The organism is Pseudoalteromonas luteoviolacea NCIMB 1944, from assembly GCF_001625565.1.
Lineage (GTDB): Bacteria > Pseudomonadota > Gammaproteobacteria > Enterobacterales > Alteromonadaceae > Pseudoalteromonas > Pseudoalteromonas luteoviolacea_F.
In genome coordinates this window covers 115,344-173,014 of record NZ_AUXS01000013.1, presented here as the reverse complement: position 1 = coordinate 173,014, position 57,671 = coordinate 115,344, and the positions used below count along the sequence as shown (strand labels likewise).

Annotated in this window: 50 protein-coding genes, 5 tRNA genes and 1 riboswitch (2 of these 56 cut by a window edge); of the genes, 10 read left to right on the top strand and 45 right to left on the bottom strand. The window is 43.8% G+C overall.

Annotated elements, in window-relative coordinates; translation table 11 throughout:
* Both N483_RS02700 and N483_RS02695 read right to left on the bottom strand, forming a co-directional pair.
* Nucleotides 1-1,793 carry the start of a non-ribosomal peptide synthetase gene (locus tag N483_RS02700; RefSeq protein WP_023400717.1) on the bottom strand. The gene continues 8,101 nt to the left of window position 1, outside the view, so only the first 1,793 of its 9,894 coding nucleotides appear in the window; its start codon is at nt 1,791-1,793; the stop codon falls past the left edge of the window.
* Between the two features lie 2 nt (nt 1,794-1,795).
* Nucleotides 1,796-11,815 (bottom strand): hybrid non-ribosomal peptide synthetase/type I polyketide synthase, encoded by a 10,020-nt coding sequence (locus tag N483_RS02695; RefSeq protein ID WP_023400718.1) that lies wholly within the window; start codon nt 11,813-11,815, stop codon nt 1,796-1,798.
* 930 nt (nt 11,816-12,745) lie between these two features.
* Here N483_RS02695 and N483_RS02690 point away from each other — a divergent pair.
* The 4 genes from N483_RS02690 to N483_RS02675 all read left to right on the top strand — a co-directional run bounded on the left by N483_RS02690 (nt 12,746) and on the right by N483_RS02675 (nt 16,677).
* Nucleotides 12,746-15,232 carry an EAL domain-containing protein gene (locus tag N483_RS02690; RefSeq protein WP_023400719.1) on the top strand — a complete coding sequence of 829 codons (2,487 nt, stop codon included), beginning with the start codon at nt 12,746-12,748 and terminating at the stop codon, nt 15,230-15,232.
* A 43-nt stretch (nt 15,233-15,275) separates the two neighbouring features.
* Nucleotides 15,276-15,710, top strand: coding sequence for a zinc uptake transcriptional repressor Zur (gene zur / locus N483_RS02685; RefSeq protein WP_023400720.1), 435 nt, complete (start codon nt 15,276-15,278; stop codon nt 15,708-15,710).
* Between the two features lie 71 nt (nt 15,711-15,781).
* Nucleotides 15,782-16,249, top strand: coding sequence for a chemotaxis protein CheX (locus tag N483_RS02680; protein WP_023400721.1), 468 nt, complete (start codon nt 15,782-15,784; stop codon nt 16,247-16,249).
* Nucleotides 16,246-16,677, top strand: a complete 432-nt coding sequence (locus N483_RS02675) for a secondary thiamine-phosphate synthase enzyme YjbQ (protein WP_023400722.1) — start codon at nt 16,246-16,248, stop codon at nt 16,675-16,677. The genes N483_RS02680 and N483_RS02675 overlap by 4 nt, the downstream gene beginning before the upstream one ends.
* Before the next feature lie 7 nt (nt 16,678-16,684).
* Here the strand turns inward: N483_RS02675 and alr are convergent, their stop codons facing one another.
* The 20 genes from alr to orn all read right to left on the bottom strand — a co-directional run bounded on the left by alr (nt 16,685) and on the right by orn (nt 28,798).
* Nucleotides 16,685-17,770 (bottom strand): alanine racemase, encoded by a 1,086-nt coding sequence (alr, locus tag N483_RS02670; protein WP_023400723.1) that lies wholly within the window; start codon nt 17,768-17,770, stop codon nt 16,685-16,687.
* A 26-nt stretch (nt 17,771-17,796) separates the two neighbouring features.
* Nucleotides 17,797-19,176 carry a replicative DNA helicase gene (dnaB, locus tag N483_RS02665; protein WP_023400724.1) on the bottom strand — a complete coding sequence of 460 codons (1,380 nt, stop codon included), beginning with the start codon at nt 19,174-19,176 and terminating at the stop codon, nt 17,797-17,799.
* A 129-nt stretch (nt 19,177-19,305) separates the two neighbouring features.
* A complete protein-coding gene (locus N483_RS02660) occupies nt 19,306-20,250 on the bottom strand; it encodes a DUF4097 family beta strand repeat-containing protein (RefSeq protein WP_023400725.1) in 945 nt (314 codons plus the stop codon).
* A gap of 10 nt (nt 20,251-20,260) precedes the next feature.
* Nucleotides 20,261-20,764 carry an Anti-sigma-K factor rskA gene (locus tag N483_RS02655; protein ID WP_023400726.1) on the bottom strand — a complete coding sequence of 168 codons (504 nt, stop codon included), beginning with the start codon at nt 20,762-20,764 and terminating at the stop codon, nt 20,261-20,263.
* Nucleotides 20,757-21,302, bottom strand: a complete 546-nt coding sequence (locus N483_RS02650; protein WP_023400727.1) for an RNA polymerase sigma factor — start codon at nt 21,300-21,302, stop codon at nt 20,757-20,759. Before N483_RS02650 ends, N483_RS02655 begins: the two co-directional genes overlap by 8 nt.
* A gap of 257 nt (nt 21,303-21,559) precedes the next feature.
* Nucleotides 21,560-23,389, bottom strand: coding sequence for a DUF7305 domain-containing protein (locus N483_RS02645; RefSeq protein ID WP_023400728.1), 1,830 nt, complete (start codon nt 23,387-23,389; stop codon nt 21,560-21,562).
* Nucleotides 23,389-23,898: a PilW family protein gene (locus N483_RS02640; protein WP_052027411.1), complete on the bottom strand. Its 510-nt coding sequence runs from the start codon at nt 23,896-23,898 to the stop codon at nt 23,389-23,391. Before N483_RS02640 ends, N483_RS02645 begins: the two co-directional genes overlap by 1 nt.
* 16 nt (nt 23,899-23,914) lie before the next feature.
* Nucleotides 23,915-24,361: a type IV pilus modification PilV family protein gene (locus tag N483_RS02635; RefSeq protein ID WP_023400730.1), complete on the bottom strand. Its 447-nt coding sequence runs from the start codon at nt 24,359-24,361 to the stop codon at nt 23,915-23,917.
* Complete coding sequence (locus N483_RS02630) at nt 24,352-24,816, bottom strand: GspH/FimT family pseudopilin (protein ID WP_023400731.1); 465 nt, start codon at nt 24,814-24,816, stop codon at nt 24,352-24,354. Before N483_RS02630 ends, N483_RS02635 begins: the two co-directional genes overlap by 10 nt.
* The gene (locus N483_RS02625) at nt 24,800-25,219 is read right to left on the bottom strand and encodes a type IV pilin protein (RefSeq protein WP_023400732.1); all 420 of its coding nucleotides are present in this window, start codon (nt 25,217-25,219) and stop codon (nt 24,800-24,802) included. The genes N483_RS02630 and N483_RS02625 overlap by 17 nt, the downstream gene beginning before the upstream one ends.
* Nucleotides 25,220-25,568: 349 nt before the next feature.
* On the bottom strand, nt 25,569-26,021 hold the full coding sequence (gene rplI / locus N483_RS02620; protein ID WP_023400733.1) for a 50S ribosomal protein L9: 453 nt from the start codon (nt 26,019-26,021) through the stop codon (nt 25,569-25,571).
* 35 nt (nt 26,022-26,056) lie between these two features.
* Complete coding sequence (gene rpsR / locus N483_RS02615) at nt 26,057-26,284, bottom strand: 30S ribosomal protein S18 (RefSeq protein WP_005493466.1); 228 nt, start codon at nt 26,282-26,284, stop codon at nt 26,057-26,059.
* A gap of 11 nt (nt 26,285-26,295) precedes the next feature.
* On the bottom strand, nt 26,296-26,625 hold the full coding sequence (priB, locus tag N483_RS02610; protein ID WP_036976831.1) for a primosomal replication protein N: 330 nt from the start codon (nt 26,623-26,625) through the stop codon (nt 26,296-26,298).
* Between the two features lie 37 nt (nt 26,626-26,662).
* Nucleotides 26,663-27,004, bottom strand: coding sequence for a 30S ribosomal protein S6 (gene rpsF / locus N483_RS02605; RefSeq protein WP_023400735.1), 342 nt, complete (start codon nt 27,002-27,004; stop codon nt 26,663-26,665).
* Between the two features lie 198 nt (nt 27,005-27,202).
* Nucleotides 27,203-27,278: transfer RNA gene (locus N483_RS02600), tRNA-Gly, on the bottom strand.
* A 199-nt stretch (nt 27,279-27,477) separates the two neighbouring features.
* Nucleotides 27,478-27,553 (bottom strand) — tRNA-Gly (locus tag N483_RS02595).
* Nucleotides 27,554-27,600: 47 nt separating this feature from the next.
* Nucleotides 27,601-27,676, bottom strand: a tRNA-Gly gene (locus N483_RS02590).
* A gap of 112 nt (nt 27,677-27,788) precedes the next feature.
* Nucleotides 27,789-27,864: transfer RNA gene (locus tag N483_RS02585), tRNA-Gly, on the bottom strand.
* A gap of 113 nt (nt 27,865-27,977) precedes the next feature.
* A tRNA-Gly gene (locus N483_RS02580) sits at nt 27,978-28,053 on the bottom strand.
* A gap of 199 nt (nt 28,054-28,252) precedes the next feature.
* Complete coding sequence (gene orn / locus N483_RS02575) at nt 28,253-28,798, bottom strand: oligoribonuclease (RefSeq protein ID WP_023397748.1); 546 nt, start codon at nt 28,796-28,798, stop codon at nt 28,253-28,255.
* Between the two features lie 174 nt (nt 28,799-28,972).
* On the opposite strand from orn, the gene rsgA reads away from it, so the two are divergent.
* On the top strand, nt 28,973-30,025 hold the full coding sequence (gene rsgA / locus N483_RS02570; RefSeq protein WP_036975115.1) for a small ribosomal subunit biogenesis GTPase RsgA: 1,053 nt from the start codon (nt 28,973-28,975) through the stop codon (nt 30,023-30,025).
* An 89-nt stretch (nt 30,026-30,114) separates the two neighbouring features.
* Complete coding sequence (gene asd / locus N483_RS02565; protein WP_023397746.1) at nt 30,115-30,981, top strand: archaetidylserine decarboxylase; 867 nt, start codon at nt 30,115-30,117, stop codon at nt 30,979-30,981.
* A gap of 64 nt (nt 30,982-31,045) precedes the next feature.
* Here asd and N483_RS02560 read toward each other — a convergent pair whose 3' ends face one another.
* The 8 genes from N483_RS02560 to N483_RS02525 form a co-directional block, all read right to left on the bottom strand.
* Nucleotides 31,046-31,798, bottom strand: coding sequence for a HesA/MoeB/ThiF family protein (locus tag N483_RS02560; RefSeq protein WP_023397745.1), 753 nt, complete (start codon nt 31,796-31,798; stop codon nt 31,046-31,048).
* Complete coding sequence (gene thiD / locus N483_RS02555) at nt 31,795-33,315, bottom strand: bifunctional hydroxymethylpyrimidine kinase/phosphomethylpyrimidine kinase (RefSeq protein ID WP_023397744.1); 1,521 nt, start codon at nt 33,313-33,315, stop codon at nt 31,795-31,797. The genes N483_RS02560 and thiD overlap by 4 nt, the downstream gene beginning before the upstream one ends.
* 17 nt (nt 33,316-33,332) lie before the next feature.
* Entirely contained in the window at nt 33,333-34,130 is a 798-nt protein-coding gene (locus N483_RS02550) for a thiazole synthase (RefSeq protein WP_023397743.1), read from the bottom strand.
* Complete coding sequence (thiS, locus tag N483_RS02545) at nt 34,131-34,328, bottom strand: sulfur carrier protein ThiS (protein ID WP_023397742.1); 198 nt, start codon at nt 34,326-34,328, stop codon at nt 34,131-34,133.
* Complete coding sequence (locus N483_RS02540; protein ID WP_023397741.1) at nt 34,325-35,347, bottom strand: FAD-dependent oxidoreductase; 1,023 nt, start codon at nt 35,345-35,347, stop codon at nt 34,325-34,327. Before N483_RS02540 ends, thiS begins: the two co-directional genes overlap by 4 nt.
* A gap of 50 nt (nt 35,348-35,397) precedes the next feature.
* Entirely contained in the window at nt 35,398-37,350 is a 1,953-nt protein-coding gene (thiC, locus tag N483_RS02535) for a phosphomethylpyrimidine synthase ThiC (RefSeq protein ID WP_023397740.1), read from the bottom strand.
* A gap of 179 nt (nt 37,351-37,529) precedes the next feature.
* Nucleotides 37,530-37,631: riboswitch (TPP riboswitch) on the bottom strand.
* A gap of 32 nt (nt 37,632-37,663) precedes the next feature.
* Entirely contained in the window at nt 37,664-38,071 is a 408-nt protein-coding gene (locus N483_RS02530) for an META domain-containing protein (protein WP_052027333.1), read from the bottom strand.
* Nucleotides 38,072-38,168: 97 nt separating this feature from the next.
* Complete coding sequence (locus N483_RS02525) at nt 38,169-38,558, bottom strand: acyl-CoA thioesterase (protein ID WP_023397738.1); 390 nt, start codon at nt 38,556-38,558, stop codon at nt 38,169-38,171.
* Between the two features lie 107 nt (nt 38,559-38,665).
* Here N483_RS02525 and N483_RS02520 point away from each other — a divergent pair, with 107 nt between their 5' ends.
* Nucleotides 38,666-40,780, top strand: coding sequence for a TonB-dependent receptor (locus tag N483_RS02520; RefSeq protein ID WP_023397737.1), 2,115 nt, complete (start codon nt 38,666-38,668; stop codon nt 40,778-40,780).
* A 42-nt stretch (nt 40,781-40,822) separates the two neighbouring features.
* Here N483_RS02520 and speD read toward each other — a convergent pair whose 3' ends face one another.
* The 8 genes from speD to N483_RS02480 all read right to left on the bottom strand — a co-directional run bounded on the left by speD (nt 40,823) and on the right by N483_RS02480 (nt 48,676).
* Nucleotides 40,823-41,632 carry an adenosylmethionine decarboxylase gene (speD, locus tag N483_RS02515; protein ID WP_023397736.1) on the bottom strand — a complete coding sequence of 270 codons (810 nt, stop codon included), beginning with the start codon at nt 41,630-41,632 and terminating at the stop codon, nt 40,823-40,825.
* Nucleotides 41,633-41,724: 92 nt separating this feature from the next.
* Nucleotides 41,725-42,132: an OsmC family protein gene (locus N483_RS02510; protein ID WP_023397735.1), complete on the bottom strand. Its 408-nt coding sequence runs from the start codon at nt 42,130-42,132 to the stop codon at nt 41,725-41,727.
* A 70-nt stretch (nt 42,133-42,202) separates the two neighbouring features.
* Complete coding sequence (locus N483_RS02505) at nt 42,203-42,541, bottom strand: DUF3802 family protein (RefSeq protein WP_172642397.1); 339 nt, start codon at nt 42,539-42,541, stop codon at nt 42,203-42,205.
* Nucleotides 42,542-42,737: 196 nt separating this feature from the next.
* Nucleotides 42,738-44,210 carry a succinylglutamate-semialdehyde dehydrogenase gene (gene astD / locus N483_RS02500; RefSeq protein WP_023397733.1) on the bottom strand — a complete coding sequence of 491 codons (1,473 nt, stop codon included), beginning with the start codon at nt 44,208-44,210 and terminating at the stop codon, nt 42,738-42,740.
* A gap of 13 nt (nt 44,211-44,223) precedes the next feature.
* Nucleotides 44,224-45,252, bottom strand: a complete 1,029-nt coding sequence (astA, locus tag N483_RS02495; protein ID WP_023397732.1) for an arginine N-succinyltransferase — start codon at nt 45,250-45,252, stop codon at nt 44,224-44,226.
* Between the two features lie 86 nt (nt 45,253-45,338).
* Nucleotides 45,339-46,550: an aspartate aminotransferase family protein gene (locus N483_RS02490; protein ID WP_023397731.1), complete on the bottom strand. Its 1,212-nt coding sequence runs from the start codon at nt 46,548-46,550 to the stop codon at nt 45,339-45,341.
* A 323-nt stretch (nt 46,551-46,873) separates the two neighbouring features.
* Entirely contained in the window at nt 46,874-48,049 is a 1,176-nt protein-coding gene (locus tag N483_RS02485) for an HDOD domain-containing protein (RefSeq protein ID WP_023397730.1), read from the bottom strand.
* A 45-nt stretch (nt 48,050-48,094) separates the two neighbouring features.
* A complete protein-coding gene (locus N483_RS02480) occupies nt 48,095-48,676 on the bottom strand; it encodes an anthranilate synthase component II (protein ID WP_023397729.1) in 582 nt (193 codons plus the stop codon).
* A 286-nt stretch (nt 48,677-48,962) separates the two neighbouring features.
* Between N483_RS02480 and N483_RS26840 the strand changes: the two genes are divergently transcribed.
* The gene (locus N483_RS26840) at nt 48,963-49,115 is read left to right on the top strand and encodes a hypothetical protein (RefSeq protein ID WP_023397728.1); all 153 of its coding nucleotides are present in this window, start codon (nt 48,963-48,965) and stop codon (nt 49,113-49,115) included.
* Nucleotides 49,116-49,169: 54 nt separating this feature from the next.
* Here N483_RS26840 and N483_RS02475 read toward each other — a convergent pair whose 3' ends face one another.
* The 4 genes from N483_RS02475 to N483_RS02460 form a co-directional block, all read right to left on the bottom strand.
* Nucleotides 49,170-49,685: a DUF2489 domain-containing protein gene (locus N483_RS02475; RefSeq protein ID WP_023397727.1), complete on the bottom strand. Its 516-nt coding sequence runs from the start codon at nt 49,683-49,685 to the stop codon at nt 49,170-49,172.
* A complete protein-coding gene (yihI, locus tag N483_RS02470; RefSeq protein ID WP_023397726.1) occupies nt 49,682-50,260 on the bottom strand; it encodes a Der GTPase-activating protein YihI in 579 nt (192 codons plus the stop codon). The genes N483_RS02475 and yihI overlap by 4 nt, the downstream gene beginning before the upstream one ends.
* Nucleotides 50,257-50,937, bottom strand: coding sequence for a class I SAM-dependent methyltransferase (locus tag N483_RS02465; protein ID WP_036975103.1), 681 nt, complete (start codon nt 50,935-50,937; stop codon nt 50,257-50,259). The genes yihI and N483_RS02465 overlap by 4 nt, the downstream gene beginning before the upstream one ends.
* A 636-nt stretch (nt 50,938-51,573) precedes the next feature.
* A complete protein-coding gene (locus N483_RS02460; protein ID WP_023397724.1) occupies nt 51,574-52,206 on the bottom strand; it encodes a c-type cytochrome in 633 nt (210 codons plus the stop codon).
* A 351-nt stretch (nt 52,207-52,557) separates the two neighbouring features.
* Between N483_RS02460 and yihA the strand changes: the two genes are divergently transcribed.
* On the top strand, nt 52,558-53,202 hold the full coding sequence (gene yihA, locus N483_RS02455; RefSeq protein WP_023397723.1) for a ribosome biogenesis GTP-binding protein YihA/YsxC: 645 nt from the start codon (nt 52,558-52,560) through the stop codon (nt 53,200-53,202).
* Here the strand turns inward: yihA and N483_RS02450 are convergent.
* Nucleotides 53,199-53,738, bottom strand: a complete 540-nt coding sequence (locus N483_RS02450) for a DUF1285 domain-containing protein (RefSeq protein ID WP_023397722.1) — start codon at nt 53,736-53,738, stop codon at nt 53,199-53,201. The two genes, yihA and N483_RS02450, sit on opposite strands and share 4 nt — an antisense overlap.
* The gene (locus N483_RS02445; RefSeq protein ID WP_023397721.1) at nt 53,728-54,294 is read right to left on the bottom strand and encodes a YceI family protein; all 567 of its coding nucleotides are present in this window, start codon (nt 54,292-54,294) and stop codon (nt 53,728-53,730) included. The genes N483_RS02450 and N483_RS02445 overlap by 11 nt, the downstream gene beginning before the upstream one ends.
* Before the next feature lie 739 nt (nt 54,295-55,033).
* On the opposite strand from N483_RS02445, the gene N483_RS02440 reads away from it, so the two are divergent.
* Nucleotides 55,034-55,798, top strand: coding sequence for a hypothetical protein (locus tag N483_RS02440; protein WP_036975101.1), 765 nt, complete (start codon nt 55,034-55,036; stop codon nt 55,796-55,798).
* A gap of 139 nt (nt 55,799-55,937) precedes the next feature.
* On the opposite strand, the gene polA is transcribed toward N483_RS02440, so the two are convergent.
* A protein-coding gene (polA, locus tag N483_RS02435) for a DNA polymerase I (protein WP_023397718.1) crosses the window boundary here: on the bottom strand, nt 55,938-57,671 show its 3' portion. The gene runs 1,017 nt beyond the window's last position; the window shows 1,734 of its 2,751 coding nt (coding positions 1,018-2,751); its start codon lies off the right edge, out of view; its stop codon occupies nt 55,938-55,940.

Sequence of the window (57,671 nt, the reverse complement as noted above, 5' to 3'; positions counted from 1 at the left end):
GCATCATCAATGGGCAAATAGGCGACCCCTGCGCGCATCGCGCCCAACATCCAAACGAAACTTTGAATACTCCTGTTCACCAACAAGGTGATTGGGGTAGAAGTTTGCTGATGTCTACTATGTAACCTCGCTGCGACGTCTTCTAGCTGCGAGATCAAGGCTGCATATGTCACCGAAGTGCGCTGTTGATCAAATGATCGACTCGGCTCGATCAAGGCCGTGTGTTCGCTGTATTCCTGGGCATTTTGATAAAGTGCATCTAATACAGTACCTGAAAATTGCTCCCTGCCATTGAGGGGGGGTACTGAAACTAGGCTTGTTGCGGTGGAGTGTAATACAACTTGACTACTCACTTGCTGTGATGAGTCACACGCTACATCGAGCAAAGCGACGTAGTCTTCACTCAGCTGTTCAATAAATCGCGGATCAAATAAGTGTTTTGCATAATCAAAACTAAACTGCACACCCTCTGCACAGTCGCTCACATTTAAAGTGAGATCAAACTTTGCGGTGTGATTATCAAGTGCAAACAGTTCACTGTTTACGGTGTCGTTGCCAACGGTGTGACCAGTAATGCCATTGTAGTTAAAAAGAATCTGAAATAATGCCGAGTGTGCGGTGGATTTCGCAATATCTAGCGCGTCGATGATCTCTTCAACGGCAACACTTTGATATTGTAATCCCTCTTTAACTAATTCGTGAGTCGCGGTTAAAACTTGTTGCAGAGATAAATGCTCAGTCAGAGTTAAACGCAATGGTAATGTATTGATGAAGCACCCTACTATCCCCTCAAACTCAGGTCGGATGCGGTTCAAAACAGGGACTCCAAGGGTGATATCTTTTGCTTGTCCATAGCGGTGTAGAAGTAGGTAAAATAACCCTAAAAAACCTGCAAATTGTGTCACGCCTAATCGCTGGCAAAGCGCGCTAAAGCGCTCAGCTTTTGGTTGTGGGATCAACACCTCAGCATGCGCACCGAGATATTCTTTGTGGACACTTCTAGGGCGGCTAGTCGGTAATTCGAATACTTCAAAGCCAGCCAGTTTTTGCTGCCAATAGTTGAGCTGTTGCTGATATTCATCACTTTGCTGGTACTTGTTTTCCCAATGGACAAAATCCAAATACTGCATGCTCATAGGCTCACTTACCAAACCCGCTAATTCGTCAACGAGAGATTGGGTAAATAGGCGAATAGACCAGCCATCAGCGACAATATGGTGCATACATACATATAGCCAGTGACCTTGTCCATGATCTACCAGTAAACGTGCTCGAACCAGTAAATCATGTTCTAAGTCAAATTGATATGCCAGCTCGTCTTGTATCAAAGATGACACAGATGCAAAATCGTCTGCCTCAGGCGCATCCTGTTGTTGTAAGGTCAGCTTGGCATCTGGGTTAACCAGCTGTACAACCTCATCTCCTTGCTGTTTAAATTGACTTCGCAGCACATCATGGCGCTGCAATACTGTATTAATTGCCAGCTCAACCTGCTCTACACTATAGGCTTTTGATAACCGCAAGAGCCCAGCCATATTGTACGCACATAAATGTGCTTCATATTGCTCGATAAACCAAATCCGTTGCTGAGATCGAGATAATTTACCTAACTTTTGATGATGCCGCTGCATGTAGGCAATAAGTGCTTGCTTGTGCTCTTTTATCAGCGCTAACTTTTGTGCCGGAATGTCACTGTGCCGACTTCTGAGCTTTAAACGCCCATCTTGTACATATAAAAAAATACCTTGGCCATCCAACTCGGCCAACAAAGTTTTAATCGCTGAATTTTCCATTTTTATAAGTCCATCTCTGTCATGGATTGATCATCAAAAGCCGCGCTAATATCACGCCCACTAACTATGTCACTTATAACTTCCACTTGGGTTGCATCCGGGCCTGTCTGAGCCGCGCTTTGAAGGTCAGTAAGACGCTGAGCCAGCAATGAGATGCTGCTAAAATCAAATATATCTGCCACAGTACAGCGTACCGAATAGTTTCGATTTACCCTCGAAACGAGCTGCATAGCCAATACAGAATTACCACCGCAATCAAAAAAGCTACTATCCACACTCAACTTTTCGACAGGAAGCAGAGCCACAAAGAACTCATGAAGAGACTTTTCAAGCGCTGTTTCAGGCGCGCGATAGCGTACTTCCTGCTCAGTCGATAGCTGCGGCAACAACAGGGCTTGAGTATCTACCTTACCATTTGGAGTTCGTGGCCATTGGCTCAACCAGCTAACATGCTCAGGGACCATATAACTGGGTAGTTTCATCATCAAATGTTGTCTAATTGCGCTGTATTCCCACTGCACGTCTTGACGTGTGCCCATTAAACAAAATGCACATAGATGCGAACTGCCTTGTTCAGTTGTTTTTACCAATACACGTACATCATCTTGACCCAGCAATTTGCGCAGCTGGTATTCGACTTCCGCCAATTCAATACGATGCCCATGCAGCTTCACCTGACTATCCAGCCGCCCTTGAAGCTCTAACCGACCATCTGGCAAACGCCTCGCTCGGTCGCCCGTTTTGTAACAACGCAGCACTTGCTCATGCACAGTATGAGAGACAAAACGCTGTGCAGTAAGCGCCTTGCGATTGAGATAACCCAGCGCCAGACCTGCACCCGTTATCCACAACTCGCCCCACACCCCAATGGGTAGCGGCACGCTATCACCACTGGTCTGCTCAGGCATCACCAATAGCCCAGTATTGACTATTCCGTCACCTATCGTAATATCATGCTCATCGGTTATACATGCCACGCTAGACCAGATGGTGGTTTCGGTAGGGCCATACATATTCCAAACGCTTGCACCCTGCGCTAACAAGCTTCCCGCCAAGCTTTTTTCCAAAGGCTCACCGCCACAAAGCACCGTAAGATTCGATACACAACTTGGTGCAGCCTTTATCAGTAATTGCCAAAGTGTCGGTGTCGCCTGCATAAAAGAGATCTGCTCCCGCTCAATCAATTCCGCGATAGCAAGTGGATCACTGCATACAGCATCACTGGCGACAACCACTGAAGCGCCTGAAACTAGTGGTAGAAATAGCTCCAAGGCAGCAATATCAAATGCCGTTGTGGTAATAGCTAAAACTCGGTCATGTTGCGCTATGCCAGGTGTGTTTTGCATCGAAACCAAAAAGTTGCTCAATGCACCATGGGAGATTTCTACACCCTTAGGTCGACCACTTGAACCTGAGGTATATATGACATAAGCACGTTGCTCAGACTCAATACTGCGACTTGGAGGTGTACTCTGGCATGCATCGATAGACTCAGCTTCAAAATCAATATCGATACACTGAGTGTGTGCGTCAGTCATGGTCTTTATTTCTGCACACGGTGCGTCACACAGCAATAAACCGGCCTGTGAATCAGCCAAAACTTCTTTCACTCTCGCTTGCGGATAACTCACATCAATGGGCAAGTAAGCTGCGCCTGTTTTTAATACGGCCAATAGTGTCACCACCAGCTTCGCACTGCGGGACATCGCCACCGCAACCAAACTACCTTTGCCAATACCCTGTTGAATTAAATAGTTGGCTAACTGATTAGATTGTGTTGCTAAGTCTTGGTAACTGAGCTGGAAAAGGTCATCCTGTACCGCTACCCGCTGCGGTGTTTTTAATACTTGGTCAGACAGCAGTTCGGTGAGAGGAGCATCATCTGAAAACGATTGTGACCTTGCTAACTGACGGCTGTTCAAAGCATGATGTACTTCACATTTATGCAGTGCCAATACATCACTGCTTAGTGTTTGGTCGACCGTAATCAACTCTGTCATTGCCAGCCAAGCACGGGCATAACTGCTGATCATCTCCTCATCGAATCGATCACCTTGATAATCGAGTTCTAACCACCACTGCTCACCTATATTTAAGATATTGCATGACAGATCAAATTGGCCAAAGTGCGTTTCGTTAGCGATGGGGGTAAGATCTAGCCCAGCGAACTCTGGCAGAGCTTGTACACGGTCAAAGTTAAAAACAGTATTGGGCAGCGTCCAAGCTTGCTCACACAATTGTGAATAGGGGTAATGCTGGTGCTCTAATGCGGTTAATAATTGTGCTTGTACTTGCGAGATGAGCGCACCAAATGTCAGGCTTAAGTCGATGTCTAGCTGCAGTGGCAACATATTTGTGCAATAGCCCACAAGCTGCTCATCCAGCACATCTGCATCAAATTCCGGTGACAATAACTGACGATCTGAAACTGGAATATTCACAGCGATACGGTTTTGCTGAGACAACCTTTGCAACCAGACCATGTAACAAGCTAGCAAGGTTGCAAATAATCCACACCCTTGAGACTTAGCTAGGCCATGCAGGTTTTGTATGGCTAGCTCTGGCAGCGCATACCTCAGCGACCTTACTTCAAAGTTAGACTGCGCTTTGGCTGCGCGCTTAAGTGGCAACGCGAGCTGCTCGCTACCAGCTAACTGCGCATGCCAGTACACTTCATCTTTTTGCTGAGTTGCAGAATCATCATAACTTGCTAGCGCTTGCACATAAGCTTCATAACCAGGCACACCCGCTACAAAGGAGCCCCCGCCATTGTTGTAATAGTGTGCAATGCTTGCCAAGATTATTTGCAAAGAGATACCATCACAGACGATATGGTGTGCAATAACACTTAGATAATGCTGCTGATTGTCATCGCTGAGCAAACAAATACGGCACAAAGCGTCTCGCTCAAATGCAAAGCGCTGATAACGTAATTCCGTTAACTGTCGCTGGGCATTTTGCAAAGTTAACGGATGCTCCGTACGGCAGACTTCCAGTTCGGGCATTGCCCGTGCAACATGCACCAACTCATTAATATCAACACCAAAACTAAGCTGCGGAAATGCCTGCACCACATGCTGCACAGCACTTTTGAGCCTCTCTATGTCAAGAGCACCTGACAATCCGATACTGGCCTGAAGGTGGTATGCCAGTGCGCCATTCTCGCTACGAAGCGCCAAAGCCAATAACTGCTTTTGACCCTGAGTTAAAGCAACTGGCTCTGTCGTGTGATTTACTTTGCCTGCGCCATCAGGTTCGACCGCAGCATTTTGCTGCTGACCGAAGTAACCAGCACCTTTTAACGCCAGTGCGCTGCCTTTTACTGCACCAATAACAAATTCAATGTCTTCATCACTATGTGATGCACTGATAAAGCAATTTCGCCCTTCCCAAATAAACACACCTCGGTTGAGCAGCTCGTAGAAAAAGACATCTAGGTTTTGACTAAACTGAAAACGAAACAGTGAAGAAAATGATGTGATAGCAACCGGAATATCATGTTGTGCAAAAAATGCATTCAAGGTGTCACGCAAATAGCTAGTTTTTTGTTCAAGCGCAGTTTGAAGGGAGGCACCTTGGCGTTTGATCTCTTTGAGCACCGCTACTGCACTGGCCATACTCAACGGATGTTTACAGAAAGTGCCAGCAAAAAATGTGGTATCAGCCTCTGGGAATGAATTATCGCCATATTGCCACATCCCCCCATCGATGCCATCTAGGTACTCGGCACTTCCTGCCACCACACCTATCGGCAGTCCACCACCCACAATTTTGCCATAGGTAGCCATATCTGCCTGCACACCCAGCAACCTTTGCACGCCGCCTGGATGTGCTCTAAACCCAGTTATCATCTCATCAAAAATCAACGCAATACCAAGCGACTGCGTAAGCGCTCTAAGTTGCTTCAAAAACTTAAAGGGTTGCAGATCTGGGTGTCGACTTTGCACAGGCTCAACCAGTACTGCTGCAATATCATGACCATTGGCTTTAATTTGCTCCAGTGCTGACTCATCACCGTATTTGAGCACTAAATTGTCATCAATTGCGCCCTGACGTACACCTGAGCACATGGGCTCCACCCCTTCATTACCAGGGGCTGCAGCAGCCAACGTACCATCAAAATGGCCGTGATACGCGCCTTCAAACTGTACAACAAGATGACGCTTGGTTTTGTTTCGAGCCAGCCTCAGTGCCGTCATCACAGCTTCGGTGCCCGAATTACAAAAAGACACGCGTTCGAGCCCAGTCAATTCACTAATTAGTGATGCGGCCTCACACGCCAGCGGGCTGGCAAGCCCCAATTGAATGCCATTATTTAACTGCTGTGAAATTGCCTCAGTAATAAAAGCGGGCTTGTGACCAAACAAGTTCACACCAAAATCCATGGTGATGTCGATATACTCGTTATCATCAATATCCCAAATACGCGATCCTTCACAGCGCTGTGCATAAATGGGATAGAGCATTTCTTTGCTGGATAATCTAAACCCAGCAGAAGCTCGACAATCAGCGAGCTGTTCACGGTGCTGAGCAATCAACTGCTTGGACGTCGCGGTCTTTTTGCAATATTGTGCGCTCAATGCCTCACCGTGCTGGCGCATCGCTTTGGTGCCTGCGCTATGGTGCAATTGTTTGCCTTGAAATCCTGGCAATATTGCCGACGTTGTGTTTACTTTGGAGCTGCTCTTTGGCGGCACACTCTTTGGTTTATCAGCCTCTGTGTGGTTAGCTACTGCTTTCATTTGGTGCTTAGTGTTCTGAGGATGTCCGCTGAGCCAAGACAGCTGCTGTGCGGTTACTTCAGATACACTTTGCTGAGCAGCTTCACAACTCACACTCGCTGCGGCTTGCAGTTGGGCCTGGCAAATACTCACTATCACATTACTTTCGATTTGTGTCGCCGTAGTCGCGACACTGTCACTGATCTGCACAGCTGCGTTCGGCTCACTCTGTTCATCAACTGAAACGTCCGTTAAATAATCACTGTGCTGTGCAATGTAGTCGACTAAGTTAGTGACATTACTTAGCTCTTCATAAAACTGCCTGACACTAAATTCTAAATCGAATTGTTTTTCAAAGATGCGCACCGCTCGCATAATCATCAACGAGTCCACCCCCATTTCTAAGAGTGCCAAGTGAGGGTCTATCTGCACGGTCGACATACCTAATTCTTTTGCCAACGTCGACAATACAAACTCTTCAATCGCTTGTGTTCTTTGCAACTCATTGCTTGCTGCTTGCGGCGGCACTGGTTCGGATCTCGATACCACATCAGTCGCCCCAATCCAATGAGTATGCTGATCGAATGGATAAAGAGGAAGCGGCTCTCGGAAAGTGTCATTTTGAGATTGCGATGGATAAAGCTTCGCCCAGTCAAGCTCCACCCCAAGCTCATAAAATGTTGCGATACTATTTCCAAGACGCGCGCGATCACATCCTTTATCATGCAGCACATGTAGATAAGGCCCTTCTACTTGAGGAAGGTTTTCTTGTGCCAAGGCACTCAAAATCGGTTTAGGACCAAGCTCCACAACACAAACTGGTGCCAGCTCACTCAGCTCGTGCAAACACGCATCAAAACACACTGGCTCAACAATTTGCTCGCACCAATATTCAGGCTTCGTCAGTCTTGAGTCTTCTGCTTTTCCGGTTACGGACGAAATAAACTTCACAGTAGGTTTCTGTAATGTGATGGTGTTCAGTGCTTTTGCAAATTCATCCAACATAGGGCGCATTAAAGGCGAATGAAACGCAGCACCAGTATTTAGCTCTTTCACGCGTATTTCTGAACGTGCTAACTCTTTTGAAATGTGCGCAATGGCGTTGTCACTGCCTGAAAATACCACGCCAGCTTCACCGTGATACCCAGAAATAGCCGCATTTTGGTCATATGCCGCAATTACTGCCTGAGCACGCTGTTTTGTACATCTGGCCGCAATCATTTTGCCGCCCGCATCCAATTCATGCATCAGCTGGGCGCGTGTCGCTATAAGCTTAGTTGCGTCAGACAAAGACATCACGCCCGCAATACATGCCGCCGCATATTCTCCGACACTGTGGCTAATAAGTACCTCTGGCACAGCGCCTAAACTGAGTAACAACTTCGCCATCGCATATTCAACTGCGAAAATAGCCACTTGAGTCCAGCGAATTTGATTTAATAATTGACCGTGTGGATCTTGGTACAAAACCACAGTCAAACGTTCATCAAAATATGGCGATAACAAAGCTTCACATTCGTCAATGGCTGCTTTAAATACTGTTTGTGACGCGTACAGTGATTTACCCATATCCGGATATTGTGAGCCTTGCCCTGTGAACAAAAATACTGTTGTTGGCGAATGATGCTGAGTTGCATTTCTCTGCGCGATATCAGATTCTGCGCACGTCGTGAGTTGCTCTATTAAGGCCTCACGCTCAGTGCCATAAAAAGCCTTTTTTACCCCTTTTAAATCAGGCGCTGTCGCCGTCTGATAAACTAAGCGACCAAATTGCGCATCGGCTAAAGTTTGCAACTGCTCAGCATACTGATGGGCCCACCGCGATAGCGCTTTTGGTGATTTTGCTGACAGTGGCAGAACATAACAATTAGCTTTCTCTGCTGAGCGACCTTGCTCCGTTTGTTGAGGCGGGGGCGCCAATATGACATGCGCATTAGTACCACCAAAACCAAATGAGCTCACAGCAGCTAGCGCCAATTTATTTTTGTAGACGGGCCAATCTATAACTTTTTTGGGGACCGTGATTGCACATTTATCCCAAGCTATATGGCTGTTTAATTTCTCGCTATAGCGCTGAGCTGGTATTTTTTGGTGCGTCATACACAGCATGGTTTTAATTAAACCCGCCAATCCTGCAGCCGATTCCAGATGACCAATATTGGCTTTAACTGAACCGACGATAAGCTTACTTTGACGCCGTTGACCGTATATTTGCTGCAACGCCGAGACTTCTATGGGGTCCCCAAGTTCAGTACCGGTTCCATGTGCTTCTACATAATGAATGTCTTGCGCCTCAACACCCGCGTGTGCAAGCGCTGCCTTGATGACTTGCTGCTGCGCTCGTCCATTCGGTGCTGTAATTCCGTTACTGCGACCATCTTGGTTGACTGCACTGCCTTTGATCACGCCATAAATAGGATCTTTGTCAGCCAGTGCTTGCGTGAGTGGTTTGATTAATATTGAACCTACTCCCTCACTGCGCACATAGCCATTGGCGCTATCCGAAAAAGTCTTACACCTGCCATCGCTTGCCAACATTTGTGCGTTATCGCATGCTTGCGACACATCGTCGTTCAAGATTAAATTCACCCCAGCAACCAACGCTTGCTTTATATCTCCCGCACGCACGGCCTGCACTGCGTGATGCAATGCAACCAGCGACGAAGAGCAGGCGGTATCAATTGCCAAACTCGGGCCAGTAAAATTGTAATAGTAAGATAAGCGATTGGCCGCAATGCTGAGTGCCGTTCCAGTACCTAGGTACGCGCTGCTTTTTTCTACTTGTTGAGATTCAGAAAAATAATCGCTTTGTGAGATCCCTACATACACACCGATCCGTTGACCCGTTAACTCGGACGGCATATAACCGGCTGATTGAATGGCATGATATGTGTTTTCTAGTAGCAGCCGCTGTTGCGGATCTATGTGCTGCGCTTCACTTGGCGATATACCAAATACGGTATGATCAAACTCAGAGATCCCCTCTATATATCCCCCAAAGCGATTGGCATTGACCTGCGGGCAAAGTTGCTGACGGGCATCGCTTGGGGTCGTGATGGCGTCGTGTTCATCCATCAATATTTGCCACAATGAGTCTAGATCACTAGCCTCTGGGTAGCGACAAGCCATACCAATGATCGCAATGTCGGTTTCCTGCTGTGGCGCTTGCTCCACAGCTTGTGTTTGAGAGTCCGTGCTTTTTGAATTTGACTGTAGTTTGGCCTCAAACTTTTGCGCTGGATGCCCTTCGCCACTGCTAGCTAATAGAGATTTTACCTCATCAAATTGGCACAAGTAGCCCGCTAACTCTGCAATACTTGGGTACTCATACAAGATGGTTGACTCCAATTCAATACCATGCAGCTCCATCAATTCACCAGAAATACGCACCGCTTTCATGGAATCAACACCCAAAGATAAAAAGGATGCATCGATATCTAACTTGGTACTTTCAATGCCAACTTCCATAGCAATGATATTTTGCAGCAACTTGCAAACTGCAGTAGACAATGCCGAATCTGAATGGATTGTCACAGGGGCTTCAGGCGCTTGACGCTGCGGCTCTTTCTCCGGTTTAAACGCAGCCAATGCTTCAAAGCGGGCTTGCTCATAGTGCGCTTTATTCTCTTGGCGCTGTACTTTGCCGCTCGAAGTTTTACACAGCCTGCCAGGCTTAATTAACACAACATCATAGGGCGCAATACCATGGTGCTCGACAACCGCGCTGATAATTTTCTCTATCACCTGTGCTTTATTCACTTTACGGATTGCTGTGCGCTTTAGCTGCTGCACGATCACCAAGCGCTCTTCACTATCTGCATAAATAGAAAAAGCAGCACCACCATTGCTCTCTAACGCATCATCCGAATCACTTACTGTTAGCTCTATATCTTGCGGATAATAATTTTTGCCACGGAAAATCAAAACATCTTTACATCTACCTGTGACAAACAGCGCTTGCTGATGCAAAAAACCGAGATCGCCGGTACGCAAGTAAGGCCCGTCCCCTTCTTCGGCTATATGAGCTTGAAAAACCTCTTTCGTGAGTTCTGGTTTATTCCAGTAACCCCTTGCAACACTGGCGCCTTTAACCCAGATCTCACCGACTTCTCCATCTTGGCAACGAAGGAGTGTATTCGGTGAGACAATGGCAATTTCATGATCACACCAAGCATGCCCACTCGAAACAGCCAGATATTCAGGAATAGAACACCTGTCCCGATTATCGATGATGTGTTCCTGTATCTTAGCCAGCCCTTCAAGCATCTTTTCGTTGTTTAGGCTGAGTACTTTTGGTGATTCAAGCAACGCGCCACCACTGGCAAACAAGGTTGTTTCGGCCATTCCATAGCATGGAGAAAGGCTCCCTTTGCGTAATCCGCACCGTTTAAACTTGTTGTAAAAGCGCTCTAATGTCGTCGCTCGTACCGGCTCAGCACCATTGAGTGCTGACTGCCAGTGTGATAAATCAAGTGCCTCTAACTCCTCTTCCTTGATCGTATCCACACAGAGGTCATAGGCAAAATTTGGAGCACTTGACGTCACACCTTTGAATTCACTTAATAATTTAAGCCAGCGTAACGGTTTTTGCAGGAAGTAAGTGGGATTCATTAAACAGGCTGGCGCGCCGATATAAATGGGTTGCAGTATGCCAAAAATCAGTCCCATATCATGAAAATGAGGCAACCAACTTACTATGGGCGTTTCGCTACTATGGCCAAACGCAATTTTCATCATCTCTTCGTTGTCGGTGATGTTGTCATGGCTCACCATCACACCTTTGGGTGAACCTGTTGATCCGGACGTGTACTGCAGAAAAGCCAGATCCTGACCTCTTACTGTAATAGGCTGCCAGCTGCTCGGATCTGATTCTATCGCATCAGTCGTATATAAGGCCAAACCTGTAAGACTTGTTTCCGACTCAAACAGCGGCCGTGCAATCTCATTGACTTTTTCGCTGGTTAACACACCTTTTGCTCCAGCATCTTCAATAATACTGCGCAGCCGGGTTATATTTTGATTTTTTTTCGGAGGATAAACAGGTACAGCTACAATACCAGCATATAAACAGGCGAAAAATGCTTCAATAAATGCAAACCCAGAATTATACAGAAGTAACGCGCGATCACCTCGTTCAAACTGCTTGTCCAATTGGGATGCTATTTGCCTTGCGCGACTATCAAGTTGTTTATAAGTTAAGGTTTGACTGGGAAGGTCGTCAGAGAAGAAATATTGATACGCAGTGTCATCACCACGTGTGTTTGCCAATGTAACTAACGTAGTCACTAAGTCTGTTTTCATGCCATGCCCACAAAAAAGAGTGATTAAGTGATCTCTCAGTTAGGAGCTAAGCGCTATTTTAGGCTTTAATATTTGTGCAATGAAGGCCGCTGCAGCAATCCTAGCTCTAACCACAAAAATTGAAAAAAACTAATCAATTTAAAATTCACAACGAACCGAGAGGTACTACACAAATTTAATACAATCTATGTATACGCTCTGAGGCGCGTAAATATTTGAAGGTTAATTAACCACTAAACACTGCAAGTTAAGTTAATAGACTACACCTTTTACTACCACTCAAACATCATAAACTAATGATTTATATTGAGTACTTATAAAAGAAAATGCTACTCATGCAGGCAAGACAACCAGACAACGAAACTCATTACCTAAAATTCAGAATATTCTTTATTAATTTATTACTATCACAAAGATGCTATCACACAAAATAAAAAAATAAATCAAAATTACTAAAAATTAACAAATGTACAAGATATAACCCTGCGTAAACCCTAAACTTTATCGAGTATTAAGCACTCACCCAGCTTATTTAATACCCACCTCTTACCGGGTAAAAGCCGCAGCTCTTGGTGTGAAAAAGCACGTTTTTTATTTCTTTTATTCGATGTGAATGAGCAGACTAACAGACATGTATTAAAGCTATTTGACGGCTATGGATGGATAAAGAAACTAGCTTTGTTACTCAATACGTGCCTAACACGATGTAACAACACCAATCTATCAGCGATTTAAACACAGATCGGTCATTGATATCTTTCGAATTAAACTATACTGAATCTAGGGTGGCCACAAACTGGCATGTTCTGCAGCTTGCGGTGGTAGCCATTGAGTTTGATAAATAACCACAAGCAGCCGTCATTAACGGATTAATTATTGAGTCACAGGCTGATTGTTGCCAACAAGGTGCGTGGTATTGAAGGATTAGAAATGGATAAAGCATATTCGATCAACCTAAAGGTTTGGTTAACTCTCCTTTCCACTATCTCAGCCGCTGTGTTTGCCTCTGTGCTCATCGTATTCAGTTACCAAATTAAAAAAGATTTCATAATTGAGCAAACTTTACATACCGCTACACAAATCACCGCAAACATAGCAAATACCGTGACCAGTACTGCCTCGTCAGGCTTTTTCACAGCTGGCGATCCCCGTGAATTGATAGAATCACTGCGCTCAGTTGTTGTCATTGACAAACAACTTGTTGTGCGTGACAGCATTGACAAAAGCCAAATTGGCTTAAGCGCCAACACTCTTTTTCCTCAACTTGCGCAAGTAGCCAATCAACATGGGACTGAAGAGCCACGACATTTCTTCGACTCGCAAACAAATACGCTGGTCACTTACCAAGAGATCCCAGCATCGGTGCAAGATGCAAATAATGCGATTTTTGATCCCCCTTATTTTATCTACAGTCAATTTGACCTCACCGAGACATTTTCACAACTGCTCATCCATTACAACCACAATGCTTGGTTTATTATTTTCGCGATTGTTTTTATTTCAGTCTTGGCTTTGCTTGTCACCTATTATTTTATTCACCGCCCCATATCTGAGCTCACCCAGATCAGTAACAAACTGAGTGATTTTGAGTTTATTGCCGAGCATCAAATTAAGGGGGATGGCGAACTAAAACATCTGGCTAATAACCTAGCACGTGCTGCACATACATTAGATATCGGTTTTAAACAGCAAAAACTCGCAGAACAAAATGCGCTTGATAGACACAGCGTATTGCAGGGGATATTTTCAGCACTGCCTGATATCTTTTTTATTATCGATAGGCAGAGCAAAATTTTAGAGTGTCATTATGGCCGGGACGATAACCTGCCAGTACCAGAAAAACAATTTGTAGGGCAACAGCTAATTGATATTTTGCCATCGCATGCAGCCAAGCATTTTGCCAAAGCAATTTCCACCATTGAGCAGAGTAGCCAGCTTACACAAATAGAGTATAAACTGGAAAATACAGACAGTACAAAGCACTTTGAAGCGCGGTTAAACGCGATACCTCAGTCGGACAAACTCGTCATTGCTGTGCGAGATATCACAGACAAAAAACGCCAAGAAGAGGTGATACTTAAACATGCTTTTTACGATACATTGACCAACTTGCCCAATCGATTTTTAGCACTTGATAGACTCCAGCAGATGATCCATGAAGCCAAACGAAACCAACAACTTATTGCAGTCGGCTTCATTGACTTAGACGATTTTAAAAAGGTCAATGACTCAATGGGTCATGAAGTTGGAGACAAAGTGCTTGTTCATTCTGCTTCCGTATTAAAGGGAGCACTGCGTAAACATGATACGGTTGCACGTCTTGGCGGAGATGAGTTCATTATTTTACTGGGAGACATCCAGACACATCATGACATAACCGCTATTGCGACTAAATTAGTCCAACTTTTCCGCTCTCCTTTTGAGATTGATGAACGAGCCTTTACCATTTCTTTGAGTTTGGGCGTTGCGGTTTTTCCAGATGATGCTGACACCCCAAATGAACTTTTAAGAAAAGCTGACTCCGCCATGTACAGTGCCAAGCACATGGGCCGAAATACCTTTTCATTCTTCACCGAGAGTATGAGTCAAGATCTAAACCGCCGCCTAAAACTTGAAGATAGTATGCGCAGCGCCTTGGTCAATCAAGAATTTGAAGTCTATTTTCAACCTCAATATGATTTATCTAGCCGCTTTGTTGTGGGTGCTGAAGCATTACTACGCTGGTATAATACTGAGCTTGGATGGGTCTCCCCAGCTGAGTTTATCCCATTGGCTGAACAAACGGGTTATATTATTGAATTAGGTGAATTTGTGCTAGAGCAGGCGATGCAACAAATTTGCACACTGCAAGACTTCCACCCTCACCCATACCGTATTGCTGTTAACCTCTCACCGAGACAGTTTAAAGACCCCAATCTTGTAAACTCTATTAGCCGTATGATTAATAAATACCAGATTGATACCCAATTGCTCGAACTAGAAATTACAGAAGGCGTTCTACTTACAGGAGACGCATTGGTTAAAGATGCCTTATTCGAATTTCACCAACTAGGTGTCCTCGTTTCAATGGATGACTTTGGTACCGGGTATTCTTCTTTAAACTATTTAAGGTTATACCCTTTTGATGTTGTCAAAATCGACCAAAGCTTTATTTTCGACATGCACACCAGTGAGCAAGTCAGGCAATTGGTCCATACCATTATCACTATGGCCCACAATTTAGGTATAAAAGTTATCGCCGAAGGTATCGAAACCCAACTACAATTAGATATTTTAGCGGCCCTTGGGTGTGATTTAGGTCAAGGCTACTTTTTGGGTAAACCCATGGCAAAAATTGATTTTGAGGCGTGGTTAGCGCAATATGCACACCAACCTTTGAATATTGAGAATAAATCCTTGTCGATACAAGACTATTAAAATGAATATGTTAGTATTGAGAAGTAGTGTAAGGATTTAGAATATGAATATAGAACTACTAGTTTCCAAAGCAAAGCAGGTCTGTGACAATCGCGGGGCGCGTTTTACACCTATTAGAGAAAAGGTGTTTCGCCTGCTTGCAACTAAGCAAGGTGGTGTTGGCGCTTATGACCTGTTAGAAGAACTGAAATTAACAGAGAGTAGTGCCAAACCCGCAACGGTTTACCGTGCGCTAGACTTTTTGGCTGAGCTAGGTTTCATCCATAAAATCGAAAGCACAAACTCATTTATGTTGTGTCACCATTTTGATCATATCCACCCTGTACAACTGCTGATATGTGATAGCTGTGGGCATGTTCAAGAGTTGCACTCAACTGCCATTTCTCATGAGTTAAACAATTTATCAGCAGAAAAAGGCTTTAAAGTAAAAGCACAAACAATCGAAGCACATGGGCTTTGCGAAAAGTGCCAACAGTAGTGCAGCCGTCAAAAAAGCCACTACACTTAAACTAATGTCTGCAATAATGAATAAAACAAGGGACCTAAAATATGAATGTTGAGTTCATCAACCCTTTTTTATCTTCACTAATAAATGTATTAGCGACAATGGCGCAAACGGAGCTAACGCCCGGTAAGCCTAAGATAAAAAAAGATGAAGTCGCCCGTGGAGATGTATCTGGGCTAATCGGTATGGTTGGCCCACAAACCAAAGGCTCTTTTTCAATTACCTTTGACGAAAGCCTTGCCCTCGCGATTATGGAGCGAATGCTTGGTGAAAGACCTGAAAAGATAAATGAAGAGGTCACTGATATGGTTGGAGAAATCACCAATATGGTCACCGGTGGAGCAAAAAATCTACTTGGTGAAAAGGGGTATGATTTCGACATGGCAACACCTTTGGTTGTATCTGGACCTGGACACACCATCACGCATAAGTGTGAAGGTGCTAAAATAATCATGCCATTCACATCTGAGGATGGTAATGCAAATATTGAGGTCAGCTTCGACAAACTATGAGTTGGCACCAATCTGTGATCACGTTGAAGCCTCGTCCTCGAGGCTTTCACCTCATTGACGATGAGCTTTTGACACATATTCCACAGCTGAGCTATTACAAGGTCGGCTTGCTCCACTTATTTATTCAACATACGTCGGCTAGTTTGACGATCAATGAAAATGCCGATCCAACTGTGCGTATGGATATGGAGAGCCATTTCAATCACTTTGTGCCTCAAAATCAGCATTATTATCGTCATGACTATGAAGGAGACGATGACATGCCAGCTCACATAAAGTCGAGTACACTCGGGTGTGAAATCACCATCCCGATCTATCAGGGACAATTAAAACTGGGTACTTGGCAGGGCATATATCTGGGTGAGCATAGAGATCAAGGTGGTCCTCGAAATATCGTAGCGACACTACAAGGACAGCTCTTAGAGTGAGTTATACTCACTCCTCGTTGCAGTATTCATAGCTTACGCGTGGCGTGACATTACACAACAATTCATAAGGGATGGTATCAGCACACCTTGCAACCTCTTCGACAGGCAAGGTTGGTCCCCACATTTCAACTTCATCTCCAACTTGAATGTGCGCAGCATTTTCACCGACATCAACACTGATCATGTCCATTGATACACTACCCACAATCCCATATCGCTTGCCTTTAATAACCACTGGTGTGCCTTGCCTAGCGTGTCGTGGGTAACCATCACCATAACCCATAGCGACCACAGCCAAAGTGGTTGCTTTTTGGCATTGCCACCTCCCTCCGTAGCCAACACGATCACCTTCAGTGACTTGTTTGATGGCGATCACCCGTGTTTTTAGTCGCATCACAGGTTTTAGTTGGTGATCCACTCCAACTTGATCCAACATCGGTGACACCCCATAAAGCATCAGTCCTGATCTAACCCAGTCAAAATGCGCATCTGGCCAACCAATCACGCCAGCAGAATTCGCCAAACACAATGCTTCACGTCGCTCTGAAACCAATGACGCAAACAAATCTATTTGGACTTGGGTAAAGTCATTACTGACGTCATCTGCACATGGAAAGTGAGTCATTAAATTTACTGCTGGCTTGACGTTTTGGCATTGCTTTAAGCGCTGGTAAAAATCATCAAATTGTTCGGGCTCAATGCCTAACCTGTGCATGCCTGTATCAACTTTAAGCCATACGGATATTGGCATTTCTAAGTTGCTCTGCTCGATGGCAAGTAACTGGCTTTCATCATGAACAACTGTTTCAAAGTTATTTGCGAGCAAAATAGGTAAGTCGCTGGGATCGAAAAAACCTTCCAACAAAATAATTGGTTTTGTCAGTCCCCCTGCACGCAATGCCAAAGCCTCGTCGATACGTGCAACTGCAAACGCATCAGCATCTGATAAACATTGCGCAATTTTGACCAAACCGTGACCATATGCATTGGCCTTTAGCACCGCCATTATTTTCGAGCTAGGCGCAATTTCTTTCACCCTAGCTAGGTTATAACGCAGTGCTGGTATATTAATTTCCGCTGTGGCTAACCGCATTCACAGGTACCCTTATCTATTTGGGCTTAGTACTCATCATCTAGTGCTGGCCCAGCATAATTATCAAAACGAGAGTATTGGCCTTGGAAGGTTAACCTAACCTTACCAATTGGACCATTACGCTGCTTACCTATGATAATTTCAGCGGTGCCTTTGTCAGGGCTATCATCGTTATAAACCTCATCACGATAAATAAACATGATCAAGTCAGCATCCTGCTCAATCGAGCCCGATTCCCTAAGATCTGAGTTGACTGGACGTTTGTCAGCACGTTGCTCTAGCGTACGGTTAAGCTGGGACAGCGCAATCACTGGACATTCTAGCTCTTTAGCAAGTGCTTTTAACGAGCGGGATATCTCTGCTATCTCCAATGTACGGTTGTCAGACAAACTAGGAACACGCATTAACTGCAAATAGTCAACCATGATCATACTGATCCCACCGTGATCACGGGCAATACGACGAGCTCGAGAACGAACATCGGTCGGCGTCAAGCCTGACGCATCATCGATATACATTTGCCCTTTTTCCATTAGCAGTCCCATGGTTGAAGACAATCGCGCCCAATCATCGTCGTCTAGCTGGCCTGTTCTCACCTTTGTCTGGTTAATACGGCCAAGTGATGCCAACATCCTCATCATGATCTGCTCTGACGGCATCTCTAGGGAGTAAATTAGAACAGGCTTGTCCTGCGTCATTGCCGCGTGCTCAGCCAAGTTCATCGCAAATGTTGTTTTACCCATTGATGGACGTGCCGCAACGATGATCAAATCGGAAGGCTGTAAACCCGCAGTCATTTGATCCAGATCTGAATAACCAGAGCTAACCCCTGTTACACCATCTTGTGGCGATTGATAGAGCTCTTCGATCTTATCTATGGTCTTTTCTAAAATACTATGAATATTTTGCGGACCTTCAGTGCTTTTGCTGCGCTGCTCAGCAATCTTAAAAACCTTACTTTCAGCTAAATCCAATAAATCGTGACTTGTACGTCCCTCAGGATTAAAGCCAGCTTCGGCGATTTCGTTTGCAACCGAGATCATCTCTCGTACAACCGCACGCTCGCGTACAATACTGGCATATGCATCTATGTTAGCGGCACTTGGGGTGTTTTTCGCTATCTCCGCGAGATAGGCAAACCCACCAATTGAGTCTAATTGGTTATTCTTTTCTAGGTTTTCAGAAATGGTAATAAGATCAATTGGCTGACCAAGCTCGACGAGTTTAGTCATGGCTTCAAAGATCAGTTTATGCGTACGAGTGTAAAAGTCTTGTGCAACAACAAGTTCAGCAACCCGGTCAAACGCTTGGTTATCAAGCATCAAGCCTCCCAGTACAGATTGCTCTGCTTCAATGGAGTGCGGTGGAACTTTTAGTGTATCGACTTGTTGATCAGGTTTGGCCATATTACGACAAAAACAAATGAGTGGATTTGTTATTGTAACCTTAAATCTTGCAAAACTGAATGCTGATAAGCTTAGACGTGCAGTGTAAAACGCAAAAACTAAGCCCAATCTAAATTGGGCCAGGGTTGTTTAGTTGGCTTTTTTCAATTCGATGCGGCCGCTTACCGTATCTATTTCGATATCCGCATCGCCTGAGCCTACTGTAAATTGAAGCTCTCTAGAAGGGCCATACTTTGCTTTTTGAACCTTATCAGCACTTAGCTCATTGGTGATTTTTCCACCAGCATGTGCATCAATGTCGAACTTGGCAGAAATATCTCGTGGGAAGTATAAGTCTGCGTCCCCGCTTACAGACTCTAGATTTACCCGTGCATTTGGCAATAGTTCTTTCACCCGCACTTCAATTTCCCCGTTGACGGTGTTAAGTCTCAACTCTTGCAATTTTGCAATGTCAAACTCAACCTCACCATTCACATTTTCTAACCGGATCTCAGTTGCCTGCGTGTTACTCTCAATGGAGCCATTCACCGCATTGAACCTAATCTTCCCCTTGGAATCCACATCTTCAATATCACCATTGACGGTTTCATAGCGAATGCGCCCGTCTAATTCCTTGCCATCAATATCTCCGTTGACAGTCTCAAGACGCACTTTCCCAGCGATTTGAGAAGCTTTAATGTCACCATTAACTGTTTTTATGTACGCACCAGCTAACAGTTGGGAAGCTTCAACATCGACTTGTACACCTTCAAATATCAGCTCACTTTGCTTTGGCATATAAATTTTCAGTTCAGAACCTTCATGCTTACGTCCCCAACCTCGTGAGTTGGAGGGCATTTTAACGATAAATCTGGTTTTGCTGCCTTTGGTGTCTAATTTGTAGCCCTTTGCATTATCATCAAGCTCTCCGACGACTTTGAATGCAGCTTTGTCCCAAGTCAGTATTTCCACGTTACCTCGTTGGTTTTCTATAAAAACTTTACCATCTGTTGGAATTTCGATTTCTTTATCAATTTTTTCACCAGCCAAAGTTACCAGAGGGAACATGGCTAAACTCAACATCAATGCTTTCATCCTACTTCTCCTAAATTTCCTGCCAACGAGGTTGATGTACTCGTTCAATTAAATCTAATTGTTGTTGATAAACCTGAGCCAACATTTGCAGCAACGCTGCATTTTGTGGATCGTTTTGAAGAGCCAGCTTAATGGCTTGTTCTGCTTCTTCTAATTCTTGCAACTGCACTTGCCAATCATTTGTCAGTGCAGGCTGATTGCCATATTGCACCAACAAGATTTGTTTCTGTTGTTCAAAATACTGACTCATTTGCATCATATTATTTTGCTCTGGCGTACTGAGCGTAAAATACATCACACACATGCCAATACAGGTTGCAGCCGCAATCGCAGAGACTTGTCGCCAAACGCCTGCGGATTTATATTTTTGCGGCTCGCTATCATTTTTTGGCTGTTCATTAATTGCCTTTTCGATCCCTTGCCACAATGCTCGCTGAGGCTCAGGTTGTTGCACTTGTTCTTGTGTATTAGCTATTTGTTGAGACAAGAACTCGTCAAAGTTTGGCTTAGTCATTTTCATACCACTCCTGTAACAACTTTTTTGCTCTGTGATACTGAGATTTACTCGACCCCACAGCCATATCTAACATGACTGCTATCTCTTCATGTCGATACCCCTCTACACCATGCAATACGAAAACAAGCCTTGCTCTTTCCGGTAATCTAAGCACGAGCTTGTCTAGTCCATTAAGATCCCCACACAGTGCGATACTTGCTTCATCCATCCCACTATTTTCAAAACTGACTACTTTTTGTAACCAGTTTTTGTGTTTGCGCAAATAACTTATTGCGATATTTGACGTCACGCTATGCAGCCAGGTTGTAAATTTAGATTGGCCATTAAATTGCGCTATTTTATGCCACAGCTGCACAAATACTTCTTGGCAGGCATCTTCCGCGTGAGCCTGATCCGCCAATAACCGCAAACACAGCGCATAGACCCGCCGATGGCATTGCTGGTACAGAGCGGCAAAAGCAACCTGATCACCTTGCTGAGTACGTTTGACCAAATCATCTAATTCATCAAACGGGTGTTTGGCATCAACTAACATATTTAAATTCCTTTACCGCGAGGTAATGATGATGACACATTTACTTCAAAAGAGCAGTCTGTCTAATACAGTTCAATATCCTATCGAAATATTTTTAAAGCGTGTCAATCAGGTATCATCTTCACAGCGCCTTTCATATTGAGTAAGACGCGCTGTAAAGCAAAAAAGGTTTAAATCAGATGTGATAATTTTATAAAAAGTGGCAATCGATATTAGCTGAGCCAAAGAAGGTGAGAGTCATTAGGTGAGCTTGCCTATCAGGAGCCCCCTTGGTTGCTTGGTTGTGCTGGCTCCTCGCTAAACGCTTCGGGGTGTTTGTATCGCCAGCCCTTGAAGGTCAATTTAGCAGGTTGCTTCACCGTACCGCCATTGCCTAATTTAAGCTTTTTTAACGCCTCATCAAAATGGATACCACTCCCGCCATTTGCTTCAATTGTGGCACCGCGCACAGTGCCAAAAAACTGTCCGCTGCCATTCATGGAAATAGAAGTCAATGGTGCATAAATGACAGCATACAAAGATGATGTTCCACTTACAATGACACCGTGTTTATTTGCATTGCTATTGTCATTTGGGTCAGGCTTGTAAGATGAAAAAATATTGAATGTGCCAAAGCCACTCTCTGTAATACCTGGCTTTTCTGTCACCACCTGAGCACTGGCACCTAATTTTACTTTACCCGTGACAAAGATTGTCAAACTCGCGTCTTTTTCAATATTAAGCCGACTATTGCCCGTCATGATAAAGTCACCATCAATAAGCCAAATAACATCACCTCCTTTGATATTGGGTTTATTAACTTTCTTAATATTAACCACAGCGTCACCACCAATGGTCAGGTTCTTCATGCCATATACATATTCACTGTCTGGCTTGAGCCTTCCGTGTACCTGTTTATTTGTATCAAATAGATAAATGCTCGTTTCACTTGAGGTTTCTTGTTTAATGACTTCTATACCGTTATATCGTTTTTGCTCCAACTTGCTCTGTTGAGGTTGAAACGTATACGTTTGATTAGACTTCACCTCTACATTTTCATATCCGTTATTAGCAATGATGATATTGGGCATGTTACCGGGTAGCGCGAGCGGATCACATTCATCGACCGTTGTATCGTCATGGTTAGGAGAGTCAGGATCGTATACTCGTACTGCCGAGACATTGGGGTTGACGTTAAACTTTGAGGCTGAATAATTAACTCCGTCCTGAGAATGCTCATCGGCCATCTCAAACTTGCCTGTACCACCATATTGAATATCCAAAGGATCATTCTTGGTATTCAAAATATCAGCACCCCAGAGCATCTCTACATTGCCGTTTGCTCGCACGACACCTTGAATATCACCGCCTCGATGAATGACAAACCCTTGCGTCAAAACATCCCCCTCAACACGCATACCACTACCATGAGAGATATCAATTCCGGTATTTGATTGCACGTTACCAATAACTGGAGATGAGCCTTTGAGATATAATACCCCCGACGCTTTTACATCCCCTTTAATTGGCGAGTGACCAGATAACACCACGTCTGAATCACCAATAACTGTATTCACATCGCCGTTGTTACCCTGCGTATCTTCATAGCTCCCCGCCTCAGAGTCATAGCTATCAACCACCCCGCTACCTGATAAATTTACGCCTTTACAGCCCGTCACGGGGTTATTAAAAGTCGGCTCAAGCACCGCATCGGTAAATTCAAAAATTGCCACCATATTGTTAGCGGCGTTTTCACCATACCTTTGACCCAAGCTGGCAACTTCAATAATACCGGCTTGTGGAGAGCTTATTTTTGTTGAGAACTGGCCTTTGCTGTATTCACCACCCGAATGACCAGAGTTTGCCGCAAGTAAGGCTGCCATAGTGGCTCCCTCATTTTGACTTACATAGTCATTGAGACCATCTGCACTGGCAAAAACACCTTTTTCTGCCTGTAAGCGCGCGTTTAAATCTTTTTGAAAGTTACCACTTAGACGCTCTTGTACCAGTGTGTCCTTCATTGAAGTAAACACTACAACACTTGCCATGGTGCTCAGCAGCATCACTTTAATGAGTGTAAAGCCAGATTGTCGTGAAAAACGTTTCATCAGTTATTCACCCTCTCTTGAGGTACTTTCCAAACCGCCTTATCTAACACCAGACGGTTTGCAGCGATATCAATTTGAAGCCCTTCTTTAAATTGCGGTGGTACATCTTTAGGCGTCACGGTAATACTGGTTAAGATCCCAGATTGAGCAAAGTTCAGAGCTTGAACCCCCCTCAATAGCTGGACAGGACCATTGCCTATGTCACAAGTCAAGTAGCCGTTCGACAAAGTATATAACTCTGAGTAATTTGCAGTGGGCACACTGCCATCACATGCCAACCGCAATGCTTCTTGATGCACCCGCAATGCCGCTCCGCCATTTTCAACTTCTGGCTCAGCGTGTGTCTGCTTAATGCTACGAGTCATTACTTGACTCATGTAACGAATAACTTCTTGTGCATGGGATAATTCTTTACTCGCCACAACAGTGCTTTTAATTGCGGTATAGGACATCGCAACGCCGGATAACAAAAATAACCCGGCGGCCATTGCGACGAGTAACTCGATCAACGTGTATCCTCGCAGTTTAAGGGGTGCAATCTGAACTTGGCACATGAACATAACTTGCTACTAATGTTATTTGATTTAACGCGCTATTGTCTTCAATTCGCTTATCCTCCCAGCTTACAGTGAATCTCACATCTCGACGCTCGGAAGCTGGCGTGTTTATATTGTCGTTATATTTGTCCGGAGACAGTTTGAGCACAAAGCGGTTGTCTTTAGGCTGTAAATCGGCGATGCGTGGATTATTAATAAGCAAGAGGTTTTGATTGATATGCTCGTAATAACACAGATCACTCCACATCCGCTCAATCGCATTCTGACCTTTTACCAAAGCAACGGTGTAATTGAAGCTATTATTGGCAAATTGTAGTGACTTCAATTGAGCACCAGCCAACCCCAGCAAAGCGACGCCGGCGATCACAATAGACACCATCACTTCAATTAGTGAAAACCCTTTTTCTAAGCGCAATTCTCTGCAGCCTCGCCTATCCAGCTTTGACCACTTTTCAATATGCATAGTCGATAATCTAACGTGCTATTGTCATTGTCACTCACTAAAATATTACTCACTTGGTTTAATTCACCGGTCGATCTTACCTCACGATCAACCAGTCCTACATAAATAGATTCGTGTTCAATTGTAAACGTACGTAACGTTGCTTCTTCACCATCAACCATGGTATTGACCAACCATTGCGAGTTTTGCTTAACCAGTTTAACTGTTTGTTCTCTTTTCACCGCTTCGCTTCGAGCAAACTGGTATGCGCTATTCAAAAGGTGGACATTAGAATCAACACGATCTTGTTTAATGTAGGTGATGACAGACGGCATTGCCAAACTTGCAAGCACAGCAACCAGTGCCACACACACCAATAATTCAATTAAGGTCACGCCACGCTGTTTTGAATTACCAACAATCATCATTTTGCCCCTCTGAATACTCTGTACCCTGCTCATCTAATGTCAACATGCCACATACATCCGAAATCTGAGTCGTGCCCGTCTTTGGAGTCGCGCTAATTTTGAATTTTAAGCTTCTATAATTGCCTACAATCCCAGGTGGTTTGCCAAGTGCTGTATATTTTAATGTGTAATATTGCAGCTCTTTTTCAAATTTATATTCATCTGGGTAGCCCCCGTTTCTGGAGTAAATGCGCTCCAACGCAACCGCTTCTTGATACATAATTTGCTGTATATCTGCGCGGTAACCCTTGCGTAGGTAATCCAAATAACTAGGTAAAGCAACGCTCGCTAACACCGCGACCAGCGCAACAGCGATAAGCAATTCAATTAACGTAAAGCCACGTAAGCTACGACGATTAAACATTGTTCTCCAAACTAAAATGATAACGCTGTCATAATTTGCCAATACCACTGTATGTTATTTGGACAGCAAAAAAAAGCATCTAATAAAAAAGAGTTAACTAAATTATCACAAATCAACTTTATATAAAATGGGTACGATATTACATGACATTACCATTTGTACCTATCTTTTCAATATACAAACGTTTAATTATGTCATTTGTGATTTAGATTAATTATCCAACTGTTGTCTGAATCTTCCGTGAGCAATCGTGATGTTCATCGATTTTATGCACTGAAATTGTGTCGTTGTTATTTTTCAGGGGAGGGAATAAAACCGCACACAGGGTGTGCGGTTTATGCTTAATAAATTAAGCTTCTGCGATAACGATAACTTTGATAGTTGCCGTTACGTCAGAGTGTACTTGAATAGCTACGTCGAATTCACCAGTCTCACGGATAGTACCTAGAGGTAGGCGAACTTCAGCTTTAGCTACTTCAACACCAACAGCAGAAATCGCTTCAGCGATGTCACGAGTACCGATAGAGCCAAATAGCTTACCTTCGTCACCCGCTTTAGAAACTAGTGTTACTTCAGCTAGTGCTTCAAGTTTTTCAGCACGAGCTTGAGAAGCTGTTAGTTCTTCTGCGATTTTTGCTTCTAGCTCAGCGCGGCGAGCTTCGAAAGTTTCGATGTTAGCTTTGTTTGCAGGAACTGCTTTACCCTTAGGGAATAAGAAGTTACGTGCGAAGCCAGATTTAACAGAAACCTGGTCACCTAGGTTACCTAGGTTAGCGATCTTGTCTAGTAGAATAACTTGCATGTCTCTACACCTTTTAAAAACTATTAATCAGCTGCTTACTTGTGTAAGTCAGTGTACGGAAGAAGGGCTAGGTAGCGAGCACGCTTGATAGCTGCTGCTAGCTGACGCTGGTACTTAGCGCTTGTACCTGTGATACGGCTAGGTACGATTTTGCCACTTTCAGTTACATAGTTTTTAAGAGTAGCTAGATCTTTGTAATCGATTTGTTGTACGCCTTCTGCTTTGAAACGGCAGAACTTACGACGTCTGAAATAACGTGCCATGAGTAATTTCCTCAATTAATTCTTTCAATATGTTGTGCATGTAGTACAAGTTGACTCAAACCATTTCGGCTTTCGTGGCGATTTAAAAATCCCCTAACTTGCAACCCTTGCCCAACGTATAAATGCTCTAGTTGACTTCGGAATTTATCACCACTGGCTACAACTTGAATACGAACATAACTGTTACGGTTAAGGTCGGCTTCAACTTGCATCGATTTATGCTCTAAAACAAAAATACAATGTGCTATGCCAGCAGGACTTTGACTATATTTCGGTGTTTTGCAAACAATCCCAGATAAAACAAACTGGTTTGTATATGGGTCTGCTTGATTTTGCACCATTACCTCTAGAGGTGAGTCAAATCCGAATCAATAACGATTAAGCAGATGCTGCTTCTTTTTTCTCTTCTTTAGCAAGAGGAGAAGCTTCTGTTACAGCGTTTTTAGTACGCATAACTAGGTTACGTAGCACTGCATCGTTGTAGCGGAAAGAAGTTTCAAGTTCGTTGATTACTTCAGTAGGCGCTTCAACGTTCAAAAGAACATAGTGTGCTTTGTGAAGCTTTTCGATTGGGTAAGCCAGTTGACGACGACCCCAGTCTTCTAAACGGTGGATAGTACCGCCAGCTTCAGTGATAGAACCAGTATAACGCTCGATCATACCTGGAACTTGCTCACTTTGGTCTGGGTGAACCATGAATACGATTTCGTAATGACGCATGGATATTCCTTACGGTTAGTATAGCCTCGTCCCGTTTCGGCCGGCCGGGTTAAGGCAAGGAACGACTAATATGGCCGAAAGAGCGCGTATTTTACGCATAGTGCTAAAAATAAGCAATCTTTTTATGCAAGAATTCGGAATTAATAGAGAAAAAAGTTATAAGAATTTGAAAAAAAGAAAGAATATTAAGAAAGGAGTTGGAGCGGCACACGAGGTTCGAACTCGTGACCTCGACCTTGGCAAGGTCGCGCTCTACCAGCTGAGCTAGTGCCGCTTCATAGTTTGCTCTAAATTGTCCGCTGGAGCGCGACAGGTCGCGTCTAACGTTTTAGCAGCTGAGCTAGTGCCGCTTCATAGTTTGCCCTAAGTTGTCCGCTGGAGCGCGACAGGTCGCGTCTAACGTTTTAGCAGCTGAGCTAGTGCCGCTTCATAGGACTATTCATTATTTTAGCAGTCGAATAAAACTGAAAGTTTGGAGCGGCACACGAGGTTCGAACTCGTGACCTCGACCTTGGCAAGGTCGCGCTCTACCAGCTGAGCTAGTGCCGCTTCATAGGACTATTCATTATTTTAACAGTCGAATAAAACTGAAAGTTTGGAGCGGCACACGAGGTTCGAACTCGTGACCTCGACCTTGGCAAGGTCGCGCTCTACCAGCTGAGCTAGTGCCGCTTCATAGTTTGCTCTAAGTTGTCCGCTGGAGCGCGACAGGTCGCGTCTAACGTTTCAGCAGCTGAGCTAATGCCGCATCACAGTTTGCTTATTATTTAATAAGACTTTTTTTTGGAGCGGCACACGAGGTTCGAACTCGTGACCTCGACCTTGGCAAGGTCGCGCTCTACCAGCTGAGCTAGTGCCGCTTCATAGTTTGCTCTAAGTTGTCCGCTGGAGCGCGACAAGTCGCGTCTAACGTTTCAGCAGCTGAGCTAGTGCCGCATCATATTTGCTTATCATTTAATAAGACTTTTTTTGTTGGAGCGGCACACGAGGTTCGAACTCGTGACCTCGACCTTGGCAAGGTCGCGCTCTACCAGCTGAGCTAGTGCCGCATCACAGTTTGCTCTAAATTGTCCGCTGGAGCGCGACGAGTCGCGTCTAACGTTTTAGCAGCTGAGCTAGTGCCGCTTCATAGTTTGCTCAGATATTTTGAACAAAACCCGCTTAATCAACTCGCTCTTAGCCTTAAGAGCTTGTCGTTTCAAGCGGGGCAGGATTCTACAAGATACAAAATGCTTTGCAAGCTTTTTTTTATAAATTGAAGAATTTTTCTTGATAAACCTTCAACTCCATAATGGAGTCTTTGATATCGTCTAGCGCTAAATGCGAGCTTTTCTTTTTGATATCATTTAAAAGTTCTGGTCGCCAACGCCTTGCAAGCTCTTTAATCGTGCTCACGTCAAGGTTGCGATAATGGAAGTATGCTTCAAGTTCTGGCATATACTTGTGAAGGAAACGACGGTCCTGCCCGATGGAGTTACCACACATAGGTGATTTGCCCGGCGGTACCCACTGCTTCAAGAAGTCGAGAGTTTGTGCTATCGCGTCTGCTTCGCTAAAAGTACTCGCTTTACAGCGGGCTGTTAACCCTGAGCGGCCATGTTGATTGGTACACCACTCATCCATATTATCAAGCAACTCATCACTTTGATGAATCGCGATCACTGGACCTTCAGCAAGCACATTTAAATCGCAATCTGTTATCACAGTTGCAATTTCGAGAATTTTATCTGTTTTAGGTTCTAGCCCTGTCATCTCTAGGTCGAGCCAGACCAAGTTTGATTCATGAAAAGACATACATTACCTTAACGGTACTTTCCTTTAGATCCAATGCAATTAGATATATCATATTAGCTTCATCACTCGACCAAAAGCTTTTTTTTACAAAGCGGGGCATTTTTATTGAGTTATAGCCTATGAATGGCTTATACACCAATCATTCGCAATAATTCGTCTCGTGAGTTTATAGATATGGCAAAACGTAAAAAACTCAGTCAAGGCCAATCCAGACGGATAAAGGCCAACCAACAAAAACGTTTGGCTAAGGCCAAACACAGTGAAACTGCTGAATTACAGTGGCAATCAGACAACCTCGGACCAACCGAGCCAGCTATTGTTGTAAGCCGCTTTGGCCAACATGCGGATGTTGAAGTCGAAGGAGGCGATGTCCTGCGTTGCAACATTCGTCGCACCGTCGGTAGCCTTGTATGCGGTGACAATGTTATTTTCCGCCGGGCAAAAGTAAGCGAGGGAGATTTAGCTGGCGTTATTGAAGCTGTTGAAGAAAGACGGTCTCAACTCACCCGTCCAGACTTCTACGATGGCGTGAAGGTGGTCGCAGCCAATATTGACCAAATATTAATGGTGTCAGCGGTTGTACCCGAATTTACACCTCAAATTATTGATAGGTACCTAGTTGCATGTGAAGACATGGGTATTGAGCCCATATTGCTGCTCAATAAAATTGATCTACTTGATCAAGAAGGCCTCGAGTATGTCGATGAGGTGCTTGATATCTATCGTGATTTGGGCTATCGCGTGCTACTTGTTAGTAACAAATCAGGTGAAGGTATTGATGAGCTGAAAGATTTATTAAAAGACAAAAATAATATTTTTGTCGGACAATCAGGCGTCGGTAAATCCACCTTGGTCAATACCGTTTTACCCGACGCCGATATACTCACGCAGGAAGTCTCCGAAAATAGCGGCCTTGGGCAGCATACTACGACTGTTTCAAAACTCCACCATCTGCCTACTGGCGGCAATCTCATTGACAGTCCAGGGATCAGAGAGTTTGGCTTATGGCACTTAGAAGTAGAGCGCGTCACTTGGTGCTTTAAGGAATTTAGAGAATTTATCGGCGGATGTCGCTTTAGAGATTGCAAGCACTTAAATGATCCAGGCTGCTTAATCACCGAAGCCGTTGAGCAAGGCGCAATCAGTGAACTGCGTTTTGACAGCTACCACCGTATCTTAGAATCAATGGCTGATGGCCGTGCAGGTGCACGTGCACCCAGAGTTTGATATTATCCATCATCGGATTTAGATAAGTTAAATTAAATAATGCCAATGGCAGCGGATACGCTCTTGGCAAGATACTTCAGGAAAATAATGTGAACTTGGATAAAATAAAAATTGCAATGCAATATGCGCTGCCTAAACACGCGGTGTCACGTTTAGTGGGGAAACTTGCCGCAGCCCAAGCCGGCGCGCTTACAACTCAATTGATCAAGCTGTTTATCAAACAGTATAAGATTGATATGAGTGAGGCATTGTACGAAGATCCTGCGCATTATAAGACCTTCAATGAGTTTTTTACTCGTCCGCTTAAACCTGGTATTCGCCCGTTAGCGACTGAAGAGCATATCATCGCGCACCCTGTGGATGGGGCGATTAGCCAGTTAGGAGATGTAGTTGATGGTCAAATTATCCAAGCAAAGGGCCATGATTATAGCCTGCAAACACTGCTAGGGGGTAATGAACAAGACGTCGCCCCATTCCTTGGTGGTAAATTCGCGACTATCTATTTGGCGCCTAAAGACTACCACCGCATTCATATGCCAGTAGATGGTGTACTTAAAAAAATGATTTACGTGCCCGGAGACCTTTTCTCCGTAAATCCATTAACAGCACAAAATGTTCCAAACCTTTTTGCTAGAAACGAACGAGTCGTAGCTATTTTTGATACTGAGATTGGCCCTCTGTCTATGGTTCTTGTTGGTGCGACCATCGTAGCGAGCATCGAAACAATCTGGGCTGGTACAGTAACTCCACCAGCTGGCAAAGATGTATTTAGTTGGGATTACCCTACGGATGGGCCGCAAGCAATTAAATTGAAAAAAGGTGATGAAATGGGCCGTTTTAAGCTCGGTTCGACCGTCATTCTATCCTGGGGTCCAGAAACCGCTGAATTCCTCGCGGATCAACAGCCTGAAACGGTGACAAGAATGGGCACGCCATTTGCGACCATCAATCAATAACAAACGTAAAAGGCCCACTCTGGGCCTTTTCATGTATCTTAGCCAGCACTTTGCGTAAATTGATTTAATTACACACTTTACATGCAGGGTCTTTCGCTAAAGCAAACCGCCTTTGCATAAGCGTTAATGCATCAATGCTCACAAAAAAGCTCTCCCCTTTTTGCAAACCTAATATCGCGTTACACACAGCTTGTGCTTGCATTGAACCAACCATACCCAACAACGGGCTCATCACCCCTGCATTTTGACAGTTGAGACCTTCACGACTCTGCTCTGTTTCAGGAAATAAACATGCGTAACATGCACTCTGTTCACGGTAATCAAAAAAGCCAAACTGACCACTGGTGGCTTGCGCTGCCCCCGAGATCAACACCTTGCCATTATCAAAGCAATATTGATTGAGTAAATAACGTGTGGCGAAATTGTCACTACAATCCACGACCCAATCAACCTCTTTTAATTGCGCTTCAATGTTATCTTTGGAGAGGCGTAGATTATATGGATTGAGTTGAATATCATTGTTCAAACTTGCCAACACTTTTTTAGCAGCAAGACTTTTGCCTTGACCCAAATGATTAACTTTATACAAGATTTGACGCTGCAGATTAGACAACTCGACTTTATCATCATCATAAAATGACAAAGTGCCGATGCCACTGGCCGCCAGATAAAATAAAACAGGGCTACCTAGCCCGCCGCAACCAATAACTGCTACATGAGCTGATTTGAGCTGTATTTGGCCTGCTTCAGTGACTTTATCTAACAAGATATGCCGACTGTACCTCAGCCGCTCTCTATCGGTTAATTCCTCACTCATGGCTCGCCTATAGCCTGCTTAAGATTGACAATAGCTTGCTCAGGTGACTGCGCTTCAGTAATTGCACGTACAACTGCAACACTGCCGACTCCTGTGTCTGCCACTTCACTGGCTCGCCCTAAATCGATCCCGCCAATAGCAACCGTCGGGTACTCCGACTTCATTAATGGTACGAAATGACGCAGCTTCTCTAGCCCTTGAATTTGTCCCGTCATATCTTTGGTTGTGGTTGGGTAGATAGCACCAAAGGCCAAATAACTTGGGCGGTAATTGTGCGCGCGTAGCATTTCATAAAAACCATGTGTCGATAAGCCTAAACGTAACCCAGCTTGTTTAATGGCATTTAAATCCGCAACATTTAAGTCCTCTTGTCCCAAGTGCACACCATAAGCACCGTGCTTTATCGCAAGTTGCCAATGATCATTGATAAACACACGACCACCATAGGTGTTACCAAGCTCTATTGCTTTAGCAATATCCTGTTCAAGGGTTGGAGAGTCAGCATCCTTGATGCGAAGCTGGACTGTTTTAACGTCATGCTTTAAACAAAGCTCAACCCAGTCAAGGGTATCAACAACAGCATATAAACCTAAATCACCCTCAATAGGCGCGAACCCAGCCGCATAGTTGTAATCATCTGGCACACAAAGCTCAAGTTCATCACCCAACCAACTCCCCGCTTCAATAACTTGTGGATAGTCGGCGATGTTATGAGGAAACGCAGTATGTGCCACCGGTCCAATACCTTCGCCGTAGCGTATCGCAGATTTTAAGCCCGCATTGATATACGCCTTACCTAAGATAAAAGCATCTTTTAACGGGTACCCTTTTGCTAAACTTGCTGCGATCACGGATGACAAACTACACCCAGTACCATGTGTGTGCGGCGTGTTTATTGACTCATTCCCCAACCAATACTCTTCTTCTTGATGCCAGCAGTAATCAATGCAATATCCCTTTGGATAATCCCAATGTCCACCTTTAATCACCACAGATTGAACGCCAAATGCACGCAATTTTTCAGCCGCTTCTCGTACCGCATCAGGTCCGATCAAATACACACCTGTCAATAATTGGGTTTCATGTGTGTTTGGCGTTATCACATCGATCAAGGGAAGCAAGTGGGTTTTCAGCGCATCAACGGTATCTTCTTCGGTCAGTGCATCGCCACTTGTCGCGATGGCCACAGGATCATATACCACAGTGGGTGGCGTGTCCCAACGTTGCTTGTAGCGTGATATATGCTCAGCAACGAGCTGAATTTGCTGTACATTAGCAAGCATGCCAATCTTTATGACTGACGCTTTCATATCGGATTCAAGCGCCAATAATTGCGCTTCGATCACGTCTGTAGATACCGCGTTGAGAGATTCTACACCCAAACTATTTTGCGCAGTCAGTGCAGTTATCGCCGTGCAACCTTGTACTCCAAAACTGTGCATTGCTTTTAAATCAGCTTGAATTCCTGCTCCACCTCCCGAGTCAGAACCAGCGATACTCCAAACAACTTTCGACACTTTAACTCCTAAATTCTTTAATTTTGATGCCAAAAAGGCATTCCCATAGTTGGGGTTGAAGGCGCTGCGACTTCTTTTTCAGGCATCGCTTTTGCTACATAGCCCATGCGACCGGCTTCAACAGCGTGGGAAAATGCTTTTGCCATTTTAACCGGATCACCTGCCCCCGCAACAGCACTGTTTAGTAGCACCGCATCATAACCCAGCTCCAACGCAGTACAGGCGTGTGACGGCACGCCTAAGCCTGCATCAACAATCAGGGTGTGCTCAGGTAAACGCTCTCGTATGGTTTTCAGGTTATATGCGTTAATTAAGCCTTTCCCCGTACCAATCGGCGCTCCCCAAGGCATCAGTACTTCACAGCCAAGATCCGCTAACCTCTGACACAACACCAAATCATCAGTGCAATAAGGAAGTACTTTAAATCCCTCTTTTAGGAGTATTTCAGTGGCTTCCAGCAAGCCGAATGGATCAGGCTGTAAATTGTATTCATCGCCGATCAATTCCAACTTGATCCAATCGGTTTTGAATACTTCTCGACACATTTGTGCCAGTGTTATCACTTCTTTTACACTGTGACAACCTGCTGTGTTGGGCAATACTTTTAGGCCTGTTTCTTTGATCAGCTGCCAAAAGTCTTCACCAGCAGATACTGAATTTTGCCTGCGCAATGAGACTGTCACTATCTCGGCACCTGAGCTGTGTATCGCCTGTTGCATAATTTGAGGTGACGGATACAAAGCAGATCCAATGAGCAGACGACTATCAAAGTATTCGCCGTATATATTCAATTGTTCGTGATCTGAACTACTCACTTAACCCCCCTGAATAGGTGAGAGGACTTCAATACTGTCACCACTGTTGGGCTTAGTGTCAGGAAGTTGTCCGGCTGGTACAAATTGGCCGTTTAACGCAACAGCAAAAGGCGGTTTCGCCCCTTTACTGACAATAATTTGCTGTAAAGACTGTTCGCTATCTACGCAAATAGCCTCTCCGTTATAAGTTAGATTCATAATAGCCCCTTTGAAAGTGCTTGCTGTACAACAACTGGCGCAAGTAAATAACCATGTCGATATAATCCGTTAATTGAAATTACATTATCTTGAATATCAATATGTGGATGATTATCTACAAAAGCAGGCCTCAAACCTGCGTTAAGCGACAACACACGCCCCTCGGCAAAACCGCTGTGCACGGTATATGCGGCCGACAATAACTCTAATGTAGAACGCACTGTAATATCAGCGGCATCTTGCGACTCTATTTCGGTTGCACCTATCACAAATTGATGATCCGGCTTGGGTGCGATATAGATAGGGTATCTTGGGTGCATCAATCGAACAGGACGCTGTAACTTAACTTCAGGCGCATAAATTCGTGCGACTTCACCGCGTACACCCCGCAGTCCAGGTTTATCCTGCTTTGCGCCGAAACCTCTGCAATCTATGATCCAGTCAAATGCTTGGTTGTTTACCTTACCCGTTTCAATTTTCGCCTCTTGAGCAAAGTGAAACTGTACGCCACGAGCAACAAGCGTATCATAACTGCTGGTAAAAAAAGCTTGGTTATCAAGTTGACCTTCACATGGCAAGAACAGCCCCTGACTAAATTTGCTGCCAAGTTCGGGCTCCAGTTTAGCAATTTCTAACTGATTAACGGTCTCAGCTCGATGCTGCTTTAGTGGCTTCAAACGCTGTTGAAAGCTCAGCAGATCGCCCCTATCTTGCTGATGGGCAACAATCAAACTGCCTTGTTGCTGAAAAAATACTTGAGAGTCTAATTTGGCCAGCAATTTTGGCCACATGGCGATGCTCTTTAAGCCTTGCTCTGCCAAGGCTTGATCGCAAATCACCGATTCTGCCAAAGGCGCCAGCATCGCTGCCGCTAAAGTACCCGCGCCAGTTTGAGCGTCTTGCGGATCTTTTTCAAAAATAGTTAGCTGATATCGCGCCATTAACTCCAACGCGACCACTCTACCAAGCAAGCCAAACCCAACGATAGCAACGGACGGTTTTGCTCCGTACTCTGTCATGAGAATTCCAGTTGTTGTGCGCTGCAATACGAGATTGCAGCGCGATAAGGTTAAATGGCTTTGTGATAGATTTCAGAGCCAGTGCTCTTGAACTCTTCAGACTTTGCTTTCATTTCGGCTTCAACATCAACCATTTTTATTTCAATTGCATCGCCAACATTGTTTGGATCAATGCCCCGCGCTTCAAGCTCTTTTGCATAATCACGCACATCTTGGGTGATCTTCATTGAACAGAACTTAGGTCCACACATTGAACAGAAATGTGCAACCTTGCCTGATTCTTGCGGCAATGTCTCATCGTGATACGACAAAGCTCTTTCCGGATCAAGGCTCAGATTGAACTGATCGTGCCAACGGAATTCAAAACGCGCTTTTGATAATGCATTATCACGGATCTGTGCACCGCGGTGACCTTTTGCAAGATCGGCTGCGTGGGCTGCAATTTTATAGGTGATCAGGCCTTCTTTTACGTCTTCTTTGTTTGGTAAACCCAAATGCTCTTTAGGCGTTACATAGCATAACATTGCAGTGCCATACCAAGCGATTTGCGCTGCACCAATACCAGATGTAAAGTGGTCATAACCTGGGGCAATATCAGTCGTCAGCGGGCCTAGTGTATAGAAAGGCGCTTCGTGACAGTGCTTTAATTGCTCGTCCATGTTTTCTTTGATCATATGCATAGGAACGTGGCCTGGACCTTCAATGAATACCTGAACATCATGCTCCCAAGCAATTTTGGTCAGTTCACCCAAGGTGCGCAGCTCTGATAATTGTGCATCATCATTTGCATCGGCAATCGATCCTGGACGCAAACCATCTCCTAGCGAGAAACACACGTCATACTGCTTCATAATTTCACAGATGTCTTCAAAGTGCGTGTATAAGAAATTTTCTTTGTGATGTGCAAGACACCACTTCGCCATAATTGAACCACCACGCGATACAATACCTGTAACACGTTTCGCTGTCATAGGCACATAACGTAATAACACACCCGCGTGAATCGTAAAGTAATCCACTCCCTGCTCGGCTTGTTCAATTAAGGTATCACGGAAAATTTCCCACGTAAGATCTTCTGCAACACCATTTACTTTTTCAAGCGCTTGGTAGATAGGCACAGTACCAATTGGTACAGGTGAATTACGCACTACCCACTCACGCGTTTCATGGATGTAGCGTCCTGTCGATAGATCCATGACGGTGTCTGCGCCCCAGCGAGTTGACCAAACTAGTTTTTCAACTTCCTCTTCAATTGATGAAGTCACTGATGAATTACCAATGTTAGCGTTCACTTTTACTAAAAAGTTACGGCCCACTATCATTGGCTCAGACTCAGGGTGGTTAATATTATTTGGAATAATTGCACGACCTCGAGCAACTTCAGAACGCACAAATTCAGGTGTTATAAAGTCTGGGATCTCTGCACCAAATGATTGCCCCTCATGCTGCTCCGCTAGCAACTCTTCGCGGATCTTTGCGCGCCCCATGTTTTCACGGATTGCCACAAACTCCATTTCAGGTGTAATAATCCCCTGACGTGCATAGTGCATTTGTGTCACATTTTTACCAGGCTTTGCACGGCGAATTTTAGGTAGGTTTTCAAAGCGGATATGATCTAACCCTTCATCAGCCATGCGTTGTTGAGAGAACTTTGAGGTTACCGAGTTCAATAACTCAGTGTCGTCACGATTAACGATCCAGTCTTCTCTATACTTAGGTAAACCTTCACGCACATTTAAGGTGAACTCAGGATCTGTGTAAGGACCAGACGTATCATATACCCTAACTGGTTCATTTTTTTCGTAAATAGGTTCCTCTTCAGTGCCCCCAACAAAAGAGTCGTTTAATGAAATTTCTCTCATGCCGACGCGAACGCCTTCCTGCTCTCCATCTACATAGATTTTTTTTGAGTTTGGAAACGGTTGACCTTTGAGGTTATAAATAAATTCCGAAGCCGCTTCGCGAGACTCGCGACGTGACAACTTGCTACTGTTATTTGACATGACATGCCTCATTGTTAGTTAAGGTGTCTTGTCAGAATTCCAAAACGGAAGAGATTGGGTTCACACAAGCAATTAAGATACATTAAGTACCTTACAACTTGGGTGATACAGGTGGATAGTTTGATTAGCACGACACTAACAAACTTGGCAGCCTTAGTATCCATACAAAGCATGGCGATACACTAGGACAGCTTGTTCCCTACGCAGGCATTAACCTGATCAGGTCCACGGATCCCGCAATACAGCGATCTCAGCCCACAAGGGCACTCCGACAAGTAACGAATTGAGTCAAAGTCTACTGAATGTCACAGCATTAGTCAAAGTGACCTTTTACCAATTTAAAGTGCCATTTTGAGTCGCCCAGCAAAACTAGTTCATTTTGACTATGTTGAAGCGGCACGCCAATTTGCAACATGTTTAAAAACGCTTGTTCGTGTTCATTTGTGTCCGGATCACACAGTTTTCTTGTCATGCCTATATCTGTGACAAACAGTTGCCCTTCTTTGACCTCCCCTTGGCCAAAAAAACGGTTGCAGCCAGCAAAGCCATTTACCCGAAACGCATCTAAAAACTCGATGCGGATAGGTTCATGTTTGGCGCCTGTATCTTTCGCTACAAACTGCCAACTAGAATATTTGAGTGTGTCAGCGTTTACCGTCCCTGTACTTGAGCATCCCATCAACATCACACTCAAAAAGCATAATAAAAAGGAAATTTTCATGGTAAACCAATCGTTTGATAATCAGTGTTAATTATAACGCTTGGAGTCACATAATAGGCAGTAAAAATATGTAATAAATTGCCTATCTAGCCAAATTTTAAGAAAATAATAGGTCAATTTCCGGAGGTAGGAACGGACGACCTCGCTCATTCACCGATGTACCCGTTATAACCGCATCTAGCATCAGCTTTTCATCGCTGCTTCTTACTACTTTTTGATGAAATGCAAATTTTAATTTACTGACCTTTTCGACCTCTACTTCAACATAAAATGTATCACCCGGTCGCAGTGAATCTTTGTAATTCATTTCTGAGCGGATCACGACCAGGTTGACTTTTTGTTCAGCCAAAGCGGCAAAGTCTATGTTTTTGTATGCCAAGAACTCATGGCGCGCATGTTCCAAATAATTAAAATACACACTGTTATTCACGATCCCCTGCAAATCGCACTCATAATCTCTCACTTTAAAGTCAACTTTAAACGTCATATTTCGTCCTCTATATTGATTGCAAAAGTTTATATCACAAATATTCAGTCATCTGGTCGGGCTTTTGCTAAACTAGTGCGCAACTAACACGGGACACATATAAACGAATGAAATTAAAACTCTCTTTACTCACCCTTGGACTGATGGTGGCATTTTCAAGCTCTGCCGACGAGCAAACCTTAACAACAGCAAACAACATTGAAACCATCGAAGTTAATGGCGATTTTCAACAAGAATCACTACAAACATTGAGTGCTAGTGCATCAGTCTTTGGCGAAGCGGAAATTTCCACTCGTGGCGCCAGCTATTTGGATGAAATCCTCAATAGTGCCGCTAACGTTAATTTTACTGCAGGCGCTTCTCGCGGACGCTTCGTGCAGATCCGTGGTGTGGGCCTTCGTTCACAGTTTGTTGACCCCATTACGCCTAGTGTGGGCGTTTTAATAGACAACATTAACTATTCTGGATTAGGCGGTAGTGCCTTGCTGTTTGATGCCGACCAAGTCGCAATTTATCGCGGCCCTCAAGGGACTAAATTTGGTGCCGATGCCATGGGTGGGATCATCGATATTCACTCAAATAGCCCAACCCAAGCACCGAGCCTCAATCTAAAATTAGGTGCTGCAAACTATGGAACTCACGAAGCTGGCATTGCAGTCGGTACAGGCATATCAGAGAATATTACTGCACGCGCTAGCATTTACCAAAAACAGTCTGATGGTTTTGTCGATAACATCTACCTCAACGACGATACGCAAGATCTAGATGAAAGTGTCGCACGCTTTAAACTGAATTATGCAGCCAGCGATGATTTAAATCTTGGATTTGTATATCACCACATTGATATTGACAACGGCTATGATGGCTTTACCTTGGACAATACTCGCCAAAGCGTCGCAAGCCAACCAGGTAAAGACACTCAACAAAGTGACGCGTTCTCACTGACTGCCGATTACACTGGCCTATCGTCCGTCGATATTGAAATTCTCACCAGTGGCCTTCAAGCTGATACCGAATATAGCTATGACGAAGACTGGGTTTGTGCTGATACTGCGCAGCCAATCTTGTGTGAAGCAGGCTTGCATCCTGATCACCTTGAGTACTATGGTCAATACTTTGATGCCTATGTCCGCGATCATGAAAGGGGCTCTGCTGAGATCAGAGTTAAAAGTAAAGATAAATCATGGGTTATTGGCGTTGTCAGCCGCAGACATGATGTCGATTTAGATCGCCAAAGAACCAAATTTGGCAATCTGCCAACGCAATTCAAGTCGACCTTTGAAACCCAAAACCACGCACTATTTGCGCACAAAGTAACAGCTCTACAAGAGGATGTCAGGCTAGTCACTGGGATTCGAGTAGAGTCTTATACTAGCGATTACTTAGATAGCAATGCATTTGATCTTGAATCGGATGACACCATGGTCGGTGGTAAAGTGGCACTTGAATACCAAGTTGTTCCGCAAACAATGATCTATACCAGTTTAAATCGCGGTTATAAAGTGGGTGGCGTTAACGGTGAAGCACTCGCGAAAGCCAAAGACGATGGTATCTCTATCCCTCAATCAGGCTTTACTTTCGACCCCGAGTACCTCTGGAACCTCGAGTTTGGTGTTAAAGGCCAATCAAAAGACAAACGTCATACATTACACCTCACCGCATTTTATATGCACAGAGAAGATATGCAGCTTAAACAGTGGCAATTAGAAGGTGTGCAATTTGCCGGCTTTATTAGCAATGCGGGCAAGGGTAAAAATTACGGCCTTGAAATCGAAGGTACGAGTCAATTGTTTGATGCTCTCTCTTTACAATACAGCCTAGGCTACTTAGACACTAAGATTGAAGACTTTATTACTGTTAGTGGTGATGACTTTGATGGTCGAGAACAAGCACAATCACCAAAATATCAGTATGCATTCTCATTTGTTTATGATTTGAATGACAGCATCAGTGCTCAATTAGGCTTTGAAGGCAAAGATGACTATTTCTTCTCTGATAGCCATAATTCACAGGCGCCCAACCAAAACCTGATCAACGCCAGTGTGTCTTATTACAGCGACAGCTGGAGCCTAACGGCATGGGGCAGAAACTTAGCAGATAGAGATCTACCTGTACGTGGTTTCGAATTTGGTAATGACCCGAGAAACGGCTGGGCAACCAACACATATGTGCAATATGCTGAACCGAGAGTATACGGTTTAACATTTAACTATACGTTATAATAAAAACGGCGCTCAAAGCGCCGTTTTTTTATTTCCAGTCCGTTACTCGGCATCTGGTAAGTTTCTACCGTAGAATACTTCTTGAATTTCTCGGTTTAACTTATGGCGAATTTCTTCTTCCTCTTGCTCCGATAACTCATCCGTCGTAATACCAAATAAGTAGGTATTGAGATCTGTTTCTTTGAGCATCATTTTAGTGTGGAATAAATTCTCTTGATACACATTAACATCCACCATTTGGTAAGCGTCTTTTGTATCATCTGTCATAAAGTTTTGGATAGAGTGAATTGGGTGATCAATGTAGTGCTTCACACCATTCACATCTCTCGTAAAGCCACGCACACGATAATCAATCGTCACAACATCGGACTCCAATGAGTGGATCAAAAAGTTCAGTGCTTTCAAAGGCGAAATGATACCACATGTCGATACCTCAATATCGGCACGGAATGTACAAATACCATCGTGAGGATGCGCTTCAGGATATGTGTGAACACATATGTGGCTTTTGTCTAAGTGTGCAACCACTGAATCTGGCAAAGGTCCAGGTGTTTCTTGTGAGTGAGGTACAGTGCCTTCTACAGGTTCTTCTGATACTAAGATTGTTACACTAGCCCCTTGCGGGTCATAATCCTGGCGAGCAATATTAAGTACATTGGCACCGATAATATCAACCACTTCTTTAAGAATATCGGTTAGGCGATCAGCACTGTACTGCTCATCGATATATTCAATATACTCTTTTCGCTGTTGCTCAGTTTTGGCGTAACAGATATCGTAGATACTAAAGCTTAAACTCTTTGTTAAGTTGTTAAAGCCATGGAGTTTAATTTTATTAAAGGGCTTGTTCACGATAGACCCACCTTAAAACAAGAAAATCTGCACTGCAGAACTAAAAGTTCGCGGATTTTATACGAAAAATAGCAGCTTAAAAAGCGTTATTTTTATCCGCCTTGTACAACCTCGTGGGTATGTGTAATTTCAACTGCTTTTTCAAGCATTAAGGCAACTGAACAGTACTTTTCAGCAGATAAATTGACTGCGCGAGCTAGGTGCTTTTCCGACACATTATCACCAGTAACTACAAAGTGTAGATTGATTTTTGTGAATACTCTAGGCGCTGATTCAGCGCGCTGTGCTGTCAGTTCTACTTCGACGCTCTGTACGCTTTGTTTTGCTTTTTTTAGAATACTCACCACATCCACAGAAGCGCAGCTGCCAGCTGACATCAAAACCATCTCCATGGGACTGGGTGCCGCACTATCCGCACCAGCATCAAATACCACATTATGCCCTGAGTTCGACAGCCCTAAAAACGTATCTCCGCCAACCCACTTCACACTTGCTTTCATATAGCACCTCCCTAAACGAATAACACCGCCCAGCAGGCGGTGTTTAAAAATACAATAAATTAGATTAAGACTACTGGATGGCTGAATCAAATAAGTTCTTCACCAGCCCAGCAAACTCTTCGATAAACTCTTGCTGTTCTTCTGTAACACGTTGATCTACTACGCTCGACAGCACTTCCTGTAAGTCGTATACAATGCCATCAACTTCGCGCACAATCAAGCTACGCTGCTCCGTTGACAGGCCAGTGTGCTGTTCGCATAAACGAATTACGTGTTCCGCAATTACGTCTTCTATTAATTCGACGACCTTAGGTGCATTTGGCTTTACCACACCCGGCTTTTCAAACAAGGCTAAATTTTGTGTCAGATACATGACTAACTCATCATATCCTTGTTTATCTAAAACCATATATTGCCCACCTGAGTTTACCAATGACATCTCCTATTGATTTAAGCAGAAACTTGATCTGATTGCTACTTTTGAGCGGCCCAGAAAAATAAAAAAAGCAGCAAATGCTGCTTTTTTAAGAATAAAGCGTGAGGCTAACCTCACACATCACAACGTTGCACAAAACAACATTGTGAATTACCTAATGAAGGTAATTTTAATCTAACGATAGGCCCGGACTCAAGCTTCCTGGTAATGTAACTTTTTCAAGTTCTACAGAGGCAACCGGATATGCACAATAATCAGCTGCATAGTAAGCACTTGCCCTATGGTTACCTGATGCCCCAATACCACCAAATGGTGCTGCACTTGAAGCACCAGTGATTGGGCGGTTCCAGTTCACAATACCTGCACGAATACGACGTAAGAAGTGATCATAATCAGCTTCATTGTCACTCAATAGACCCGCAGATAAACCAAAACTCGTGTCATTCGCAAGCTCAATAGCTGCATCGAAGTCTGTATAACGGAATACTTTAAGAAGAGGACCAAAGTGCTCATCATCAGGGAAATCAGTTACATTTGTGCACTCGATAATACCCGGAGTTACAAAGCCAGTGCCTTGAGTTTGCTTAAGCTCCAATAAGATCTCACCACCTAGCTCAACAAGCTGTTGCTGTGCAGCAACCATGCCCGCAGCAGCTGCTGCTGAGATCATTGACCCCATAAACGGCTGTTCAGCGTCGTCAAAGTTACCAATCTTGATTGCTTTAGTCGCGCGCAGCAACTGCTCTAGAATCGCATCGCCCTGCTCGCCTTGTGGCAAGAATAATTTGCGCGCACAAGTACAGCGCTGACCGCTTGAAATAAACGCCGATTGAATAATATCGTGTACAACCGCTTTGGTATCAGTTACATCTTTCACGATAAGTGGGTTATTGCCACCCATTTCAAGTGCTAAGATTTTACCTGGCTGGCCTGCAAACTGCTCATGAAGGAAATGACCAGTGCGAGATGAACCAGTAAAGAATAACCCGTCAATGCCTTTATGTGACGCAAGCGCTTTACCTGTCTCTACTTCACCCTGAACTAGGTTAATAACACCCGCAGGTAAGCCTGCTTTTTCCCATAGTTTTAGCGTTAGCTCTGCTACATATGGTGTCATCTCAGAAGGTTTGAATACGACTGTGTTACCAGCCAATAGTGCAGGTACAATATGACCATTAGGTAAGTGACCAGGGAAGTTGTAAGGGCCAAATACAGCCACAACACCATGTGCCTTGTGGCGGATCACAGCGCGACCTACTGGCATCGCATTTTCCACAACACCAGTACGCTCTTGATAAGCCTTTTCTGAAATGGCAATTTTACCTACCATTGCGCCAGCTTCAGTACGCGTTTCCCAAAGAGGCTTACCCGTTTCTTTTGCGATCGCAATAGCAAGCTCTTCACTGTTTTCTTTCAAAACGTCGGCAAAACGTTTAACTACATCTAAACGCGCTTCAAAAGTTAGGTCACTCCAAAGGTAATATGCTTCGCGTGCCGCTTTTACTGCGCCATCAACCTGCTCCGCTGTCGCTGCGTTTGCTGACCAAATTTGTTCGTTGTTTGCTGGGTTGATAGACGCAAATTCTGCGCCTTCACCCGCTGACCATTTACCATTGATAAATTGTGCTGCATGAGTTGTCATAATTCTATCCCAATTAAAGAGTTGCGATGCTAACAGTGTCGCCTTCAGCTACCTGAAGCGCATTTGCCAATTCTGCCGAGATGGTGATTTCGTCACCGCCCTGAGGCACTTCAAGCTCAACTGCCGTAGCACGATAGCCTGCAAGTTTATCATTAGCAATAAGTACTGGGGAACCATTTGTGTGCTCTGTTCCTTCTTTGGAAATGCACACTTTGAAAAATTGCGTTGCACGAATAGTACGAATATTGTCAACTTTCGCTTCAACTGTAGGGCCTGCATCGAAAATATCGACATAGCCATTGAAAGTAAAACCTTCACCTTTCAAAAGCTCAATCGCAGGACGTGTATTATCGTGTACTTCACCAACAACAGCTTGAGCTTCTTCACTCAGCAGGTTGACATAGATAGGATACTTTGGCATCAACTCTGCGATAAATACTTTCTGACCAATGCCCGTCAGGTAATCTGCGGTTGGAAAATCCATCGAAAAGAAGTGCTCTTCTAACCACTTCCAAAATGGGCTACTGCCATTCTCATCCGATACACCACGCATTTCAGCAATGACTGTTTCCGCAAATCGTGATTTATGCTGATTAATAAACATAAAACGTGACTTGGACAAAAGCTTACCATTTAAGCCTTTGCGGTACTTATCTTTCAAAAATAGAGTACATAGCTCTGTCGCACCGGTGTAGTCATTACACAGCGTTAGAATATCCACTGCTTTATAAACATTTAAAGTGCGAGAAGAATGGATAACTTTACTCAAATGATAGTGGTAAAACGCGTCGTCCAGCCCCACTGCAGCTTCAATTGCACTGGTGCCTACAACCTCTCCCGTTTCTGAATCTTCAAGCACGAACAGATACCCTTCATCAAATGGCACATCTGTTTCTTTACTGAAAGACGTCATTGAACGTTCAATCTTGTTTTGTAACAACTCTTCATTTAGAGGTAATGAAGTAAAACCATGCCCCGACTCTTGGGCAATGTTCAAAAGCGCTGGATAATCGCTTTTTTGGATTGGGCGAAGGATCATCATGAGCCCGCTTACTCCTCAGTAAACCTTTAGACAGGTGGCGCTCAACAGAACGCCACGTTGGTTATCGCTATGGTTTGCGCGACAACTTATGCGTTGTTTTCTACAACGCGAGCAACCGCTCTTTCGAAGCGAGCCATACCCTCACGGATATCTGCTTCTGGCACCACTAGAGATGGTGTAAAACGAACCACGTTTGCACCGGCAACCAGTGACATAACGCCTTCTTTAACACCCTCAGTTAAGAACTCTTTAGCCTTACCTGCATACTTCTCTGTTACCACACCACCAATCAATAGACCTTTACCACGGATCTCAGAGAACACTTGGTACTTATCATTGATCGCTGTCAACAGCTCACGGAATAACGCTTCTTTTTCTTTCACGCCATTCAACACTTCAGGTGTATTAACTGTATCAAATGCAGCTTCAGCCACAGCACACGCCAGCGGGTTACCGCCATAAGTTGAGCCGTGAGTACCAATCTTAAGGTGCTGCGCAATCTCTGTAGTTGTGATCATACCACCAATTGGGAAACCACCACCCAGTGCTTTTGCAGTTGTTAGGATATCTGGTGTAACACCAAGACCTTGGTATGCATAAAGCTCTCCTGTACGGCCTACACCTGTCTGTACTTCGTCAAAAATCAGTAACGCATTGTGTTTGTCACAAAGTTCGCGTACACCTTTCACAAATTCAGCTTCAGGAGAAACGATACCACCTTCACCTTGTAGCGGTTCCATCATCACAGCACATGTGTTGTCAGAGATTAGCGCTTCAAACGCAGCTAGGTCGTTGTAGTCACAGTGTACGATATCGCCAGGTTTTGGACCAAAACCATCTGAATATGCCGCTTGACCACCCACAGTTACAGTGAAGAAAGTACGACCGTGGAAACCTTTATTAAAGGCAATGATTTGAGACTTTTCAGCGTTGAATTTATCAAGCGCCCAACGACGAGCTAGTTTCAGAGCTGCTTCGTTCGCTTCAGCACCTGAGTTCGCAAAGTAAACTTTGTCAGCAAATGTCGCATCAGTTAGCTTCTTTGCCAGTCTTAGTGCAGGTTCATTGGTCATGACATTAGATAAGTGCCAGATTTTTTCGCCTTGCTCTTTAAGTGCAGAGACAAGTGCAGGGTGACAGTGACCCAAACAGTTTACAGCGATACCACCTGCAAAATCGATGTATTCACGACCTTCTTGGTCCCATACGCGAGAACCTTCACCTTTCACAGGGATAACAGCAGAAGGTGAATAGTTAGGTACCATTACTTGATCGAATAATTCACGATTAATAGTCATTTTAATTCCTCATTTTAGCGAGTTCAGCACTGAAATTTGAGTGGCCGGCATTACACGAAATCACCTTAAGCAATACTGTAAAAGATCCGAATTTACCCAAATTGGCGCAAATTTCATACGCACATTATTCCAAAAAAATACCGGTATGTCTCATATAAAACATTCCTGTAAGCCTTGATATTCAAGGCTTTAGTATATTTTTTCATGAACAGTGAATAACTATTAGCGACATGATTGGATACGCCCCCATCATACAAGGATTTTAGTCGATCCTTTGCGATGGGGCGAATGAATGAATAAGCGTGAAAAAATTTCCAGTTTTTTTACAAAATTGTCAGCTGAAGGCTCTGTAGAGACGTTTTTTCCAACAATTTTTCTTCTTGATCGGTTAAATTGAGATAGATGAACCAATCTTTTGCTTCATCTGGTTCAATTAAATGACTGTCTTTTAAAAGTTGGTATTGCGCATACCCATACGCTTTTTTCAATACCTGCGTTAAAGGTAACAATTCAGCTGTATTATTATTCACGTCAGGCAAATAACTTTGCGCGAACTCTGACATGGCAGCATTAAAAGGTAAGTACTTAAACGACATTTGCTCGATCAATCGCTGAGATACAACCGCCGCATGCTCTAACAGTAAGTTTCTCAAAAACAGGGGATCTGGTCCTAGCTCCAATAGCGCTGTGTGCAAATCTTTTTGATTTTTATCTCTGGCAATCTTTACCTTTGCCTGCCAAACACGTTCAAACGTCCGAAGGTATAGACGGGTCAATGCAATTTTGCCCAGATCAAGTAACATCCCCAAAGTAAAGGCGTGCTGCTCTTTGACATCATAGAGTGGGGCAAGAGCTTTGGCTGCTATCGCGCTGGCCATGCTCACGTCTCTTAGCTTTCTTTTTAATAATGGGAAGGGCTCAGTTGAATGTGGCATCCAGTGACGCACGGCAAACGTTGGGATCACCATTTGCAAGTTTTCCAGACCCAAATAGCGCAAGGCCAATGCGGGTGTATCGACTTTAACCGACGTGCCTTTACTGTTTACTTTGCGATATTGCGGCAAATTGACCAGCGATACTAAGTCTCTTCCCAACCATGACAAATCATTGACCAGAGGTTCCAAACGACCAACTGATGCAGATTTAACCGCAAGAATATCCAATACGGTTGGAACCGCATCTTGCACGCCAACAACATCGGTATAGATAGAATCTAAGTCGCTTAATTGAGTCTCTATTCCACTTTCAATAACTTGGTGTAAATGATTACTCGCTTTTGCAATGTACTTGTGATGACTGGTGCTTTTTTCTTGACGTTTTGCCGCAGCCGCGAGCTCTACTTCAAGCATTGTTCGCTGTGGAATAGACTCACCAAAGTTCATGTCAAATGTGTGAATATAACCTATCTGCTGTTGAGCAAAGTTATGGCTAATTAGAACGTCATGTGCACGCTGAGCAATTGCTTTAGCAATGTGTGACTGCCTAATGTCTTGTGTCATCAATTATAGTCTTTTTCGGTATATTAAAAGAAAGCTCTTTAAAGGTTAGAAGCGAGCAATAAAGTTATCAAGTAGTCTTAATCCATACTCAGTTAAGATTGCCTCTGGGTGGAATTGCACACCTTCCAATGCAAGCTCAGTATGGCATAAGCCCATAATTTCATCTAGTTTCCCTTGTTCTGTTTGGGTCCAGGCAGTCACTTGTAATGTACTGGGTAAAGTCGCAGCATCTACCGCAAGAGAGTGATATCTACATACATTAAAGTGGCTAGGCAGGCCTGCAAACATACCTTTATCTGCATGATAAATTCGCGACACTTTTCCGTGCATCACTGATTTCGCTCGATGTACGCGTGCACCTAAAGCTTGTGCAATCGTTTGATGACCCAAGCACACACCTAAAATCGGGAAGTGCCCTTGTAATTGTTGTACAACCTGCAAAGAAACACCGGCTTCATCAGGACTGCACGGCCCAGGTGATATCACAATGTGATCGGGATTAAGTTGCCTAATTTGCGAAATAGATATTTCATCATTTCGCTTGACCAAAACGTCTTGATCTAACTTTTGAAAATACTGAACGAGGTTAAATGTGAACGAGTCATAGTTGTCTATCATTAATAACATTCAGCGTTTACCTCTAAACTTTTAAGACTCACCATTGTGCATACTACATCAATATCCAACCTACCCCTCTGTCACGCTCTTAATAAAGGTAGACAGCTAGGCAATAGCTACATAAGGCGGGCATAGTAACACATTTTGTCAAACCACTGGCAAAACCTCTGAGTGCACTCATCTCAATTATCACTTTTATGCAATAGTGACACACAACCTGTTACATATGACCACTGGACAAATAAGGAAAAAACGAAAATAGTTAAGCGGTGCATACAACTATAAGGAAAAAGAAATGAAATTCACAATCAAAAAGAAATGCATCAAAAACTTATCTGAAAATCAGGCCATCAACGCTCAAAAAACCCAACTCGTTGCCGGTGGCGCATTTAAGTCTCCAGACAATGACTTCTCCGCAGGCCAGGATGTAACTTGTAAAACAGCATAAATAAGCATAAAGCTGGGCCCACACTACCGCGACCCAGCTTTATTCCACACAGCTTTATTGAAAAACTACGTTTTCACTACCTGGTAACGCTTTGAACTCCTCAAGCAGTTTATCGCAATCTTGCAGAATTTGCGCTTCAAGTCGCTCCTCTGCGCGCCAGCGCTGCGTATCCATTTTAAAAATCTCTTTTTTCGAGTACTTTTTACGCGCATCGTGTGTAGGCATTTCCTTCACTTCGTCATACATTTCGTACACCCCAGGGTAGACTTTTTCTAGTACCACCTCTGAGTCAAAACTGTATTGAGAGATCAGGACCCAAACCCGCAAACACCCCTCAGAATATTCGCACTGCTTTTGCTTCATGGCTTTGGCGATCAGGTTAATGCTATCCGCCAATTTGCCATTTCGCTCTTGCCTAGACTGTTCAAGCTTTTGCGCTTGCTCTTCTTTCAATTTAGCAATCGTGTCATTCTGAACTTTGAGTTGCCACAGCAGCTTACCGGCATAAAATGCCAAACCCGCAACAATTAAAGCACCGACGACTAATGCGACTACCCACATTGTGCTCATCGCTCATCCTCATCATCACTTAACCACTCATCTGCCAGATCATTACTGACAAAATCCGCTAATGGATCAGCTTCGATCATATCTTCTTCTTCAAACTCATCATCAATGCCAAGGATCTCACACAACTCTTGATGACGTGCAATGGCACGGTTAAAGAACTTTGCATCTTTGCCTGTTAATAACTCTCCACGTTCATGACGTTCAAGTAGTTTCATCAGGCGTTCATCGTTTTCAAGCTGTTGCAACTCTTGCTCAAGGGTCAGCTCCGGCTCTTTTGCTTTAGTGAGCGATACTTGTGGTGTCAGGTGTCGCTTCAATTGCGGCTCAGTCTGCGGCTGAGCGGCCTCAGGTATTAACGCAATCTTTTTCTTGCTGCCTGCACGCGGATCTTTCTGTGATCCAGCCTGCGACTTGATCTCAATTTTGGCTTCTTGGGCATTTCTCGAGCCCGCTTTATTTCCTTTGTTCTTTTTAATACGCTGCTCTTTCATAGCGCGTAATTCATGAAGCTTTTCCTTACTTAATCTCGGTGTGCCGTTTTCACCTAACTTGCGTGATTTTTTCTTTCTAGTCATGCTTCTCTACCATCTACTTTTGCCACCTCTTGCTTACTTAGAATGATCACGTCATTGCCAATAAACTCGAGCTTGGTGCTAAATTGCTTTGCTATATATTCAAACGTTTCGCGACTAAAAAATGAGATATGTGTTTGGTCATTCTTGTAATGCCAAGATGCAAAACGTTTCGGATCTATTACTAGTTTGGTCATCAATGCAAGTGGAGCGCCGGGCTTTAACATTGCCAATAACTGCGTCAGCACAGCCTTAGGGTGCCCAACATGCTCTATCACTTCTGTACACGTTATAAAATCATACTGTCGCTGCAACACTTCTGGGTTGTCAGCATAGTATAAATCATACAGTGCGACTGAATGCCCAACCTCTTCAAACATCTTTGCCAACAGAGGCCCCGGACCACACCCAAAATCAAGCCCATGTTGATGGCCTTGCAAACGCGAGTTAACGGGCTCAAACACACGCGATAAAAATCGGCGGTACCCCGTATCATCTAAGTCGTTTTCATGACTGTCATAAATGGCTTTTTCTTCTTGAGGAGATAATCTGTCACAGGCCGCCACACAGACTAATTTACATTGCTGGCACTGCCAGTAATCGCGAAACTTGTCTTGGTGATAATGTTCGAGCAACTCTGACTCACAGAGGCCACATTGGAGCTTTTGTGGATTTTGCAAAGGTGATGAACCAAACGTACTTAAAAGGAGTATTGTAACAGCAATTAAAAAGTGTACAAATAAAAAGACGGCAGAGATTACTCTCTACCGCCTGCTAATCTGAGCGTCACAATCCGGACACTTCTCCCTTCGACTTTTAGTCTTTATTTTTCTTATTATTTATCTTCCATTTTGTTTTTATTGTACTTCCGTGAGACTTTCCATATTGTTTTTGTTATCAAACTTCCATTGCTTTTTTTCTTTTCGGTCTTCCTAACGCTTTTGTAATCATCCTTGTTAGGTTGTATTCAAATGAACACATAATATATGCCGTCTACGCTTCCGTTTCGAATTGTCCCTGTTTTTGTATTGTCTCGACGACAGGGATTAATCTACGCTTATTTTAAACAGTTACAACTAATCAATAACAAAATTATTACCTTAGCAACAGCCGTTAAAATAAAAACAAATTAAATACATAGACTTACACAAAAAAACAAATTCAATTTGCGTTAAGTCCTACAATTTAGGAACGTCACTATCTTACACACAAAGTGAGAAATATCTCACAGCGCACAGATCAAAAAAAGGCAACGATTACGCTGCCTTTTTCGATACTAAAAGTCTACGCGACGTCGCGTAAAATCAAATACGACTTTAGTGCAAGCCGCCTAGATATTTAGATAAAATCTCAATGTCTTTGTCTGTTAATTTCGCTGCAATATCTCTCATCATTCCGTTGGCATCGTTCTCACGAGAGCCATCACGAAACTTTTCTAGTTGCGCTTTTATGTATTCAGGATGCTGGAAGGAAATTTTTGGGAATTTTGCCAACGACGTGCCATTCCCTCTGGGACCATGACATGCCATACAAGATGGAATGCCACGCTCAGCGTCACCTGCCCGGTAAAGCTTTTGTCCTTCTGTAACTACGCTTTCTGGCGTGGTCCCTGCACTCATAGGCATAGCGGCAAAGTAAGCTGACAAATCCTTCATGTCCTGATCTGACAACGGCATAGCCATGCCACTCATCACCGGTTCCATGCGACCCTCAGCACCACCCGACGTCATGCCAAGCTTAAATTCTTTGAGCTGTTTATAAATATAGTCAGCGTGCTGACCTGCTATTTTTGGGTACATAGTTACAGGAGCATTGCCATTTGGTCCATGACACGCTGCACATGTTGCCGCTTTTGCCTTACCAGCCTCGGCGTCCCCATCGAATGCTACTGCGTTGTTAAATGACAACGTACTTAGTAGCATAGTTAAAGATAATGCTATTTTTTTCATGGTAAATTCTCTGTTCCGACCCTGTAACTATCAACCCAATAGAAATACGCTAAATTTCACGACACTGGGCAAATGCTATTCTATGTACATTGACTTAAGTGAATTAAGTGACGCTCAATGTTTTTGTTTTACGTTGCAACTTTTACATTCTAGACAATAAAAAAGCCCCGCCATGCTTTGCGGCCATTATAAAACCACAAATTTTATAGGTAATTGACATAGATTAAACTTAGTTCAGAAATTCTATTGACGCAGCTAAAAATTGTCGACTTTCTCTACTTTTGCATTGTGTGACAGATGTAATAAAATACGTATGAACAAAAGAATCAATTAATCCGTCTAGGAGTTAGAGTGTTAAAATCTCGTATGCCATATAATCGCGCTACTTTCATAACCAGTGCACCTGATATTTCCCGCCTTCCCGCAGACAGTGGCATAGAGGTCGCATTTGCAGGGCGTTCTAACGCCGGCAAGTCCAGCGCATTAAATGCTCTGACAGACCAAAAACTCGCTCGCACCAGTAAAACACCTGGCCGCACCCAGCTGATTAATACTTTTGCACTCGATGAAGAAAGAAGGCTTATTGACTTGCCAGGTTATGGCTTTGCAAAAGTGCCTATTGAGATGAAAAAGAAATGGCAAAAATCATTAGGTGAATACTTACAAAAGCGCCAAAGCTTAAAAGGTATTGTTGTACTGATGGATATCCGCCACCCTATGAAAGACTTAGATATGGATCTAATCAATTGGGCTGTTGGCAGTAATATCCCCGTACTTGCGCTACTCACCAAAGCCGACAAACTAAAGCAAGGTAAACGAAAAGCGGAAGTCTTACAGGTACGTAAAGCACTATCGGAACTTGATGGTGATATTACCGTACACGCATTTTCATCACTGAAAGGGCTTGGTTTGAAAGAGCTCGCTTGGCAGTTAGATGATTGGTTTTTAGGGCCATACGTTAAAGAAGAAACTGACGAAGACGCACAAACGAACTAACTCAATTCGAACGTCTTACCAGCAGAGCGCAATAGCATCATGTCATTTTGCTCACTGAGCTCTGCTATCTCTATCCATTGATAAAATACATTGCGATCTATACGCGCATGTAAGCCATAATTTAGCTTCAAGTGTGGGATCTGCTGCCCTTTATAATCGTCTAAATATAGAGGAAAAGTATCGCAAATTGGCCAAAATCGCCCTAAGTTATCTTCACATATTATCGTCGGCGCAACCCCATATTGAGCAGCTATTTGGCATTCATGCCAAGCAACAATAACAAACGGGCTCGCATCAACAGAGACAAGACAAGTTTCAGAGGGTGTCTTTAACCGATACGCTCCATCTTCACGACATAAAACACTGGCAAACAGCTTTACCAAAGCAAGCCGCTTTATTTCATCCCCCTGATGATACCAGCGTCCACTCGTGTCAATTGAAAACTCACCCACACCACACTCACCAGCTTGCCAGCGCTCCGTTGGTGAGTGTGATGAAACATAGTGTGCTAATAGCTGCGCAAGTTTACTGGTCATTGAATACCAAATTAAATGTAACTGGTACAGCTTGCGAAATATGACTTAGGCCCGCTAATTTACGCAGAGCTTCTACGCCACCTTCGAGATCAAAATCACGGCTGTTGATCAACACTGCGCGCTGAGAAGATACATGCATTGTTTTGCCCAGCTTGTTGACAACTAGATCCAGCTTCAATACTAAATTTTTGCCATGTAAGTTAAGCGTAACAGGCAGAGCTTTTATAATCTGCATGCCGTCTTTCAGTTGAGGTAACCACGGTGTTAGATCCGTTTCAATAGTTGCCGCTTTATATTCTGAGACCTCAAACAGCACCTTTTTCATGCGCTCATTTCTGATCGGGATCAAAGACTCTATGCTACTCAGGTCAATAGCGATTTTAAGTTTACCTGCATCGCTAATTTGGCCCGATAGCGAAGTAAAATGGTGATTTTCAGCAATGCTATTCAGTTTGATTGAAGTAAAACTCAGATCACTCAGTTCATTATTTAATTGCCAAGCAGACACGGCTTGAGACATAAAACATAAGCTACCGATCAATAGAGGCTTAAGCATGACGTATTCCTGTATGTAAAAGTTTCTCACATCTTAACAAATAAATATGAAGAGAGTTAGGATGGTGTCAAATGGAGTAGCGCTTAGTAAATTACACGGTAGCGAGACACAAAGCTGTCTGAAATACGGATGATATCAAGCGAGAGAGAAAAATCGGCTCGTATAAACCTTTTACGAGCCGTTATAGCAATCTGGGGAGAAGCTATCAATACACAGTATCCTCTTTCGAGAGATACATCATCAACAGGATGTCCTACAGGATGAGGACGGCGCGAACTGTAGCAAATAGCCATCTAGAAATAAACAGCACAAAGCAAATAACGAGCCAATTTGATAGTTTTTAAACAAACGAGTGATATTTTTTACGTTAGCTTTACACAGGCCCAGTAAATTCGGGACATAGCGGCATTTTAGCTTGGCCAAGTTCATTGACAGTTTCCTGCCCTAAAAATGAATAAATAGAGACAACTTGAAAAACATGACATCACATTAACTGAACAGATGCGACTTTAATGGTGAGGGCACCGTAAATTGTACCAAATTAATCGAATATGAGCTGGAGGCAGGCGTGCAAACATAAAATGAAACACCCGACCACAAACACCACAACACAGATAACCAAGCTAAATCACAGTCAGATGACCTTCAAATTGAAGGGTCCCAGTACAGATTTACCCTCACCAAACTTATCGATTCAGTGAATTTCGGAAAGATTTATGACACTAGTTTAGATGGAAAAGTGCTAAAAACATTCAGTTACGGACGCAAAAGCGTCGGTGACTATGAATACACAGCACAGCGTCAAGCTTGGCAAAAAAGTAAAAACCATGTCGCCCAGCCGTTTGCTTATGGAGAAATTTCTCCCGTCACGCGACAACCAGAAAAGACTAAATCTGAAGAACGTCCATTGGATTATTGGGCACACAAAACTGGAAATTATTACACTAAAACTGGAATATTGATGGAAAAAGTGACCACACTCACATCACTACTTTCACAGCCAGCAAACCCAGCAGTTTATTCAACCAACCCTTATGAGGTGCTCGACTCGGAAGTAAATCTCGCCAGAGACCTCTATATCATTAGAAGAAGATTAATTAAAAGCGGTATTTACCATAACGATATCAAAGCCTCAAATGTAGGAATAGGTAAAAATGGCCAATGGAAAGCCATCGACTTTGGTACTGCAGATGCTAAAGGAGTCAAGGACCGACCTGGAGAAAGTTTCAATCTAATCCCTGAGAAAACTTATATTTGGTGGCAGATCCCTTATAGGGTAAACAAACGGTTGTCAGACGCTAAGTTCCATCCAGCCGTGTCTGAAATATACAAACTCAATGAATTGTCTATCTCTGCAAGCACATTGCACATTTCTGACGAGCTAAAAATTATTATGGATAAAATAGACAACGCAGAAATTCCAAGCTTTTCTGACATGAAACGGACATTGATGCATGAACAACCAGAAAGTGTCAGGAAGGCATATAGATTTAAGCTGGCTTAATCCATACGTTTTGAACGTAACTTGAAAATTTGTTTAATTTCGTGATTGGCTCGCTATGAATCTACAGCCAATGGAATCAATAGTGATAAGGTAAAGTAATTAGAGCATGGTTTGCCCATGCTCTATGTTGACACGCAATTTAGTGCGCTTGCTCCCAGTTGTCTCCATGATCCGCTTCAACAACCAAGGGGACGTCTAAGGTCGCAGCTTCACTCATTAGACGACAAATGTGCTCACTAAACTCGACCACTTTGTCGGCTTTGATCTCAAACACCAATTCATCGTGTACTTGCATCAACAATTTGATCTCATCTTGGCTATGCTCTTGCAGCCACTGATGTACCTTGATCATCGCTTTTTTAATAATATCTGCAGCTGTGCCTTGCATTGGCGCATTGATTGCGGCGCGTTCAGCAGCTTTGCGGCGAGCGCCATTGCGCGCTTTAATATCAGGCAAATACAAACGGCGGCCAAATAGTGTTTCTACATAACCCTGCTCAGCGGCTTTTTCACGTGTGCTTTCCATATACTCTAACACGCCAGGAAAACGCTCAAAGTACTTATCCATATAGTGCTGTGCTTCGTTGCGAGGAATATCTAACTGACGGGCTAAACCAAAGGCACTCATGCCGTAAATCAAACCAAAGTTAACCGCCTTTGCTTTACGGCGCATATCCGAGGTCACATCTTCGAGTGGCACTGAGAAAACTTCGGATGCCGTTGCACTGTGGACATCTTTCCCCTCTGCAAAAGCACTCAGTAACCCTTTATCTTGTGATAAATGGGCCATAATACGTAATTCTATTTGGCTGTAGTCAGCCGCTAGGATCACGTGGTTTTCATCCGCAACAAATGCCTGGCGAATACGACGCCCCGCTTCATTACGGATTGGAATATTCTGCAAGTTTGGATCTGTAGAGCTCAAACGACCTGTCGCTGTCACCGCTTGATGATAAGAGGTGTGAACACGCTGAGTCTCATCATTAATAAGCTTTGGTAGTTTGTCAGTGTATGTTGATTTTAACTTGGCCAAACCACGATGCTCTATGATCAATTTTGGCAATGGGTAATCGTGTGCCAACTCTTGCAATACTTCTTCAGCCGTTGAAGGGGCACCTTTTGGCGTTTTCTTCAATATCGGCAAACCTTGCTTTTCAAACAAAATCGCCTGTAGCTGTTTCGTAGAGCTTAGGTTGAACTCTTCTTCTGCCAACTCATAGGCTTCTTGCTCAAGCTCAGCCAAGCGCTTTTCAATCTCAAGGCTTTGTTCACCAAGCATAGTGCTATCTATTTTAACACCGGTACGTTCCATGTCAGACAGTACATTGATCAGTGGCAACTCAATGTCACGAAATACGCTGACTAAACTGGCTTCTTTTTCCACCAGAGGCCATAGGTGCTGATGCAGGCGGAGCGTGATATCGGCATCTTCAGCGGCATAAGGCGCAGCCTTTTCAAGTTCGATTTGGTTGAATGTCAGCTGTTTTTTACCCTTGCCTGCGATTTCTTCAAAGCTGATATTTTTGTGACCTAAAAACTTAAGTGCAAGCGAGTCCATATCATGACGCGTACCTACACTGTTAAACACGTATGACTCAAGCATGGTATCAAACTCGATACCATTTAAGGTGATCCCAGCTCGGGCTAGTACACTCTTATCGTATTTTAAATTTTGGCCAACTTTCTTGATGTTGTGATCTTCCAAGATTGGCTGTAACAGCTCAAAAACAAGCTGTTTATCAAGCTGCTCTGGCGCTCCCATATAGTCATGGGTCAAAGGTAAATATGCAGCTTCACCCGCTTCAACCGCAAAGCTCATTCCTACCAAATCAGCTTGCATATAATCCAAACTGGTTGTTTCGGTGTCAAAAGC

What these genes read in the sequence shown, in the direction of transcription:
- N483_RS02485 (WP_023397730.1), bottom strand. Translation starts at nt 48,049, where the DNA reads ATGACACAAGACATTAGGCAGTCACACATTGCTAAAGCAATTGCTCAG.
- zur (WP_023400720.1), top strand. Translation starts at nt 15,276, where the DNA reads ATGAATATAGAACTACTAGTTTCCAAAGCAAAGCAGGTCTGTGACAAT.
- rpsF (WP_023400735.1), bottom strand. Translation starts at nt 27,004, where the DNA reads ATGCGTCATTACGAAATCGTATTCATGGTTCACCCAGACCAAAGTGAG.
- N483_RS02480 (WP_023397729.1), bottom strand. Translation starts at nt 48,676, where the DNA reads ATGTTATTAATGATAGACAACTATGACTCGTTCACATTTAACCTCGTT.
- N483_RS02525 (WP_023397738.1), bottom strand. Translation starts at nt 38,558, where the DNA reads ATGACGTTTAAAGTTGACTTTAAAGTGAGAGATTATGAGTGCGATTTG.
- N483_RS02450 (WP_023397722.1), bottom strand. Translation starts at nt 53,738, where the DNA reads ATGACCAGTAAACTTGCGCAGCTATTAGCACACTATGTTTCATCACAC.
- N483_RS02680 (WP_023400721.1), top strand. Translation starts at nt 15,782, where the DNA reads ATGAATGTTGAGTTCATCAACCCTTTTTTATCTTCACTAATAAATGTA.
- thiC (WP_023397740.1), bottom strand. Translation starts at nt 37,350, where the DNA reads ATGTCAAATAACAGTAGCAAGTTGTCACGTCGCGAGTCTCGCGAAGCG.
- N483_RS02655 (WP_023400726.1), bottom strand. Translation starts at nt 20,764, where the DNA reads ATGACTAAGCCAAACTTTGACGAGTTCTTGTCTCAACAAATAGCTAAT.
- N483_RS02645 (WP_023400728.1), bottom strand. Translation starts at nt 23,389, where the DNA reads ATGAAACGTTTTTCACGACAATCTGGCTTTACACTCATTAAAGTGATG.
- N483_RS02695 (WP_023400718.1), bottom strand. Translation starts at nt 11,815, where the DNA reads ATGAAAACAGACTTAGTGACTACGTTAGTTACATTGGCAAACACACGT.
- N483_RS02490 (WP_023397731.1), bottom strand. Translation starts at nt 46,550, where the DNA reads ATGACTATTAATCGTGAATTATTCGATCAAGTAATGGTACCTAACTAT.
- orn (WP_023397748.1), bottom strand. Translation starts at nt 28,798, where the DNA reads ATGTCTTTTCATGAATCAAACTTGGTCTGGCTCGACCTAGAGATGACA.
- N483_RS02650 (WP_023400727.1), bottom strand. Translation starts at nt 21,302, where the DNA reads ATGTTAGTTGATGCCAAACACCCGTTTGATGAATTAGATGATTTGGTC.
- N483_RS02540 (WP_023397741.1), bottom strand. Translation starts at nt 35,347, where the DNA reads ATGACAGAGTACGGAGCAAAACCGTCCGTTGCTATCGTTGGGTTTGGC.
- yihI (WP_023397726.1), bottom strand. Translation starts at nt 50,260, where the DNA reads ATGACTAGAAAGAAAAAATCACGCAAGTTAGGTGAAAACGGCACACCG.
- N483_RS02445 (WP_023397721.1), bottom strand. Translation starts at nt 54,294, where the DNA reads ATGCTTAAGCCTCTATTGATCGGTAGCTTATGTTTTATGTCTCAAGCC.
- rpsR (WP_005493466.1), bottom strand. Translation starts at nt 26,284, where the DNA reads ATGGCACGTTATTTCAGACGTCGTAAGTTCTGCCGTTTCAAAGCAGAA.
- rplI (WP_023400733.1), bottom strand. Translation starts at nt 26,021, where the DNA reads ATGCAAGTTATTCTACTAGACAAGATCGCTAACCTAGGTAACCTAGGT.
- N483_RS02530 (WP_052027333.1), bottom strand. Translation starts at nt 38,071, where the DNA reads ATGAAAATTTCCTTTTTATTATGCTTTTTGAGTGTGATGTTGATGGGA.
- N483_RS02630 (WP_023400731.1), bottom strand. Translation starts at nt 24,816, where the DNA reads ATGATGATTGTTGGTAATTCAAAACAGCGTGGCGTGACCTTAATTGAA.
- N483_RS02475 (WP_023397727.1), bottom strand. Translation starts at nt 49,685, where the DNA reads ATGAGCACAATGTGGGTAGTCGCATTAGTCGTCGGTGCTTTAATTGTT.
- N483_RS02690 (WP_023400719.1), top strand. Translation starts at nt 12,746, where the DNA reads ATGGATAAAGCATATTCGATCAACCTAAAGGTTTGGTTAACTCTCCTT.
- astD (WP_023397733.1), bottom strand. Translation starts at nt 44,210, where the DNA reads ATGACAACTCATGCAGCACAATTTATCAATGGTAAATGGTCAGCGGGT.
- N483_RS02460 (WP_023397724.1), bottom strand. Translation starts at nt 52,206, where the DNA reads ATGAAAAAAATAGCATTATCTTTAACTATGCTACTAAGTACGTTGTCA.
- N483_RS26840 (WP_023397728.1), top strand. Translation starts at nt 48,963, where the DNA reads ATGAAATTCACAATCAAAAAGAAATGCATCAAAAACTTATCTGAAAAT.
- alr (WP_023400723.1), bottom strand. Translation starts at nt 17,770, where the DNA reads ATGCGGTTAGCCACAGCGGAAATTAATATACCAGCACTGCGTTATAAC.
- N483_RS02675 (WP_023400722.1), top strand. Translation starts at nt 16,246, where the DNA reads ATGAGTTGGCACCAATCTGTGATCACGTTGAAGCCTCGTCCTCGAGGC.
- dnaB (WP_023400724.1), bottom strand. Translation starts at nt 19,176, where the DNA reads ATGGCCAAACCTGATCAACAAGTCGATACACTAAAAGTTCCACCGCAC.
- N483_RS02510 (WP_023397735.1), bottom strand. Translation starts at nt 42,132, where the DNA reads ATGAAAGCAAGTGTGAAGTGGGTTGGCGGAGATACGTTTTTAGGGCTG.
- N483_RS02520 (WP_023397737.1), top strand. Translation starts at nt 38,666, where the DNA reads ATGAAATTAAAACTCTCTTTACTCACCCTTGGACTGATGGTGGCATTT.
- thiS (WP_023397742.1), bottom strand. Translation starts at nt 34,328, where the DNA reads ATGAATCTAACTTATAACGGAGAGGCTATTTGCGTAGATAGCGAACAG.
- N483_RS02625 (WP_023400732.1), bottom strand. Translation starts at nt 25,219, where the DNA reads ATGTTTAATCGTCGTAGCTTACGTGGCTTTACGTTAATTGAATTGCTT.
- rsgA (WP_036975115.1), top strand. Translation starts at nt 28,973, where the DNA reads ATGGCAAAACGTAAAAAACTCAGTCAAGGCCAATCCAGACGGATAAAG.
- astA (WP_023397732.1), bottom strand. Translation starts at nt 45,252, where the DNA reads ATGATGATCCTTCGCCCAATCCAAAAAAGCGATTATCCAGCGCTTTTG.
- N483_RS02660 (WP_023400725.1), bottom strand. Translation starts at nt 20,250, where the DNA reads ATGAAAGCATTGATGTTGAGTTTAGCCATGTTCCCTCTGGTAACTTTG.
- N483_RS02560 (WP_023397745.1), bottom strand. Translation starts at nt 31,798, where the DNA reads ATGAGTGAGGAATTAACCGATAGAGAGCGGCTGAGGTACAGTCGGCAT.
- priB (WP_036976831.1), bottom strand. Translation starts at nt 26,625, where the DNA reads ATGGTGCAAAATCAAGCAGACCCATATACAAACCAGTTTGTTTTATCT.
- N483_RS02505 (WP_172642397.1), bottom strand. Translation starts at nt 42,541, where the DNA reads ATGGTTTTAGATAAACAAGGATATGATGAGTTAGTCATGTATCTGACA.